Origin of the sequence: Vibrio sp. 10N.222.55.A1 (genome assembly GCF_041473835.1) — a bacterium.
GTDB lineage: Bacteria > Pseudomonadota > Gammaproteobacteria > Enterobacterales > Vibrionaceae > Vibrio > Vibrio crassostreae_C.
The window spans coordinates 1-57,671 of record NZ_JBFRSX010000014.1 but is presented as its reverse complement, the minus strand read 5'-3'; the positions used below and the strand labels follow the sequence as shown (position 1 = coordinate 57,671).

Here is a 57,671-nt window from a genome sequence, read left to right as displayed (position 1 = left end):
CGGTTAGCGCCGGATTGTTGCTCACCATTGTTGTATCTATCTTGTCCCTGACCGGAGTTCTGTTGTTGAACAGACGAATCGGCAAGCTGCAGACCTTGCTGAGCAAGCATCTCTCTCAAGCGAGGTAAGGTTTGTTCAATCACATCTCTCGCTTGCTGATTACTCACCGTAAAGTGCACGTTTGCCACGTCATTATTCATGGTCATGCGGATTTTCATTTGGCCCAATTCTGGTGGGTCGAGACGAATGTCCAAGTTCTTAAGGTTCTTAGACATCATCATTTGTACTTTTTCAGCCACTTGCTCATTGGCTAGCTCTTTGGTGAGCTGTAAGGGCGCTTGTTGAGCAGCTTGAATTTCAGCTCGCGTAGGTGCTGAACCCACCGTTGCCGTACCTTGTGCACCAGCCGCAGAAGCGATCTGCTGAGCAAAGGTCGAATCTTTAGAATCTTCTTTAGCACCCGCTTTACCCAAACCAGACAGTGCTGCTGCACCGGCGCCCGCTTTAAGAAGCGTATCAGTCGAGCCTGCTTTTGTGGCAGCTGGCGTTGCATTCATCGCCATTCCTTGCGCGGTTAAAGCTGGATCCAACGTTGCTTGCTGCTGAGGTGAAGCCACATTAGCTTGTTGAGCTGCGGCCTGTTGGGCTGCATGTGCATTATTGGCGTGCAGCATTGCCGCCTTGTCCGTAAGAGCATTGTTTGCTGATTGAGAAGCGGCCTGCGCTGACACTTGTTGTGTAGCCGTCGCTACAGCTGCTGTTGATGCTGCCGCAGCTAAGGCTTTAGTTTCGCTTGAATCCGTATTATCCCAATCGATAGCAGTGGGTTCACCAGACGCACTGTTCGCAGCCGGAGCTTGACTTAGCAAAGCTGTTACTTGTTGTTGAACGTTAGCGAGCTGTTGATTCAACAGGTCTAGGTTAGAGGTCGCTTTAGCCAAAGCGGCTTGCTCATCAACCGTCAGCTTAGCGCCACTTTGTTGCTTATCAAGCAAGCTATCGACAACAGACTGCTCTGATTCGATTTGTCCATTCAATTGGTTTAGCGCTTTGGTATGGGCATCTACTTGCTTTGCCAGTTCAATATCCACGGCTGACAATGCTTGGCTCTGCTCGGCAGCAACCGCACTAGCTGCATTCTTTTGGCTCAGCTCTCGGCTCATACTGGCTTCAATTTGTTCTGGAGTGACGCCTTTATCCATCAACTGTCGGATTTCAGTATCAGTTAGCTGAGAAACACCCTTACCTCCGGTAAGTACAGCGATTTCAGAATCGACTTCAAGGCTCTTCTCCTGATTTGCAGCCTTAGCTTGTTGTGTCGCCTTATCCGTAACGGAAACTCCTGCAACAGAAGCACCGGTGATATTACCTTGGGCTTGTTCTACCTGACCTTGCTGAGGCAAGCCTTTGCCGTTTGGCGCTTGATTTAGGGTTTTGTTTGCCTCATCCAATTGACCAAGCAATTTATTGCCTTCGCTCATCGCTGCATTGGCTTGCGATGCCTGCGTAGCACCATCTACCGCTGATGGACCCTGAGTTTGGGATTGAGCAATATGTTCTTTAGATTCGTTAGTCGTATCCTGCGCATCTTTACCATCTGCCTTATCTGCAACAGTCTTATCAGCGACAGTGCTATCAGTGCCCGAATTGGCTTTGAGCTGAGCCTCAGATCCAGACGCAGCCTCTGCTGATGTTTTATCAGCAGCTTTCTCGCCTTCTACTTCTGAAGCTGCTTGCTTGCTTTGCGCTTCGCTCACTTCGTCAGTAGCCTTTGATTCAGCGAAATCACCTTTGTTCGCTTCGGCTGACGCTTCACCTTCGGTAGATGTCTGTTTAGTATCAGGTTTCGCAGTGCTTTCTGTGTCTTTTGCTGCGACTTTACTGTCACTTTCTTCAAAGCCGAGCGCTTCTTTAAAGGACTCAAAGAAACCTTTAGAGTCGCCGGTTTCTTCTACCTTGGAAGAGGCAGAACCGGTGTCCAACAACGATGACATTTTGTTGGTCGCTGAATTTGAGGAAAGACTAACATTCATATATACAAGCTCTATCTACTAGCTTTGCTGCCATGAATCAGGCAACAAAAAGAAAGTCGGATGCTTTTCATGCCTTTGGTGGACATAACGCGCAATTTTATATAAAACGGAGCAAGAAACATGCCTATAAGTTCGGTTTTCACAATATAGAGAACAGCACTGACGTCATTCGTGGCTTAGGATCACATCTTCTTTCGGCTGTATAACAGAGTCGAAAACTCATCCATTTGCTTTTGTTCTCTTCGATCTTGCAGCTTTGCTTTCTCTTTCTGCTTTTTCTCCATCAACCACTCGTAGGATTTACGTTTTTTGCGTAACTCCATCCAGTAGCTTTGGCAGTTGTCGACTTGATTTTTAAAGTGGTGCTCGGCTTCTCTCTGTTTGGATAATGTTTCATCCAACTGAGTTAAGAAGCGGTTCAAGTGACCATATTGGCTCGCCGTTAAGCCTGCCTTGCCGCGGTCAACGAGCTGCTGACAGTAATCCAGTCGATACTTTTCAATCTGCGCAACCTGCTCATAGTAGCCTTGCAGCTCAGAGTTCGCTTTGTTGAGCGCAAGTACCGCTTGGTTCTCTTGATCTTTGGCTTGATCGAGCAAAAATTCTAATGCGTTATCCATGACTAACCTTATTCACCCGTTAGCCACCCAATACATGTTTCAACATGTTGACGCACATGTCGTATGGGACGGTCTCTTTCATCTTCTGCTGCAAGTACTCATCCAGTTTTGGTTTCAACGTGAAGGCACTATCGATTGCTGGATCCGTTCCTGGCTTGTAAGCACCAATCGACACCAAATCTTGGTTTTTACGGCAGATAGACAGCACTTGCCTTACCGCTTTCGACATCAAGACATGTTCTTCAGTGGTGATTTGCGGCATAACACGACTGACGGATTTCTCAACGTCAATCGCTGGGTAGTGACCGGCATCGGCCATCTCACGAGATAACACAACGTGACCATCGAGAATTGCTCGCGACGCATCCGCAATCGGATCTTGTAAGTCATCGCCTTCGGTTAACACGGTAAAGAAAGCCGTGATAGAACCTTGTTCATCATTGCCGTTACCTGCTCGTTCCACCAGCGCAGGAAGCTTAGCGAAGACTGATGGCGGATAGCCCTTGGTTGCTGGCGGCTCACCCACAGACAGAGCAATTTCACGCTGAGCTTGAGCAAAACGGGTCAATGAATCCATGAGTAGCAGAACATCTAAGCCTTGGTCGCGGAAGTACTCGGCGACAGCCAACGCGGTTTGACAGCCTTTTAAGCGCATCAATGGTGATGAGTCGGCAGGAGCGGCAACAACAACCGAACGCTTACGGCCATCTTCACCAAGAATCTCTTCAATAAATTCTTTAACTTCTCGTCCACGCTCACCGATTAGGCCTACGACCACTACTTGCGCAGTTGTGCCTCGAGTCATCATGCCCAGAGTTACGGATTTACCGACACCAGAGCCAGCAAACAGACCTATACGTTGCCCTTTACCCACGGTTAGCAAACCATTAATGGCTTTCAAGCCGACATCGAGTGGTTCAGAAATCGGTTTACGAGCTAACGGGTTGATTGGCTCCGCATTAAATGAAGCGCGTTGCTCTGTATAGATTGGACCTAAACCGTCGAGTGGATTACCTACGCCGTCGATCACTCGACCGAGCAGTTCCATTCCAACAGGGATACCACTTTCGGTAGTCATTGGCGTGACGCGAGCGCCAGGTAAGATCCCGGTGATTTGCTCACTCGGCATCAAAAATAGGTTATCGCCAGAGAAACCGACGACTTCGGCTTCCATCTGACCAGACATGGTTTCGACTAAACACAAACTGCCGATTGGCGCTTTACAGCCGGTCGCTTCAAGCGTTAAGCCAACAACGCGTACTAATTTACCAGAGGCAATTGGTCGCGATTTTAGCCCCTCGACTTTGTACTGACTGAGACGATTCGCTAACTCAAGCATTACTCATGACCTTGGTGACGATTTGCGCCGCAGAAATTTTGAATAACGTTCTTTACACGATCTTCCATGCGGTAGTTAACGCTCGACTCACCCGCTTCAATTTGTAAATCACCACGGTTGAGTGCTGGCTCTGCGACCAGCGTCCAATTACGGCAGTCCAATTCAGTCTCGCCATACGCAGAGCGAATGATCGCCACATCTTCCGGATTGAGTTTCAATGTGATTGCGTGACCAGAAATCGGCAACGACTCTACCGATTCTTTAACGGTATCTAATATGATTTGTGGGTTGGTTTGCACTTCAACATGAACCACTTCTTTGACCATGGTAAGCACCATGTCGACCAATTGCTTCTCCACCTGAGCGTTCATCAACTCTAATGGTTGAGCGAACTGGTTTGCCAGCCCCATGAAGACGGCCACCTGCTGTTGAATGTACTCTTGACCCGCGGTTACGCCTTCAAGCTTGCCGGCTTCGTTGCCTTCTTCGTGACCGGCAGCAAAACCTTCTTCTTTGCCTTTTTCATAGCCTTGCTTAAAGCCCGCCTCTTGGCCTTGATGCAGCCCTTCCTGATAAGCGCCTTGTTTAATCAGCTCGATTTGCTCTTCAGTCAGAACCAGCTCTTCATCTTCAATGGCTTCTTCAACCGTTGGCATCCAACTAGGGTCGTAGTTAAAAGCGGTTTCTTTGGCTTGTTTGCTCACGTCAGAGGTGTAGTCAGGCAGCCCCCATTTCTGAGGTTGGGCAACCGTATTATCTTCTTCAGGGCGAAGGAAGCCGCGTTTTCTATCACCTGACATATCAGTACCTATCTATGAGTGGCTTAACTGTATTGTGAATTCAAGCAGTTAAACTGAGTTAATCTGTGGTTCGAGATTGGATAAAGAAAAGCCCCAACAGTGTGGGGCTTTTGAGATTTCTGTATTAAAGGAACTCGTCGGCGCCACCAGACAGCATAATTTCGCCACTGTCTGCCATCTTCCTCGCGATACCCAAAATCTCTTTCTGAGCCGCTTCAACATCAGAGACTTTGACTGGCGGCATCGCCTCAATATCGTCTCTCATCATATCGGCAGCACGTTTAGACATGTTCTTGAAGATCTTCTCACGTAGACCTTCATCTGCACCTTTAAGTGCTTTCTGTAGAATATCTTGTGGAACATCACGTAGTAGTCGTTGAACACCTTGGTCATCAACTTCAATAAGGTTTTCAAAGACAAACATCAGATCTTGAATCTGTGTTGCCATGTCTTCGTCTTGGTCACGGATTTGATCCATCAAGACGCCTTCCACGTTGTTATCCATGTAGTTCATGATCTCAGCCGCGGCTTTCAGGCCACCAATTTTGGCAGCTTGAGCACCCGCTTGACCCGCGAACTGTTTCTCCATGATTTCATTCAGTTCAGCAAGCGCCGAAGGTTGAACTTCTTCAAGGTTGGCAATACGCATCATCAGATCCAGACGAACTCGCTCTGGGAACTGAGACAGGATCTCAGCCGATTGATCGGCATCGAGGTACGACAACACAATAGTTTGAATTTGAGGGTGCTCGTTGATGATAATGCTCGCCACCTGACGAGGATCCATCCACTTAAGCGAATCCAAACCTTTCGAACCTGTGCCGAGAAGGATTTGGTCAACAAGGTTATTCGCCTTGTCTTCACCCAGAGCAGCAACTAACGCATTACGCATGAAGTCTTCGCTGCCCATACCAATGTTGGTGTACTTCTGAATATCATCTAAGAAAGCACGGTGCACAGCGCCTACTTTCTCTTGGGATAGGTCTGTAGCTCGCGCCATCGCACTACCCACACGCTGAACCTGCTTTGGCTCTAGGTGACGAATAATACCAGCAGCATCTTCTTCATTTAAACTGAGCAACAAGATCGCAGCGCGCTCATCGCCTGAGATAGAGCCGATATCCACGCTAGAGACATCAAGCACTTCACCGCCTTCAGTTTGTTGTGGAACTATTTCGTTAGCCATCTACCATCCAATTCTTAACTACTTGAGCTGCTAGCTCTGGTTCATTCGCTACAAGTGCACGTACTGCTTTCAGCACGTCCTCGTCTTTATGAAGGTTTGGTAAGTCGATACTTGAACCAAATTCAAACAGCTCACCACCTTCAATATCACCACCAATTAAGCTGGTTTCGCCGTCGGCACCAATTGGCATGCCATCAGGTCCGTACATCTGTTCATCGTTGTCTGCTGCTGGGTTAAGCAGTTTCTTCATTGCAGGGCGAACAAGTACCAACACCACCACAATGATAACCAAGGCACTTGCAAACCAACGAACCCAATCATTGAAGTTTGGATGCTCCCAGATTGGCACATCAGCAACAACATCTGTTACTTGAGGTGCAAACTGCATGCTTAATACGTTGAGCAAATCACCACGAGTTTCATCAAAGCCCACCGTACCAATCAGTACTTGGCGAATCGCATTGATTTCGCTCGCCGGGATTGGCGTATGAACCACTTCACCCGTATCTGGGTTCAAGGATTGGCGGTCTTTGATCGCAACAGAAACCGTCTGACGATTAACCGTGCCGCTCTGTTTACGTTCATGACTGATGGTGGTGTCTAGCTCAAAGTTTCGAGTCGCTTCTTTGTGAACAGAGCCTTGACCTGTCATCGCGCCGTCTTTCATCTGAGCCACATCTTGTGGAATTGAGGCATCCGCTGGAGGCTGGTTACTCAACGCACCCGGAATACCCGCCACCGTATTTCCATTGTTGTAATCTTCTAAGGTGTATTCACTTCGAGTCGCCGGTGTATTCGGATCAAAACGTTTTCTGGTTTGCTCCACAGCACTGAAATCGAGCTGGATATCAACCTGAGCGGTGTAGTTACCAAACCCAAGAATAGGAATCAGGATGGAGTCAATTTTTTCACGCAGCGCTTGTTCTTGATTGCGCTCTAACTCGTGTTCTTTACGACGCGCCGCTGACATAGGGTCTTGAGAGCCTGAGCTCAACAATCGGCCATGCTGATCGGTCACCGTAATACGTGAGGTTTTCATTCCCGGAACGGCACTTGCCACCATATCCACAACAGAATCAACTTCTTGCTGCTTGAGGTTAGTACCTGTTTTTAGAGTTAGGAATACAGAAGCAGAGGCTTCTTGATTATGACGTACAAAAACACTCTGCTTCGGCAGGGCCAATAAAACCTGAGCTTTACGCACCTGTTTCATCTGCTCAATGGCTTTGGCAAGTTGTCTTTCGCGGCTTAATTTAAGGCGTTCTTGTTCTAAACGTTGTGATACACCAAAACCCATGTCTTGCATGAGGATGTCATCACCCGCGTTTCGCTCTTGATTCAAACCCGCTCGTACCATATTAAGCTTTAATGAGTTGTACTCACTCGCCGGTACTGAGATGGTATTGCCTTCAAGCGTGTACTGGATCTTTTGCAGATCCAAGTAATCAAGAACGGGGATCAATTCTTCTGTTTCGTAAGCCCCTAATGGACGCATTTCTGGCTCTTTTACCCAGAAAAACAGCATCACAATCAGCGCTACACAGATAGAGATAGAAAGGACTAAGACGACCTGACGAAGTAAATCGAGATCACCGACAGCCATATCGAACTTCGATGAACTGCGTTCACCTAGATCGGGATTTTGCCCTTCTCCGTCTAGCTCAGAGCCTGCAATCAGTGCGTGGTCGTTGCTATCGCTTACGGTTAAATCTGTTGTTTGACTATTATCTGCCACTATTTAACTACCCAACTTATACCGGCATATTCATCAGCTCTTTGTACGATTCGACCAATTTATTTCTAATTTGGATCGTCGCCTCAAAAGCCACACTAGATTTATTACGAGCAATCATCACGTCCGATAGGGATACGCTTTGGTCGCCACTATCAAAACGAGCTTGAAGATCACCTGAGGTCTTTTGTAATGAGTTCACATTATTGATGGCATTAGTCAGCATGTTGCCAAAATCTGCACCGACCGCTTGCCCCGTTGCTGCGGGACGCGCGCTGGCAGCTTCGACCATCATCGCCTGCATTTCGCCTTGTAAACCATCTATTCTCATCTACTACCTCAGGAGTCAAAATTATGACCATCTATTTAGCTATATTATTGACAGAGCAATTAGCGTGCCACACATTTAATTGACTAGATATCGTATTACACTAGTCAGAAAGCTGACACTACTAATCTATCCTCAGTTTGGGATATCTATTCCAGCATCGCGCATTTTAGCCAACTTGTAACGCAGTGTACGAGGGCTAATGCCCAGTTTTTCAGCCATATCTTTGCGTCGACCATTACATGCAATCAGGGTTTCAAGAATGATCGCATACTCTTGATCTCTAAGCTCATTACCTAACCCTTCGCTGCTAGCCGCGATTTTATTGATTGGGTTTGCTTCGGCAATAGGCTTGATTTCTGGCGCAGCTACGTCAGTGCCTTCGACGATTTGTTGTAGGCTGCTTGCGTCTTGCCAATCGACACCTTCAAGAAGGATATGCTCACCAGAGATGTTCTCTTGTTCGCTCAATATTAACGCACGCTGTACCACATTGTCTAATTCGCGAACATTGCCCGGCCACGGATAATTGACGAGTTTACTGATCGCTTGTGCTGACATAACGGGTACAGGCATACCAAGTTTGGTGCAGTGGCGCTCGACTAAGTGCTTGGCTAAAGGCTCAATATCGCCTTTACGCTCGCACAATGGAGGCCAAGAAATTGGGAATACATTCAGGCGGTAGTATAAATCCTCACGGAAATTCCCTTCAGAAACATACTGTTTAAGGTCTCGGTTACTGGTCGCTAATACACGAACATCCAATTTGATGCTCTTACGACTACCTAATCGCTCAACTTCGCGCTCTTGCAAAACACGCAGTAGTTTGGCTTGTAGGCTAAGATCCATTTCACTGATCTCATCCAACAGAATTGTACCGCCCTGCGCTTGCTCGAATTTCCCCGGGCAAGCTTGAATAGCGCCAGTAAATGCGCCTTTTTCATAACCAAACAGGGTCGCTTCTAACATGTTGTCTGGGATCGCCGCGCAGTTAATCGCGACAAACGGGCCATCTTTTCGGCTAGAAGCATTGTGAATGTAGCGAGACATCACCTCTTTACCAGAACCACTCGGGCCCAACACCATGACGTTGGCATCGGTTTTCGCAACTTTATCAGCCAGCATCATTAGCTTGATACTTTTTTCATCAGCAACGATAGCGTCGCCGTTGTCATCCGACTTTACAGGCGCATAACGGCTGACCATGTTGAGCAGCACTTCTGGCGCAAATGGCTTTGCCATATAGTCGATAGCGCCCTCTTTCATTGCAGCAACGGCATCTTCGATGTTGGCGTACGCTGTCATTAGCAATACCGGCAAATTTGGCCAATGCTGCTTAATGTTTCTCAATAGTGCCAAGCCACCCATGCCCGCCATCTGCACGTCAGATACGACAATATCAACGGAGTTCGATTTTAATTTGACCAGAGCATCTTCCGCACAATCCGCTTCCAGCCATTCATAGCCAGCAAGCGCGAGTGTGTCGACAAGGGCTTCGCGTAGACCTTCATCATCTTCGACGATTAACACTTTGCTTTGAGCCATAGGATTCTCCAGTGTAAATTCAGTTAAAACTTATTAGTCTTCAGAAGAAGCACTTCTTTCAAGCGGTAGACACATGGTAAAGCATGCGCCGTCGCCTTCTTCTGATATCAATTCCAGTCGGCCTTCATGTGCTCGACATACCATTTGTACAACCGCTAAGCCTAGACCTGTACCTTGTGAACGAGTGGTAAAGAAGGGTTCCATTATTTTACCTTGAAGCTCTTTCGGTACGCCGGGGCCACTGTCTTGCACTGATATCTTAAGCTCGCCATTTACGGGCCTAAAAAACACATCGATCTGCGATTCCTTACCCGCAATTTGAACCGCGTTCAACACTAGGTTGCTTAACGCTGAGGCGATAGCATTGGCGTTGCCGAACATTTGAGTCTGTTCGCCCTCAACTTCTTGGCAATAATCAATCTGGTTAGTTTTCAATGCCGCTTCCACCATAGGGTGAAATTCAGTGATCAATTCAGCCACAGTAAATGGCTTAACGACTTTGTTGTCACCACCTTTGGCAAACAACAGCATGTCGTTCACTTGCTTCTCTAAGTCATGCAATCTATCCATAAGCTTAGATTGAAAACGCGTTTTTGTTGCCGGCGGCAGATTTGGCGCGGCAAGGTTTGATGCATACAGCATCGCACTTGAAAGCGGCGTTCGCACTTGATGGGCAAGCGAGGCCACCATTCTACCTAATGAAGACAAACGCTGAAGATCACTCACGCGAGACTGCAATAGTCGGGTCTCGGTCAGATCGGTAATCAAAATCAGCTGACCCGTGGTAGAGGCTGAAATCGCCAAACGCACTTTTCGCCCGTTCTTCAATGAGATCTCATGACCGTCATCGTCTTTTGGGTCAAAGGCACTTTGAATCACTGAAAACCACTTCTCGCCAACCAACTCAACACCAAGAATACGATGCGCTTCAGGGTTCGCTTCTCTCACTTCGCCGTGTGTATCTAACAAGATAACCCCAGCTGGCATCACGTCGAGTACTTGCTTATAGCGCTCAACCTGCTGTTCAACAGAATCTAGGTGTGATTGATTTTCTGGTTCGTTAGATACGCGCATGTCAAAAATTTGCCTCAAATACTAAAACAGCCTGAGACGTACAACACGAGTCAGGCTATTTGCTATATTTATCACATAGTTAAGCAAGCAACAACTCGACTATGGTTTATCTGTTCACTTAGCTAGAGTTACCAAATAGCTAAAAAGTGTGTACTAGTTTTTCGTTTTCATCGAAAACTGGGCACTAGCGCTGCAAGTTATATTTACGCATTTTTTCAACCAGAGTGGTTCTACGCATTCCAAGCATGTCAGCAGCACGAGCAACAATGCCGCCCTGCGCTTCCAACGCTTGATTGATCATATTCACTTCCATATCCGCGAGTAGCTCTTTCAAGTTAACCCCTTCTGGCGGTAACTCTTGAGGCGCATTAGCATTGTCGGCAATATCATCTTGCTGGTCAAAACTGAAATCTTCTGAGAATAAGTCAGCAAGTGCATCACGCTCTTGCTCCTCTTCAGATCCAAAGCTATTAAACTCTGGCTGGAACTCAGGGATATCGCTGTATCGATATTTAGTTGGCAGGTGATTCACATCAACCAAGCTGTTTGGATACAAGATAACCATTCGTTCAACCAGGTTCGCTAGTTCACGAACGTTACCTGGCCAGTAATGCTCCATCAAAGAGTTGATAGCACGAGCCGTGAAACAGATAGGCATGCTGCCTTCCGCTTCCATTCGAGTCATCAGCTCTTGAAGCAACAGTGGAATATCTTCTTTACGATCTTGAAGCGCCGGCATTTCAATCGGGAATACATTTAAGCGGTAGTAAAGATCTTCACGGAACGAATCATCGTCGATCATATCTTCAAGGTTGCGGTGGGTTGCCGCAATCACTCTAACATCAGCTTGTATGGTGCTATTGCCACCTACACGCTCAAAGCATCGCTCTTGCAGTACTCGTAGCAGCTTAACTTGCATCGCCATCGGCATATCGCCAATTTCATCAAGAAACAGTGTGCCACCTTCAGCCAATTCAAAACGGCCTTTACGTGCGGTAATCGCCCCAGTAAATGCGCCCTTCTCATGACCAAACAGTTCACTTTCAAGCAAATCAGGTGGAATCGCGCCACAGTTTACAGGAACAAAAGGCCCTGAACGACGTTTAGAGTGATAGTGAATGTTACGCGCTACGACTTCTTTGCCTGTACCAGATTCACCAAGAATCAGCACGTTCGCTTCCGTAGAAGAGACTTGTTCAATTAAGTGACGTACTTCTTGAATGCCAGCACTTTGTCCTACTAGGCTGCGAAACAGGGTGTTCTTGCGTGCCGAAGACACAACTTGAACACCTTTACGGCCTAAGAAGTCTTTACAGTGTCTTAATGCATCACTTAATTGCGGGTAGTTAAGAGGAAGTTCAAGCTCACCAACATAGTTAGTCAACTCGTCAACCGGGTGATTGTTTTTGCCAATCACCAGTAAAGGGATGTGATTGGCGTGAACAAGCTTCTCATTCAGTAATGCGTTGAAGCCTTTACCTTTAATGGTACCAATAATGCAGCCGGCCCACTGTAGTGACCAGTCAACTTTACGTGCTTGTTCAGAGCTGATTACTTCGCAGCTCTCTCCTACAAACTCTAATATTGTGCTTAAATTGTGACGATCTTGAGCGTTATCGTCGACGACAAGCAGTTTTGCCAAACCTTGCATAAGTAGGAATTATTGCCTTTATTTTGGTGCGATGCGGAAAAACGGTGAGCAACGTAGTCTATAAAACAGTGAGATGTATCAATGATTATGGTCTACGTGGACAAATTTAGGAAATCAGCAACGAAAAAAGCCATTAGGCTATCTAATGGCTTCTATTTTATTTGATTAAAAAAATAAGGCAACCAACCAATTAAGGGATATGAGATTGGTTAAAACTGCAATTTTTCTTTAAATACCTACGTCAGCGGACGTCAAGTTGTGATATTCGTTCGGAATTTGGTCCCAAGCGCTCTTAATTTCGCGAATAATATCGATAACATCATCAATAGGCTGTGGGTCATTTTTGTGATTTGCCGCAGAAATTTGCGTGATCATGAACTCATAAAGTTGATCTAGGTTTTTCGCAATATCGCCACCATCGTCCATAGATAGGCAACTACGTAGGCTAATAATGATATCTAGAGCCTTACCAAGTCGCTCACCTTTCACTGGGATGTTGCCTGCTTGCATTGCCGCTTTGCCTTGAATCAAACGCTCGATAGCACCGGCCATTAGCATTTGTACAATCTTATGCGGTGAGGCAGCCGTTAGCTGACTATCCACTGATACCTTTTTATATGCCTGTAAAGAACCGCGCATAGTAAACCTCTTCTATAAAAACTTTTTGTATTGTTGAACTGATTTAGCGCCGTGACGATATTTATGTAGGGTCTTACCTACTCGACTCGTCTCAGACTGCATCAATTCGACTAATTTTCTGGTTCTGGTAATGGCTTCAAACCATTCAGAACTTTGCTTAACGTCGGGATGTGAGTCGATTATTTGAAGCACGTTTTGCAATAACTGTTCTCTGTTATCGACAAGCTGCGTTATTTCTTCAGCATTAATTTCACTAAATTCCAGTTTAGAGATAATTAGTTGATCGAGTTCACAAAGCTCTTGTAGCTGGCTATTCATCTATTAGCCCAACGCATTCATCATACTGCCCAGCTGAGATTGCATCTTACTGGTCGCATCTTGCATGGCTGTGAACTTAGAGTGGGTACGGCTCTCTAGGCTGTCCATGCGGCGGTCGAGCGCGCTTTGGTCATCAACCAAACGGTAGTTTTGCTCGACCAAGCTCTTTTCTCTAGTACGGATTGAACCCGTGATACCTGTGATACCTTGAATCGCATCTTCCACTTTTTTGGCGAAACCGTTGTTGCCACCAAAGAACTCACCCAACTTATCAAAGTTATTGTTGAGTTGACGGTCAAGCATATCGTAGTTGATTTCTAGCGAGCCTTGTCTTGTGGTGGTGATACCGAATTCAGTCAAAGACTTTAGATTGTCTGGCGCACCTTCGATACTTGATGAGAACACCCCTTTCAATCGGGAGTCGGCGTTACGCACTGTACTGTCACCAGAGAGCGGGCCTTTTTGACCAGTCGTTGGATCAACACCCGCGAGGTCTTTCGACACTTGATAGAACTGGTTATAAGAGCTCACAAAGGATTCGATATCTTGGCGAACACTGTTACGGTCGTACTCCACACCAATTTCTGCCGGCGGCTTATCTTTTGGCGTTTTTCCTTTCACCGTAATATCAATACCTTCAATGGCATCTTCAATCACATTGTTATTACTAGAGAGTTGAGCAACACCATCTAGGACAACCATAGAATCTTGGCCAGCCTGAACTTCAGTCATTCCACTATAGGTATCAAAAGATTGCTGTGCTTGTTCAAGATCTGCTTGCGCTTTATCGACCTTCTCTAAGAGCTCGCGCTCTTCGGGTTCTAATTTGGCACGCTCAATTTTCTTGGCTTGCTCTGCGGTGAGTTCGCCTTTTTGAACTTTCTCAGCCAACTCCGCTTTTTCTTGTGAAATCTTCTCTTCGATACGCGCTTGCTCAGCCTCAAGCTTTTGTTGGGCTTCTTTCGGTGTCACGTATGAATCGGTCAGAGTACCTGAGGCAGCATTTGACCACCCCGGCACATCGGGTGCCTTCTCTATCGCTTTTTCATCAAGCTCAAGTTCTGGTGTGTAGTAAGAATCTAAAAGCGTACCTGACGCGGTTTCAGTCCAGCCAGGGATATTATCTTCAGGCATCACAGACTTTGCTGCTTGAGCTGCGTCTAGGGCGGCTTGGCCGTCGGCGGCTGCTTGCTCACCGTAGCTGAGACTTTTAGAGTCTCCGTCAACATCTGAAGTAGAATCGGTTTGGGCTGCTGGGATGATATTGCCATCTTTATCGAGTGTTTCATTCGCATTTGGGTCATCGCTAGCGATCACTTCATCGATGAGTTCAACGGCTTTTCCTGCAGGGGTTAGAGCTAGAATATCTTGAGCAGCAACGCGCGCTTTCTCTAGCGCTTTAACACGTTCTTCAAGCGTTTTGTATTCGAGTTTTTTTAAGGGATTGGCAGCATCTGACTCAACATTAATGCTGATCTGCTGATCTGAACCAGACTGGTTCGAGGCAATAATAAGTCTTGGACCTTCGACATCGTTGATAATAGATGCACGAACGCCTGGGTTGCTATCTGCACCGTTGATACCACGAACAACTTCGATAAGTCTCGATCTGTCGCCAACTTGCACGTCAAAGCTGTCATCACCAAGCGAAACCTGCAGCTTACCTGGGCCAAATTTCATGTCCTCTGACAGTACATCAGAAGCCACTTTATGGCTTTGGGCAAGCTGCAACACATCGATGGCATATTTGCCAGCGATCGCTTCGGTAGTCGCGGTTGCAGAGACAAGCGCTTCATCGGTACTTTCCACTGTTCGCACAGCAAAAGCTTTTTCCTGACGAAAGTTTGTCATCAGGTTTTTCATCGAATCAAGGGATTCTCTGAGTCTTCCATAGGCACTAATGCTGGTATCGATTCGCGTTCGTTCATTGTCGATTCGTTGCTGTTTAGGTACACGCTCCGAATCAACAATTTTGCTGACCATGGAATTGATATCCATGCCAGACGAAATCCCCATTGGGCCAAAACTCATTAAATCACCTCAATAATACGACTTAAACCTTCACCTCAAATATTCGACTATTCGAGTTTTGGGCTGCTAGGCGTCTTAGAATTTCAAGCATTTCTTCATCAGGGATCTGGCGAATAATATCACCGGTTGTGGTCTCATAAATGGTAACCACATCTCTCCCAGATTCTTCATCGACCTTAAAAGCCACACCTTTATTGAGAGAGGAGATAAACTCGTTTACCTTCTCCACCATTTTGACTCGCTCTTCATCATTTAACTCTTGTCTATGTTGAGCTAATTGAATCGCCGCTTCGGTAGCTTCCTCTTTCGATTTCTCTACCTTGTCATAAGATGTTGCTTCTTTTAGTCGCGAAAGACTCGACGCACTACTACCTTCATCGCTTGCAATTTTAATGCCATTAGGTGAGCCATAAGGCTGGATGTTCGATGCGTTGGATGATATTTCCATAACACTCTCCCTCCCTCCTTTATGAGCCAAACAGTAAAACTCTACCCAGAGTAGAGTTTACCGCTACTTACCGAGGTAAGTTTAGCCCAATAAGCTTAGAGCTGCTGATGGTGACTGTTTTGCTTGAGCTAGGATAGAAGTACTCGCCTGTTGTAGGATTTGAGACTTCGTCATAGCTGTTGTTTCTTTCGCGTAATCGGTATCTTTGATACGGCTCTTAGACGCATTAACGTTTTCGTTGATGTTGTCTAAGTTGCTGATTGCATGGTCAAAACGGTTTTGGAAAGCACCTAGAGAAGCACGTTGGCTATCAACAGATTTTAGAGCACCATCAATGATAGATACTGCTTCGTTTGCACCTGCAACAGAAGTTACGTCGATATCGTTAACGGTAACGTCTTTACCAGCACCGATACCTAGTTCGCCCGCAAGGCTGCCGCCAAACTCAACATCACCTTCAACTTTTTGGCTTGAAGCGAAAAGTTGCAGTTTACCGCCTTCACCCACAGACGCTTTAACGTCTTGGCTTTGACCATTGATGTAAGTTGCTAGCTCTTCGATATCGTTGCCTTCTTTAGCAGAGATAGATAGCTCTTGCGCTTCACCAAACTTATCGTTGTATTTGATTGTTAAATCAGCACCCGCACCTACACGCCAAGAAGCATCTTTGCCTTCTGTAACGCCGTAGCTCTTACCACCCATGTCTTGAGTGTCAGTACGCATGTTGCTCATAGATAGCATTACTGCTTCACCTGAGTCAGCACCGATTTGGAAAGATTGGCTGCCGTAAGTACCGTTCAGAAGCTTGTTACCACCAAAAGAGGTCGTTTCAGCGATACGGTTAAGTTCTGTGTTTAGAGCAGAGACTTCTTCTTGGATCGCAACACGTTCAGATTTGCTGTTCGAACCGTTTGAAGATTGAAGAGAAAGGTCACGCATACGTTGCAGAATGTTGGTTGACTCATTCATTGCACCTTCAGCTGTCTGTGCAATAGAGATACCGTCATTCGCGTTTTTCACAGCCATATCTAGGCCACGACTTTGCGACGTTAAGCGGTTAGAGATTTGTAGGCCTGCAGCATCATCTTTTGCGCTATTGATTTTATAGCCAGAAGACAAACGCTCCATTGATTTTTGAGTACCTTCAGCCGCGCTATTTAGGTAGCGCTGAGCCGTCATTGCAGACACATTTGTGCTTACATTAATCGCCATAGTTGATCTCCTTTAGGCATTTTTTAATGTACTTATGTGACTCTCACCTCACACTAATACATGTCAATTTTGTTTATGCACCAGTGTCTCTCTCACCTTACATTGGTACATATCATTTCTCTCAATCCCTTTAACGGCGCCTTAATTAGAAGCTTTAATAAAAAATGCGCTTTTTTTCATATTCTTTTCAACAACAAAGGAAAGTGTGATCGGGCTTCAATTAATAGGGCGACATTCGCTAAAGTTGCCCCATTATTTAAGTTAATGAGCGTAGTGTTGAATATAAAGTCAGAAGAGATCCCTGATATCTCGTTCTACTCGATTCTGGGGTGACGAAAGACTGCTTCGATGTAGTAAGCGAGGAAACCATCATTTCCCAATTCCCGTCACTCCCTACAGTGAGGAGCGAGCGTGATAGGGAATCTCGCTTTCCAATCAACGACCAACACCAAAACTCCCCCCTTCTCCAAATTGCAGGCAATAAAAAACCCAGCCGAAGCTGGGTCTGTTTAGCGCTCATCTCTCACCACGAGCTAATTTGTGGAAGCCTAACGTTGACGCTTATAGTCAACGTGGCTTTTTAATCGATTAACCTAGTAGGCTAAGTGCCGAGTTCGGAGCTTGCTTCGCTTGAGCAAGAATCGAGCTTGAAGCTTGAGAAAGGATCTGAGACTTAGTCATCTGAGTCGTTTCTTTCGCGAAATCGGTATCTTTAATACGGCTCTTAGATGCGTTAACGTTCTCGTTAATGTTGTCTAAGTTGCTGATAGCGTGGTCGAAACGGTTTTGGAAAGCACCTAGCTCAGCACGGTGGCTATCTACATACTTAAGTGCCGCATCGATAATAGCTACAGACTCTTGTGCGCCGCCAACTGATGTTACGTCGATAGTATCAACCGTTACGTCTTTGCCAGGTTGCATGCCTAGTTCGCCAGCCAGGCTGCCAGAGAATGCCACTTCGCCTTCAACCTTGTTGTTACCAGTAAACATTTGTAGCTTACCGTCTTCAGTTACAGACGCTTTAACAGAGTCTTGTTGACCGTTGATGTACGTTGCTAGCTCTTCGATGTCGTCACCCGCTTTTGCGCTGATGTCGATTTCTTGTGCTTGACCGAAGTTATCAGTGAACGACATTTTTAGGTCGTTAGAGCCTGCTTGAACGTTCCAATCTTTATCTTTCGCGTTCTCAGTTTGGTAGCTCTTACCACCCATCTGAGCGTTATCAGAGCGCATGTCTTTCAGTTGAAGCATTACCGCTTCACCGTTGTCTGCACCGATTTGGAATGATTTAGTACCGTGAGTACCGTTAAGCAACTTGTTGCCACCAAAAGACGTCGTTTCCGCGATACGGTTCAGTTCGTCGTTCAGCGCTGTTACTTCTTCTTGAATCGCTACACGCTCAGATTTTGAGTTTGAGCCGTTTGAAGATTGTAGAGACAAATCACGCATACGTTGCAGGATGTTAGTCGTCTCATTCATTGCACCTTCAGCTGTTTGTGCAATTGAGATACCGTCGTTCGCGTTACGTACAGCAACATCAAGACCACGACTTTGAACGTTCAAACGGTTCGAGATTTGTAGGCCAGCAGCGTCATCTTTTGCGCTGTTGATTTTTGAGCCTGAAGCTAGACGCTCCATTGATGTTTGTTGTGCGCTGTTTGCGTTGTTTAGGTAACGTTGCGCTGTCATCGCTGAAACGTTTGTATTTACATTCACTGCCATGGTGACTTCTCCAATTGATTTTCCGGTATAGCGGTTTCCGACGTCTCGGAAAACCAAGTAGTTATCTCTAAGTTACTTTTAATAACGGCGCGAAAATCAGAAGCTTTAGAAAAACTTTCAAAAAACCACAAAAAAAACATTAATCTAATATTTATCAACAACTTAATTTTCATCATTTTCTAATACAGCGATAGATTTCAATTGGAAAAAGATCTTAATCTGTTCAGAAAGCGTACGAACCGCCTTCTAAATGGCTCAAGGTCGAGAAATGATCAATCGCCAAAGATCTCTGACTTACGCAAATCTTGTGTAATAGATGACATTATTTGTCGTGAAGAAGAACCATCAAATAGAGATTTGGAAAAGGTAGTGCGAGAAAGTTCACAGGAAAATAAATAGCAAAAACAAGAAATACAGAAAGGAAAAAGCCCCTTTTCCTTTGAGAGAACCGGGGCTAGTTGGCGCGTCAGAGCCTGTGTGGAGATCATCGAGAAATGAACACATTTCCGACTTGCCGTTGCATTCTTACTGCAAAAATGGATAGCAGGTGAGAGATGAGAGAGCTAAACATTCAATAGTAAGTATGCTTGCCAGTTTCCCTTGCTGCATGGCTCACGTCTGAACACGAGCAGCAAGTTCAACCAATAACTATTGCAATAATGACATTGCAGAGTTAGGCAACTGTTTTGCTTGAGCAAGTATTGAAGTACCTGCTTGTTGCAGAATTTGTGATTTGGTCATTTGCGTCGTCTCTTTCGCAAAGTCCGTATCTTTGATTCGGCTGTTTGAAGCGTCTACGTTCTCTTGTACGTTTGCCAAGTTATTAATACTGTGGCTTAGACGGTTCTGTTTTGCACCCAAATCAGCACGCTGTGAATCCACGTACTTCATTGCAGAATCAATCACGCTGATCGCGTTCTGTGAACCCGCAACGCTGGTTAAGCTAACATCTTGAACCGAGGTTGCGCGGCCTTCACTCTTAATACCTAGCTCAGACGCTAGACCACCAGAGATAGACATTGGGCCGTCAAGGTCAGGTTCAGCAACGAACAGTTGAATGCGACCATCATCAGTAACCGATGCGTTCACAAGATCAGACTGACCATTAATGTAAGTCGCAAGCTCTTCGATATCATCGCCCGCTTTGGTATTGATATCTAAAACGATGTCTTCACCCGCTTTGGTTTTGAATTCGAACTTAAGATCGCTCGCTGTTGGCGGCACTTCCCAGTTCTTATCTTTCGCGTTTTCTGAATCGAACGTAGTACCACCCATACGGTAGTCATCTGCACGGATACTTGTCAGAGCCATGATCATTGCTTCACCAGAGTTAGAACCGATCTGGAATGAAGCTTCACCGAATGAACCGTTCAGTAGACGACGACCACCAAACGATGTGGTTTCCGCAATACGGTTAAGCTCATCTTGAAGTGCCATTGACTCTTCGTTCAGTGCAGTACGCTCTGCCGGCGAGTTAGTGCCGTTTGATGATTGAATCGCTAGATCACGCATACGTTGTAGTACGTTAGTCGATTCGTTCATCGCGCCTTCTGCTGTTTGAGCAATCGAAATACCGTCGTTGGCATTACGCATTGCCACATCAAGACCACGAGACTGAGCGGTTAGACGGTTCGAGATTTGCAGACCTGCCGCATCATCTTTCGCGCTGTTGATCTTGTGACCAGATGACAAACGCTCCATAGAAGTCGCTAAGTCATTAGACGCTTTATTCAGGTAACGTTGTGCTGTCATAGCAGATACGTTAGTGCTTACATTGATAGCCATTTTGCTCTCCTTATGAGTTCGCAAGCTTTCTGCGAAGCGGCCAGCTTTACTCTCATATGGATAAGCACTGACCGTGTATTACTCGATAAACCCTATACAAGGTTTAAGATCTGTATTAATCATTTATAACCAACACAGATACAAGTTGTATGCCAAGTTTAATATCATATAAATAATTTTTTAATTATCTAAAAATCAGAAGCTTACAAACAACACTGCGCAATTATGATTTTCTACTATTAGAAGATGAAAAACATTCACCTTCCTTATTGCCGTTTTTTGCCGCTATTCTAGAAACATCATGCTTCGTACAAAAAAGCGGCAAACTGTGGCGTCATTCGCACGTATGGCATAGCACATACGGCAAGGAATCAACGCCATGGTGATCGACAAGCCACCATTAAATACCGATTGATCATTAAATATAGTTAAACAAGGTCAGGTCTTTGGTTTTGCCAAACGCTTGTTGAGAAGCTTGTAGTGCTCGAGAGTTTTCATTGAACTCAATGATCGCTTTCGAGTAATCCAAGTCTTCAAAGTTGCTTTTTGCTTTTGCTAAAGACAACTTGAAATCTTCATGTTGTTGCTCTTGAATATCCAAAGTACTCAAGCGTGCACCAACATCGGTTCTTGCCTTGGTCAAATGGATAAACGCAGCGTGGAACTCTTCAGTTACTTGGTGCAGTTTCGCTGTTGCTGATGCATCCGATACCGGGTTTTCAGCCTGCTCAGCAGCCTCTTTGAACGTATCAAAGATAGAGAAAGTCTCTCGTGGTTCTAAGGTGATCGAATCACCTTTAGTGATTTGGCCTTTGATTTGAATATTCAGCCCTTCATAAACAATGCCTGTCGAAGGATCAAAATCTTCTGCCGCAACCACTGCGCCGTCTTTTTCAAGCTGATAAGCGAAATTGCCCGTCTGCATGTCGACAAACGTCACTTTATAAGTAGACCCATCTTCATCGCTGTTGGTCGCACGCCCGAGCAATAACTCAGACGCAGGTTCAAGCTCGTACTGAGGTTCGTAGTCACCGAACGGGTTGTCTATTTCCATAAACATCTTGCTGCCCGGATCATTCATTGCCATTTCAAAGCTGCTTGCCACACGCATCTTGCGTTGGTAGTCATCACCTTGATATGTCACATTCCCTTCGTTATCTCGAAAGAAAGGCTGATTTTTCGGCTTAGTGCCTGCAAACGTGTAGTTACCCGACTCATCTTGAGAGTTGGCTAAATGCAGGAAGTTATTCGCCAGTTCTTGAATTTCACGCTTCTTAGCTAAACGGTCTTCTGGAGAAAGCGCACCGTTGATCATTTCCATCACGGTTCGTTTTGCTTCATCAGCAAAGCCTTCAGTGTTAGAAACCAATACTTCATGATGCTCAAGACGGTTTCTGACTAGAGTAATCGCATCGACATACTGTTTAAGCTGTTCTGACTGCTGACCAATGTTCTGTAAATAGTGCGTCGCTAATGGGTCATCACTTGGCGACTGTAACTTCTTACCCGAAGCAAGTTGTGCTTGGTTGTGATGCACCTTGTTCTCTTGACGGCGCAAGTCGTTTTGTACTGACTGATAATTATGGAAGCTAGAGATACGATTCAACATTTATACCTTCCTATCTCAGAGCCAAAATAGTGTTAAACGTATCATTGGCTGCTTGCATGATACGTGAAGAAGCCATATACGCTTGCTGAAATTTCATCATGTTTGCCGCTTCTTCATCGAGGTTTACTCCCGAGATAGAAGCAATACGTTCTTGAGCCGACTGTTTTTCTAATGTCGCAATATCACTCAGGCGATTTGCCGTTGAAGACTTCAAGCCCGTATTAGTATTCAAGTTGTGGTAAAGGTCTAAAATCGTAGACTCACCATCATTCAACAGCTTTCCTGTTTGAAGATCTTGTAGCTTACGCAGGTTACCGTTGTCACCTTCTGATGGGACAAGGTTTGCCGTAAACTTATCATTTGCCACCGCACCGGGTGTGAGCTCAAACGTTGTACCGTTGATGGTCACTGGCCCTTGTGGCGGATACGGTTGAGGCTGCATTAAAATGTTACCCTTCGGATCCGTCACAGCAAACTGCTCACCTTTTGGTGAGACAATCACTTCAAACTCACGCAGTTGACCTGCTTCTAGGATTTTAAATCCCGCTGTACCCTTGGCAAACGTGGTCGATGCCTCATAACTTTGCGCAGCAATGTCTTTCGGGTCTTTGGTTTCCATATGAATCTGCGCAGCAAAATTACGCGTTGGACGCAGTAACAGTTTCTCTCCTAGTTCAGGAGGGTTACGTACTTCCACTCGCATGCCATCAAGATAAAAAGCACTACCGCTAGAGTCGGTCGCCATCTTAACGGTCTCACCGTTCGGCTTAGTCACGACATAATCACTGCCATCGTATTTCAGTCCATACTCACCGCCTTTTAAGGCAGAAGTATCATCAATGTATACCGCAACATCGGCTTTCGATTGCCCGCTAGCCGTGACACGAGATTTTGCCACCAGCTCTGAGTTCACGTCGGTAAACAAGTCCTTACCTACGTTGCCGTTAAGATCCAAACCTTGTTCTTGAAGACTATTGACCTCATATGAAAACGCGGTCGCCAAACGACCAAGCTCATCCATGATTGCTGGGATATGTTCGTCACGCATGTCTAGCATGGCGCCGATTTTTCCGTCGATATCACTGCTGGTGATCGGTTTTAAAGACTTACCTTCAACAATCGCTAGGCGGCGCTGATGTGCATCGGGTAAGCCATCAACCATCTTCAGCTGACTCGCTTCACTACCAGAGACCAAGGTATGGCCATTACCAATATGGACATTAAACCCTTCGGCATTTGAGCGTGGTGTCACCGTAACTTTGGTGTAACCAGAAAGCTCATTAATCAACTTTTCATGCTGATCTCGTAGGTCATTATGAGGCCCAGGAGTTCGCATCATTAAACGCTGAACATCACGGATCTCGTAAGCAAGTTGGTTAACTCGCTCGATACCCATATCTAATTTTTTATTCGTAGAATCAGACTGTTGACGAACTGTTTCATGAAATTCATTCAAGGTTTTAGTTACAAGCCCTGCTTTCTCTAACACGACCTTACGCGCACCCACATCATTTGGGGTATCGGCGAGAGTCTTAACGGAATCAAACCATTCGTTGAGGTTTTCTGGAATCTTCTTTGAAGCGACCGACGACAACATGCTCGACAGCATATCGAGGTTGGCTTCGGTATCGCCTTTGTTGGCGGCATTGGTTGTCGATAAGTTAAGTTCTTTGACGGCAAACTGATCCCAAGAGCGGCGAACATTTTCCACATGTACCCCCATACCGTAGGATTGCCCACCGTACTGGCGCGGGTCATTCACACCTTGAATCACAGACTGGCGGCTATAGCCCTCTGTGTTAGCGTTAGAAATGTTATGACCTGTGGTGTTGAGCTGTCTCTGAGCCGTAAGAACACTTTGTGCCCCTACATTCAGAAGATCCGACGCCATAATGCCCCCAAAAAACTTAACAAAACCAGAATGAACTGATTAACTACAACCGTATATTACTAAGATAAATGCAATATATGCGCCAACACAAACAATAGGAAATTAAAAGACGATAATTTATTGAAGTGTAAGGAGATAACTATGGATTACGCGTAAGAACTGAAGGGGCGGAGAAGAAAAGAGCCTGCCAGTAGCAAGCTCTCTATGTTGATTTATGACGCTAGTTCATCTCATCAATCTTGGCTTTAACTCGTAAAACCTTGTCTGCATAGTTAGGGTCAGTTGCGTAACCAGCCTGATGAATACCTTTGATGAAATTCTCTGAATTGCCTTGATGCTGTAGCGCCGTTTCGTATCTTGGATTTTCGTTCAAGAACTTCACGTAATCATTAAAGCTATCTTCGAAATTAGAGTAAGAACGGAAGGAAGCTGACTCTTTAACGGCGGTTTTGCCATGGAACTCAAGAGTTTGAGTCGCGACCTTATCGCCCTTCCAACTTCTATCTGCTTTGATGTTAAATAAGTTATTGCTGTTGCCCAAAGAGTTCTTAACCATTTTAGAACCCCAACCCGTTTCAAGGGCAGCTTGTGCCAATAGAAGAGACGAGTCCACACCAAGCGCACTTGCCGCTTTTTCCGCGTAAGGCTTCATTGAGGTCACAAACGATTCTGGAGAATCAAAGGATACTGGCTGTTTTGCTGCTTGCGCAGGTTGAACGTCTGACGCTCGCTCTTCCGAACGGCCTGAATATTGCGGTCTTTGCAATGAAGCATCAAAGCCTTCACTGCGAACCTTCTCTTCAGACGTATCGCTTGCTTGGCCAGCGCTTAACTGAGCTACAATCATGTCCGCAAGGCCTAATGAACCTGAAGCGCTTAACTCACTCGCCATTTGGTCATCTTGCATCTGACGATAGAACTGCTCGTTCTGGCTGTTCAACATATCCGACTTAAAGCTCGAGTTAGCATCGCGCATTGACCTAAACAACATCGAGGTGAAAATCGATTCAAACTGTTTTGCCGCCGCGGTTAATGCTTCTTTCTCGCTACCTTCTTCACCGTTTACCGCTTGTTGACGAAGGCGGTCTAGGCTACCGATATCGTGAATAAAGCCGATGTCATTGTTATTTTTAATCATGCTTTACCCCTTCTTAGATAATGATCAATTGGCCTTCAATCGCACCCGCTTGTTTCAGTGCTTGAAGGATTGCCATTAAATCAGAAGGTGCAGCGCCCACTTCATTGACTGCGCGTACCAAATCGTCCAGCGTTAGGCCAGGTTCAAATTTGAACATCTTACCATCGCCTTCCGTGATTTCGATATCAGAATCAGGGACCACTACCGTTTGGCCACCAGAGAATGCATTCGGTTGGCTTACGTTTAGATTTTCTTTAATTGCAACCGTCATACCACCGTGGGTGACCGCCGCCGCTTTTAGGCGAACGTGCTTACCAACCACAATCGTACCTGTACGAGAGTTGACGATGATTTTTGCAGAGCCTTCAGCAGGGTCGAACTCGATGTTTTCGATAGCCGACAAGAATGCTACACGCTGGCTGATTTCACGCGGTGCACGAACTTTTACTGAAGTTGCGTCTACCGCTGAAGCCATTTGTGGGCCTAGGAAATTATTAACCGCATCAGCCATACGCTGAGCCGTTGTGAAATCTGATTGGATTAGGTTGAAGGTGATGTAGTCACCACGACCGAATGGCGTTGGGATCTCTTGTTCAACCGTCGCACCGCTAGAGATGATACCAACGTTAGGGTTGTTACCGACAATCTTAGAACCGTCGTTACCTTGTGCACTAAAGCCACTTACCACCAAGTTACCCTGCGCGACCGCATACACTTGACCGTCTAGACCTTTCAAGAAGGTCTGTAGCAAGGTACCACCACGAAGGCTTTTTGCTGAACCGATAGAAGAAACGGTTACGTCAACTTCTTGCCCTTGCTTAGAGAATGCTGGCAGTTCAGCAGTCACAATAACAGCCGCGACGTTTTTGGTTTTTGGCTTAGTGCCGGGCGGCAATTGGATGCCAAAATTTTGCAGCATTGCGTTAAATGTTTGATCGGTAAAGGGAGTTGTCTCACCAGTACCCGGCAAGCCCGTGACCAAACCATAACCGACAAGTTGGTTACTACGAACACCCGCCACTTTTGCCACGTCTTTGATTCGCGCAGCATGGGCACTGGTGGCAAGAAATAGCATGCCGAATAGTACGAGTGTCAGTTTTTTCATTGAGTAACCTGTCTGTATTGCTTTAATTTATAATAGCTTAGCTAAATGTGGCTGAGTGATAGAGGCTGTCAGTATGTCGTCGTCCTATCAAGCTCTACAGAGATACATTAAAGAATCGTGCCAAGAATCCAGGCTCTTGCATATCTTTCTGTACGCCAGTCCCTGAGTACTGAATTCGTGCGTTAGAAACACGGTTTGAAGCAATGGTATTTTCGAAGTCAATATCGTCTGGACGGATGGTACCGCTTAGGCGGATGTACTCATCGCCGGTGTTCAGTGTCATCCACTTCTCACCACGAACCACTAGGTTGCCATTAGCTAATACTTCGATGACTTCAACGGTAATGTAGCCGCTGATGCTGTTACTTTGGTTGGCTGACGCATCACCAGCAAAAGTATTGGTGTTACTCAGATCATAAGAGAAGTTGTACTTGTCGATCGTCAGATCTTGACCACCAACAGCCAGCGGCTCCATTGATGCATCATTCGACTTAGACATGTCTGCGTTGGCTTTTTTGGTCGCTCGAGTATTCTCATCTAACGCTACAGTAATTATGTCACCAATACCACGCGGTTTTGAGTCGTCATACATGCTGCCAATGTGGTTCACATTAAACAGTGAGCCCGTTGCCGCTGCGTAATGCTCTGGTTTCTGCTTGGGGTTGATTGGCGCCCATGCAGGGTCACCAGCAATTGGATCGGTTCGCCCACGAAGCGTGTCAATAATGCCAGAGCTCTCTTGCGCCGACTTATCACCTTCCACAGCATCAACCACTGTGGTTGCATTTTCTTCTGCCGGAGTCTCGATCGGGTCCAGAACAGCACATCCCGACATAGACATAAACATAAACAAAGCTAAACAAAAAATACGTTTCATGGCGATATACTCTCAGCAGGCAGTGGTAAATGGGTCAATTAGCAAAAACAGATAGATTAATTAAAAAAGTAAACGGCGAATAAACCAATTACAGCTGTTGGTTAACAAAGCTCATCATCTTGTCTACTGACGAGATAACTTTCGAATTCATTTCGTATACACGCTGAGCTTCAATCATGTTTACCAGCTCTTCGGTTACGTTTACGTTCGATGTTTCTAGCATCGATTGGCGGATGTTACCCAGGCCATCAAAACCCGGTACACCCTCTTGTGGGTCGCCACTCGCGCCAGTTGGCAAGTAAAGGTTTTGACCTACTGGCTCTAGACCACCTGGGTTTACAAAGTCAGTAATGGTAATTTGACCAACCACGACGTTGTTTTGCTCGCCACGTAGACGAACCGATACTTCACCGTCGTTACCAACCGTTACCGAGATCGCGTCTTCAGGAATCACAATTTCTGGTTGTAGAGGATAACCTTGGCCCGACGTTACGATCGCGCCTTCACCGTTCAGTGTGAACTGACCATTGCGGCTGTAACCTGTTTCACCGTCTGGCATTTCAACTTGGAAGAAACCGTCGCCTTCAATCATCATGTCTAGGCTGTTAGATGTCGTTTGTGCGTTACCGTGAGTGTGCACTTTTTGAGTCGCGACGACCTTAGAACCGGCACCCAGCATCAAACCACTTGGCAGCTCAGTATTCTGAGACGATTGACCACCCGGTTGATTAATATTCTGGTAGAACAGATCTTCAAATACCGCGCGGCTCTTTTTAAAACCAATGGTCGAGGCGTTGGCAAGGTTGTTCGAAATCGTTGAGATATTGGTTTGTTGGGCGTCTAAACCCGTTTTACTTACCCATAATGCTGGATGCATAGCAATGTCCTTTAAATTCTATTAGCTCATACGAAGCAGTGAATCAGACGACTTGTCCATTTCCTCTGCTGTGCTCATCATTTTGACCTGCATTTCAAACTGACGTTGTAAGTCAATTAGGCTGGTCATTTCACCTACGGCATTTACGTTACTGCCTTCGATAGCACCTTTTAGCAACGTCACCGCTGCATCTGCTTCGTATGCCTGATCTGGGTTTTTCGAACGGAATAGACCATTCGTGTCTTTAAACAAACTTTGGTTGTCTGGACGTACAAGCTTAATACGATCAACCACGGCCAATTCTTCAGCTGGAGCGCCTTGAGGAATCACCGAAATCGTACCGTCTGTACCAATTTCTACTTTGCTGATTGGGATTGGCAGCGTGATTGGTGCATCGTTTTCACCAAGCACTAAGTGACCGCTTGCGTTGGTTAGTAAACCGTTTTGGTCAACCCTTAGGTTACCGTTACGTGTTAAACCTTCACGGCCAGTATTGTCCATCACTGAAATCCAACCATCACCTTGAATGGTAACGTCTAGATCTCGGCCAGTAGTAACCACACTACCCTGAGCGAAATTATGACCCGGACGCTCTGTCATGCTGAAAACACGAGTAGGCATGCCTTCGCCATACGCTTGCATTGAACGTGCCTGTGCTAAATCAGCACGGAAACCCGTTGTACTTACGTTGGCAAGGTTGTTTGCACGTAGCTGCAAAGCTTGCATATTTTGCTTAGCGCCACTCATGGCAAGAAACAGTGCGCGATCCATAATTTTGCTCCAAAAATCATCTTCTGGGGCTAATAAAGCAAACACTGTGCCAATATTTTTAACTGTTATTTATCAATAATTTAAATAGAAAACGAACAAGAAGGGTGATCATCAAAGGATCATTGAGGAAGAATTGTTGCCAGTGGCATTACCGGGCGGCAATAGGGGCGGCAAATAAAAAGACAAACAACAATACCCAATTCAATAACATTGAATTGGGTATTCGCAGATGATTCAAACGCTTTAAACGATTAACGAATCTGAAGAATATTCTGTTGTAGCTGGTTGTGTACTTCTAGAGAACGCGAGTTCGCCTGGAAGTTACGTTGAGCAGAAATCAAATCAACCAGTTCTTGAGTCATATCGATGTTCGACTGCTCTAGCGAGCCGTTGTTGATGCTACCAAATGAACCTTTGTTCGATTCACCCCAGATCTTGTCACCAGAGTCGTTGGTAGAATCCCATTGAGTACCGCCTTTCTTATCCAGACCTTGCTCATTTGGTACACGAACCAAGCCTACACGGCCAAGCATCACGTTTTCACCATTTGAATAAGTACCTAGAACACTGCCGTACTCATCGAAATCGATTTTTGTTAAGAAACCTGTTGTCGCGCCATCTTCATCAAACTTAGTCAATTCAAACGGAGCGGCAAACTGAGTTGAAGAATCTAAACCAAACTTAAGCACTTGAGTTGGATCAGCACCGTTCAAGTCAATAGGGTTCGCACCAGCACCCAGTGGTTCCGAGTTAATCGGCTGACCATTGTTTAGGCTTGCTAACGTACCGTCATTGTTGAACTTCATTGTGTGACCAACATGACCTTGTGCATTCGTCGCATCACCACCAGTAATGTTGACCGGCTTTTCACCGTTCTCATCTGACATGGTGTAGTACGTTTGCCAAGTGTTTGGTTGAGTCTGATCTTTGAGGTAGTAAGTCGTTAACTTGTAAGACTGACCCATAGAATCGTATACCGTCGAAGACGTTGCACGGTTATAAGTATCAGCATCTTTGAAGTTAAATGCAGCCGGGTCTTTAAGATCACCGTTTGCAGGAAGGTTAACCCCTACTTCAATGTTTTCTGTCTGTTTTGGCTTACCAAACTCAGCAGGAATGTCGAGAGGCTTTGGCGCGTAAGAAAGAACTTCACCCGAGTTTGGATCAACATCGTAACCTAAAAGAAACTCATCGTTAGCGGTAACCATGTAGTTGTCTTTGTTTAGGTGAAATGCACCATTACGCGTTAATTCGTTAATCTCTGGCACCATGCGGTCTTTCGATACTGCAAAGAAACCTGTACCACTTACACGTAAGTCCATTGGGTTGTTCGTATAAATACTTGAACCTTCGTGGAACTGTTGCGCCACTTGGCTAGCTTGCGCACCGCCACCTGCCGTCGTTTTTGCGTTAGTGAACAACGAGCTTGAGTAAACATCACCAAACTCGGCACGAGACTCTTTAAAGCCAAATGTGTTCGCGTTCGCAATGTTGTTACTGGTTGTATTCAGGTCTAATTGTGCAGCGGATAGGCCGCTTAAAGCTACATATGACATTCCATTATTCTCCTAATCTATCTAGCTAGCATAGTCACTCAATAAAGAGCTACGCTTTACCAACTTCTAGTACTTCAGCAAGTCGTACTGGCGATGTGAAACCAGCCAGATTGAGTAGTACGTTGCCATCGCCCTTACCAAGAAGCACACTGTTCACGTTCGCATAACTGGAAACTTGGAACTCTGTGTTCTCGCCATCCAGCAAACCCGACGCTTTCACGTTGTATTTACCGGCCGGCAATGGGTTACCGTCTTCGTCTTTTCCGTCCCATTCAACACGTGTATCACCAGATGGTTTAGAGCCGATATCAAATGTGCGAACCAATTGGCCAACTTCGTTCTCAACACGGACCATTACATTGTCCATTGCCTGAGGAAGCTTAACCATTGCCGCCATACCGCCATCACCGGGTTTTACACCTGCCGCACCAGGAACCAATACATCACGCCCAACTAAAGAGGAGGCCTGAAGAGCTTGGTTAGAGGTCATTGATGAATTCAAGCTTTCAAACTGTGTATTCATTTTGCCAATGCCATCTACAGTCGCAAATGAAGCCATTTGCGCAATCATCTGGTCATTGCTAACCGGCTTGAAAGGGTCTTGTTGTGCTAGTTGCTTAGTCAACAAAGATAAGAAATCTTCTTGTTTAAGATCCTGCTTACCTGTTGTTTCATCGGGCTTTTTAGCGCCATCTTGAAGACTCTTCAGCTGGTCAACATAGGACAAGCCGCTTTGACCAACATTGTTGTTGATTCCAGCCATGTGCTACCTCCTTATCCTTATTGACCCATCTGCAGCGTACGCAGCAGCATTTGTTTACTCGAGTCAGCAACCTGTACGTTCGTTTGGTACGCACGTGATGCCGAAATCATGTTTGCCATTTCTTCCATAACGTTGACATTAGGCTTGTAGATATAGCCTTCGTTGTTCGCTAATGGGTGATCCGGGTTGTACTCCGCGCTTAGCGGCTTATCGCTTTCCACAATACCTAATACTTTCACAGGCACAGTGTGACCACTGTTGCGTGCTTTATTTAACTCAGCGCCGAACACTGCGTGACGAGCCTTGTAAGTTTCTTCAGCAGAACTACTTACACTGTCCGCGTTCGCAAGGTTGCTCGAGGTCGTATTTAGACGAACAGATTCAGCACTCATCGCAGAACCAGTCACATTGAATACATTGAATAAACTCATCTAATTATTCCCCTTTAATCGCTTTAGTTAAATTCTTGAACTTACTTCCTAAGAAGTCGAGAGAGGCTTGATGCCTAATTTGGTTTTGCATGAAAAGGTTTCTTTCCAAATCCAAATCAACCGTGTTGCCATCTCCTGTATCAGGTTGGGTAGGAATACGATACTTCGTTTCCCCGTTCACCGTTGTTGAGGCAGAAATGTGCCGACCATCTGTACGGCTAAGACCAATGCTTGCCCCAGAACTTGCCGCTTGCAGTGATTTCTTAAAGTCTAGTCCCTTTGCTTTATACCCAGGCGTGTTTGCTTGCGCGATATTGGTGGAAAGCACCTCAGCGTTACGCTCACGTACACCAACTGTGTGCTGGTGAATGCCCAAAGCATTGTCAAAAGAAATAGCCATGTAAACCTCAACTCAAGAACTGACTGTTATGAAATAACCAAAGCAATATATATACCAACTTTTAAAACGAGGCGATCTATCAATGCTTTTACAGGTTACTCGTGGGTAAACTTGCAATATACAAGCCAAAAAATAGAGTAAATTGGAATGTCACTCTGACTTAAAGATATAGCTTAAGCAGGAAAAAGAAAACCCAGCACTTGGCTGGGTTTTAAATTTAGACGGTAACGTTACACCTAATATGGGTGCCACTCGTTACTTTAATTTGTAGATGATGCCTGGATTACAGCGAACCATTTCAAAACGATCGGTTAAGCCTGTTAACGATTCAGACGCACCCAACAGTAAGTAACCACCAGGGTTCAGGCTATTTGCCATCTGGTTAAGTACCTTTGACTTCATATCAGGCGAGAAATAAATCAGCACGTTACGACAGAAAATAATGTCGAACTTGCCTAACAATGCATAGCTGTCCATCAGGTTCTGAGGGCGGAAGTTCACCATGCGCTTGACGTTATCTTTCACTTTCATACGGCCATCGCCCGCATCTTCAAAGAAAGTACGACGGCGCTCTGGAGAAAGTCCACGTCCCAATGCAAGGTTGTCATAAGCGCCAGTACGGCACATATCCAACATACTTGCTGAGATGTCAGTTGCGGTAATCGATACATTTGGCAGCATACCTGGCTTACGAGCTTGAGTTTCAAGAATCGTCATTGCCATTGAGTATGCTTCTTGGCCTGAAGAGCTTGCCGCAGACCAAATCTTAATAGGACGTTTATTTGCCGCTATTTCCGGTAGAAGCTTATCCGCAAGCACAGCAAACGGGTAAGTATCACGGAACCAAAGTGTCTCGTTCGTCGTCATGGCATCGACAGCAGCCACACGCAGCTCACGGTTTCGACCTGTTACTACATCTCTCAACAAATCAGACAAAGAAGCTAACTTAAACTTCGTTACTAATGGGCTTAGACGACTGCGCACTAAATACTGCTTGCTGTCACCTAATACAATGCCACATTGAGATTCTAAGAAACGGCTGAAATCGCGATACTCTTGATCACTTATTGTTATAGCAGTCATTAATGTCTCTTTTAGTTAGTTAACGCAGCTTTTACAGCTGCACCAAGCTCATCTGGGTTGAATTTAGCGATGAAGGAGTTAGCTCCAACACGCTCAACCATGGCTTGGTTAAATACACCACTCAACGATGAGTGTAAAATTACGTATAAATCTTTAAGTTCGGCGTGACGACGAATCTCAGCAGTCAGCGTATATCCATCCATTTCTGGCATTTCGATATCAGAAATCACCAATGAAATTTGATCGTAAATACTGCCTTCTGATGACATCTGTATCAGCTTCTCGTAGGCTTCTTTACCATCCTTCACCGAGATAACTTCAAAACCAATCGACTCAATAGCACGTTGAACCTGCTTACGAGCAACGGTCGAGTCATCAGCAATCAAGATGCGGCGAACCAGTTCTTTCTCTTGTTCTACTTTCGCAATATCTTCAGCAATCTTGCTGTCCATTGTTTCATCAACAGGAGAAATTTCTGCAAGGATCTTCTCAACATCAAGAATTTCTACCAATTCATTATCAATGTTGGTTACCGCTGTCAGGTAGTTAGCTCTACCTGCGCCATCTGGCGGCGGAAGAATCGATTCCCAGTGCATGTTAATAATGCGCTCAACTGAACTTACCAAGAAACCTTGAATGGTTCGGTTAAACTCAGAGATAACCACAAAACACTTTTCAATATCCGTTGTAGGACGGCCACCAATCGCTAAGCTCAAGTCGATCACAGAGATCGTTTGGCCACGAATGTGTGCTACACCTTTAACCAGTGGGTTCAAGTTTGGCATCTTTGTCAGCTTAGGGCATTGCAGCACTTCTTTTACTTTAAAGACATTAATGCCGTAACGCTGACGCCCCATTAGGCGAAAGGTTAGTAATTCTAATCGGTTTTGACCGACGAGTTGCGTACGCTGATTCACCGAATCAAGAATACCCGTCATGAGCTCATCTCCATATCAAACTTTTTTGTATAAAAAGTGTTAGTCTACTGCAGGCTACGAACCACCAGAGAAACGGAATGACGTATTATAAAACAAATTTGCCACCTCTTTCCATAGCAATGTGTAGAGCTACTTTTAAAACTGTCGCTAAGTTTATCGGCATTTTATCAATATTGTTTAGTTTTTTTGTACAAGCTGCGACCCCAGAACAAATTGAGATGATTCAGTCTGCAGCGGAGCAACATATCCTTGATACAGTTGAGCAGCCACAAGGTGGCGAACTCTTTGTTAATTCAGCAAATGTTGACTCAAGAATCAAAGCGACAGACTGCCCAGTGCCTTTAGAGACCAGCGCCTCAACCACCACCAATACCCGCAGCAGTATTACGGTTTTAGTGCAATGTGTTCCTGATGAGTGGCGTGTTTATGTACCCGTGCGTCTTTCGATGTCGGTGCCCCTTGTCACCACCACTCGTTCACTCGCGAGAGGCGAAATCGTCGGTCAATACGATGTCACCACCGCTATGATTTCTCTTAACAAGTTTCGTCGCCAAGGTTTCACAGCCCCACAACAAGTCATCGGCGCTAAGGTAAAAAAGAACCTAAGACCGGGCGATGTTGTAGAAAGAGGTGATATCTGTGTCGTCTGCCGAAACGAGAAGGTTATCATACAGGCAGTAAAAGGTGGCATGACCATTACCACCAAAGGGACTGCGCTTACCGATGGCTCTATGGGTGATCAAGTAAGAGTGAAAAATGACAAATCACAGCGTATAATTGAAGGAATTGTTACCAGCATGTCTGAAGTCACGGTTTACTTTTAACTCTTTACTTCTAAATTGACGGTATCGTTAGCGATTTCACCCTCAACTCTAACGCCAAATATAACGGCTGCGGTGTTTTGTCCCTTTTCGACTATTGAGCTAAAAATTGCTAAAGTATTCGAACCCTTGGTCGATATTGACTGTACAGGTTCCCATTTTTGAAGAAAAAGGCTTAACTATGGCAGGCATTGATAATATTCGTTCAGGGCAAACCCTAACGACCACTAACCGATCAGCAGTACGCTCTGATTCTAGTTCTGAGGCATCACGCTCTGATGTATCAACTAAATCACCAGCAAGCAAAGATGCAGTTTCACTGAGCCAACAAGGCAAAGCGATTGGTCAGCTCCACCAAGATATGGCAGCACAGCCAAGCTTTGATTCTGTGAAAGTAGCAGCGATCAAAGAAGCAATTGCGAATGGTTCATACACTGTCGATCCAGAGAAACTGGCTGACAACATGATCAAGTTCGAAGATGAATTAAAAGGCCTTTAAGAAAACACTAACTTTTCATTGAAGTTATTGTCTTAAAGTACACGAGGTTATGAATAGGTTTACGTTATGGCGGCACTAGCAGATTTAGTTAATTTTCAACTTCAAAATGCCAAAGCCTTATCTGAATTACTAAGTTCAGAGAAAACCGCTATTACGAGCCGACAATCAAACGATATTGAGCGAATCGCCAAAGAAAAAGTAGTCCTTGTTGAACAATTAAGATCAACCGATCAGCGAATCGCGACCCATACCAATATCTCAGAACTGACCGAGAATCCTGAACTTGCTCAGTTAGTCACTAAGATCCAGTCCATAGTGCACGATTGCCAGCAAGCGAACCTTGTGAATGGCGAAGCCTTAAATCGAGCGCACCTTAGCTTCAAAAAACTCAGCAATATGATGCAGCAAAGTCACGGAAAAATTGGCATGACCTACAATGCCGGTGGTCAAACGCATACTATCTCTACGCTGGGAACCAACGTAAAAGCCTAGTTAAGTTAACTCTTCCTCTTCAGTAATACCCCTTGTTAACCGTTTATCTGTATCTCAGACTATTCCTGTCGTTATCTTTTATTAAAACACCTAATCAGCCTTTGAACACCCTGACAAAATCGATAAACAAAAAAGCGGCAAGTATTTTCATACTTGCCGCTTTTACATCCATATTAGTTATTGGTTGCCGATATGCCATCTGGAAAGCGAGTAGCAACCAATATCACTGAATATTCAATTCGAACACCGAAATTAGAACAGTGTTTGTTGTCTCTTCTCAGGTACTGCCTGAACTTCACCGTAGTTACGTAGCTGATCCATCTTGCGAATATCCAACTGAAGCTCTGTTACGTAGCTATCACCCACAGGGTAACTGCGCACCACTTCTGCGCCACGGATAACACCATCAACCGCACCTGACGTACGCTCTGTACCAAGCCGTTGATCTTCAAGTTCTGCTCGACCGCTTACTCGCATGCCGTAAACCTGTTCAGCAAGCTCACGATAAGCATCGATCTTAGAGGCTCTCATCGCGCGGATACGTCTCTCTTCGTCGTTACGACCTTTCTGCTCACTGATACTCGCATAGCCAACAGCCACTAAGAAATCATCAGGTCTCATGCTCTGCAATGGCTGACAGCCAACAAGCAATAAAGCGGCAACAACAAACATTAACTTCTTCATCTCGAACTCCTAAGGGCGAAGAATAACAGTATAAGGCTGACTGATCGTTGGATCGGAACGAATGATCACGCCATCTTGAGTTCGAATACTGTTGAGAGTATCTAGGTCACGGCCAATACGGTCTGCAGGCAAGAAGCCTTGTGCCGTCGCCACGACAATGCGAGTTTGCATGCCAACAACACGAGCATTGACTAACACACCACCTTCTTGGCGAAGCATAGTGCCTGTCAGTACGTACTGTACGTCTTGTTCTTGAGCTAAGTCTTTCCAATCGCGGCTTAACGCAAAGTCACCTTGATGAGTCACTTGAATAGAACCTGTTGTTTTGAAATCAACAACCTTGAAGCCACGACGCTGAAACTGATGAATGAAACCTTCTGATACCGAGTTGCCTAGCCAGTTCGTTGTGTCCATGTGCTGCAGGTCCACAAACGAAGTAATTGCTATTGGCGTTCTCGCTGAAATACTTGTATTCGAAATGATCAAATCTTCGGTCATACTTTCCACGAAGAAATCCATGGTATGACGAGGGCTATCCATCAACATAAACTGACTGCCTGAATATTCAGACTTGCCGTTATAGATTGGCGAATAAGCGCATGAGGTCAACAACATGACACTCATTACTACGAGCCATTTTTTCATTCTCTTATCTCCAGATAGGTTTAGTGCTCCCTGTTCCAATATGTTCTCACCATTATTCTTTTCAATGGATTACAATGTTGGAACAGTCTTTGCTTTTCATTAATGGTTCAGATTAAGAAAAACGCACTTAAGTCAGCTTCAAGCTTATAGTTATTTGTTAAGCAATATTTATACCCAACTGGTAACGAATAGATGAAAAAAATAATTTCTTACTTATTTTCAATAAGTTCACTGATAACCATAAGCTTCAGTGCTCATGCCTCTTGGTATGAAGTTACCGGTACCGCAGCCATCGTATCCTCAGAGGAAACGGCAAGGGTTCATGCTCTGGAAGACGCGGTATATAAAGCGATCCAGTTCTCAGGTGCTGATATTGGTAGTATCTCCAACCTCACGCCGTACCTCGACGCAAACAAGAAAGAGTTTCAATTTACCAATCATGAAGTGCGCTACATCTTGGTAGAGAAAGAGAAAAAACGCAGTGGCAATATAATGATCACCGCAAGGATCGATATCTATCCTTCGGCAAATGCTTGCCATGAGAGCCAATACAAGAAGACATTTTTAGTCGGCAACATTGATGTGACCTCCCCTCAGCAAGCTGTAATGGGCAGAATCTATAACATTGGTGATGATTTTGGCCATGTCGTGGACCGACAGCTGGCGCAAGAGTCTCGCAGCTTTGTTTCCGTTGGCACGACCAATTACGATATCGACAAGCGTCGACCAGAGGTGATCAAGATGATCGCCCAAGACACTGGCGCGCAGTACATCATTGGTGGCGACATTACCGATTTAACCGCGACCATCGAATCCAAGCTTTTGAAAGACGACATCATCAATCGTCAGTTTGCGTTAGAGATGCAAGTCTTCGATGGTAAAACAGGACATCAGGTTTACAACCGTAGCTATCGTGAAGTGGCAAAGTGGCCATTTGCTAAGACCAGTGAAGTGGACACCCGCAGTGCTCGTTTCTGGGCATCAACCTACGGCAGTATGATGCTGCGTGTTAGCCGCAATATTATGTTGGACTTGGAATCTGAAGTGTCATGTAAGATCACGCTTCCAGAGGTGGCAGCGGTATTTGGTAACACGGTGACCATTGATTTAGGTCGAATGCATGGTGTTCAACAAGGTGACAAACTGCAACTGTGGCACACAGGTTCGTTTATCGACCAACGCGGCTTGCCACGTAATAAGGTATCTCAAAGCGATATCACACTGACCGTTTCTCGCGTTTATGAAAACGAAGCGGAACTCACGATTGATCAGCCAAGCCTTGCGGGAAGCATTCAAATTGGTGATGTGATGCAGAAAATCATGTAGTTAGCGACACTCTCGTCTCAGAGTTTCTAATAAAGCCTTAGCAAAGATGCTAAGGCTTTATTTTTTTCATGGGTATTAGTTTCGGTTTTGCAGTATTTGGCGTAATCTTATTAATAACATAATCATCACTTAGCAAACTATGAGTCAGAATAATCTAATTGGTGCTACCGGTTACCGCTTTATCTCGAAAGGTAAAACCGCTTTTAAGATCCACATCCATACTCCCGAAGATACGGTGCTGCATCGGTCGGTCGGTTTTGTTCGTATGGGTGAAGACAAAGCACTAAAGAAAACCATTAAATTAAGAGATGAACTGGGCAGACAGCTTTGGGGTAAATTTTGGCCCAAAGTCCTCAAAGAGCCCTTCCTGATGACGCGCCTGCCTCATAGTTTAGAACCCAAAATTGTATTCAAGCCAAATCCAACTCAGAGTGATCCTGAGCACCGCGACGAGTGCTACATCGCTAAGTGGCGCGTCTTCTCTGAGAATGGTGACTACAAGTACAAAACCAAGGTATGTTCAATCAGAAAGCACGGCCGACTTGCAGCTTATAGCCAAACCAAACGTGCGCTGCTTGATGCTCACAAAGACGTAATTGATCTACTTATATTTATGGGACGATTGAACAGCATCGACTTAAAATAGGCTTAAATCCGATTAAGCTGACCGCCCATATTTTTCAGATACAAAAACAGCCGCACATTGCGGCTGTTTTTAATTTATGACGATCCATCGTGGCAATTTAGAGTATTGCTACATACAAAATCGATTACCTAGTTTCGGCATATCTCAGCCAGTGTCGCCAATCGGCGCTTAGACTCTTTCACATAAGGGTTGGCTTGATCCCATGCGTAACCCGCCAGAATTGAGCACACCATCTGCTTAATCTTTGGATTTGGATCTTGATAGAAAATCACATCCTGCAAAGTACCTGAGTACCACCCCTCAACATACGTTCTAAAGGTGTTTACACCAACCATCAAAGGAGCGGCATAATCGCGTTCCCAATCTACCTTCTCACCGTTAAGTTGCTTTTCGACACACTCAACCGCAAACTGTGCCGACTTCATCGCAATCGTCACGCCTGACGAGAACACCGGGTCAAGGAACTCGCCGGCATTGCCAAGCAACGCGTACTTATCCGTCGCCAAATGTTTTACATTGGCAGAATAGCCACCAATTTCACCCCCAGGGTTTGGATACTCGGCGCTTGCCAGTATCTCAGCCAAGCCCGGCTCTTCCGCTGCCAGCTGTTTAATTGCAGCAATCTTGTCTTCTGGATAGGACTCAAAGAACTTAGGCTCTCCTACGACACCAAACGAAGAGACACCGTTACTAAACGGGATCAACCAATACCAAACATCAGGGTTGGTTGGATGCACAGAGATAAGAATTTTATTTCGGTCATATTCAAGATCGGTATCCACCTCTGCAATATGATCGTTAATGTGCGTAAAAATAGCTTTGCGTGGAGGGAGCGATGACGGCTCTGCCAAGTTAAGCATTTTTGGTAGCACTCGACCAAAACCACTGCCATCCAGAACGTATTGCGCTTCTATCTGATAACGCTCTCCACCCAGCACTTGTACATCTAAAATGGTGCTGTCGTCGGTGAAATTAATGCCCATTAACTCATGTTGGTAATCAATGCAGACACCCTGCGCCTCAGCCGTATCTGCCAAAACCTTATCAAAGGCACCTCGCTGAACCTGAAACGTAGTTCCAGGGCCAGAAGAGAACTTGTCTTCAAAATTAAACGCCGTATAAACGCCATTTTTGCGAAAGGCAGCGCCATCTTTGTATTGGAAGTTAGCGTTGATCACTGCGTCAGTCATCCCAGCCTGTTCAATCACTTCCATACAAGCTGGTAATAGGCTTTCACCAATAGAAAAGCGAGGGAATACGCTCTTTTCAATCACTCGAACATCGATGCCTTTTTTATGAAGTAAAGACGCAGCAATAGACCCTGATGGCCCAGCTCCGATGATCACCACTTGAGTTGATAGTTTTTTCATTATTTAAGCCATGTTTGTTATTTTTATTGCGCGCCAGCTTTCAATTCAAGAAGCGTGTGACCAAGACCGATATCGTCGGTGCGAGTTACCACTTCAAAGCCCGCTTCTTCAACGATCTCTAAGAAATCTTCACTGCGGTAAAAACGGCTGTTGCCATTTGCCAAGCAGGTAAAGTAGAGAGACGTCGCGTTTAAGCTATAAGAAGCCGCATCGTATTTCTGTGCATCCCAAAACAGTTCAAGGATATAGACAGTCGCGTCTTCTGACATATGAGAGCGAACGCGCTTTAATATGCTCAGAATCTCCATTGGCGAGAAACAATCAAGGAACTGACTCATCCACCAAACATCCGCGCCCGTTGGCAGAGTTTGCTGTTTATCGAGCATATTCGCTGGGAATGGCGTGACTCGCTCTTGATGACCATGCTTTGCCGCGTTTGCCATTGCCATTTCTAGCTGCTGTGGCAAATCAACAATCGTCACCTCAACGTCCGCATCATGGTTGCAGCATTGCATCGCCCACTTACCCGTGTTGCCGCCGATATCCACCAGCGACTTAGGTTTCTTGCTGAAGACTTTTTCAAGTAACACAGGGAACGAGCGATCCGAATAGAAGTGATCAAACTTGAACCAACTCTCTTTTGCTTTTTCTGGCAATTGAGACAAGCCTTGGTAAATGGTTTCCCAATCACCCAACTCTTTCAAGCCTGCAGGTGTGCCTTCTTCAATCGCTTCTGTTAGATGCATCATCGCGGCATAACAAACATCGGCTGTGAAATCCATGTTTGCGTTAGTCATACCATCATGCAGAAGGTAGAAACCAAGGTTAGCCATTTTGTAGTTAGGCTTTTCCCAAGTCACAATATGAGCACTTAACGCCATATCGAGCAGGACTTTCACGCCGTACTCAGAGACACCGGTCGATTCAGAGATAGACTCTGCTGGTAAACCCTCGTTGCCCGCGTCATCTAACGCTTTCAAAATGCCTAAATCACGAAGTGTACGAGCAGTATGAAAAACAATCGGAGCGAAAGACAATTTCTGCGCTTCTGTTTTTGCTTCTAATGCGTTGAATGGATCTAATTTATATTCCGACACGAAAAACCTAACTTTAAATAATAGAGAGTTACTCAGCTGCCATTTGCGCAAGCTTACGTTTAATATCAACGTTTAAGTTATTAACCCAACGGTTGTAATTACGGTGTATTTCACCATCGTCGTACTTCAAATTCTCTGATTCAACGTAAAGAATAGAGTAAAACTTATCACTATAAGGAATTTCAACCACAGCGTGGTGCGAACGAACATACAATTCAGCGCGGATCAAACCAGGCTTTATTTCTGAAACCAACCAGCCTCGATTTTCAGCAGATTCAGAAATAGCTGATTTAACCTGTTTACTTTGAAGATTCAGTGCAACTGGAGTATCCTCAACATTCATTACAGGTTGGACGCGTCCACATCCTGCAAGAACGAATATGAATAACATTGAAACTGCTATTTTTAGTAATTTCATTTAAATTCCTTATCTGTGTTTATTTATAAGCGCGCATAGTATTTAGTTAGACTCAAAGCAAATCAATACTCTATGTCAAATCAATCCCAATTAATGTCGTTTAATATTGAGAAATGGTCTGCAAATTCGGCTGGTCTCAATTCTGTTGCCCAATGGCAAGCGTGGAGCACTAATTTAGATTGGCCACAAGATGGCTCAACTGAATTTAAAGCGATCCCACCGATGATGCGCCGCCGAATGAGCCTACAAAGTAAATTGGCCGTTCAAACTGCATTGACACTCTTAAAAGACAACTCGATTGATTATCTGGTTTTTGCCAGTCGACATGGTGAACTGCACCGAACCGCAACCTTGATCCAGTCGATATTGGAAGGTGATGATGCCTCGCCAATGGCGTTTTCACAGTCCGTGCATAATACAGCTGCAGGGTTAACTACCATCGCAGCGAAAGCACCAATCCCTCTGACCTCTATTGCGGCCGGCCAAGATACTTTCCACAACGCTCTGATCGAAGCTTATCTTTACCTACATCAGTACCCGTCACATCGTGTACTCGTCATTGACTTCGACCAGCCTTTGCCTGAGCTTTACCAAGAATACGAAACACAAGACTATACGGATTATGCTCTGGGCTTAGTGCTCAGCGTTGGCAGTGAATATTCTATTACTAGAACAGTAGAAGCCAACCAAGCACCTTCCGTGTTACCACAAGGGCTACAAACGCTCCAACATATCTTATTGGGCGCAAATAAGTGGGCTATTGCCGGCAAGCACCAAACTTGGTCTTGGGTAAATAACACCGAGACAGGTCCACAATCATGAGCAAAATCGACCAATATTGGCGAGTATTCGCGACAGGGCTGTGCTTTACCATCTTTGGTCTAGGTGGCTTAGTATTAAGCTTCTTAATCTTACCCACTATCGCGCTAACGACTTCCAACACCATTAAAAGAGAGCTTAAAGCACAGCGATTGATTCGTTTCTCATTCAACGCCTTTTGCCAAATCATGAAGTTCACCGGAGCAATCGATTACCGAATTGATGGTGCAGAACTACTGCGTAACGACCGTAACTGCATTATCGTCGCCAACCACCCAAGTTTGATTGACTATGTGCTGATCGCCTCTCAACTTCCTCAATGTGATTGCCTCGTCAAAGCGGCCATTTGGGAAAACCCTTTTATGAAAAGGATTGTCAAAGCGGCAGGTTATATACCGAACCAAGCCCCTGACGATCTTTTAGAGCGCTGTGAAGAACGCTTCTCACGTGGCAATGTCATGCTGATTTTTCCCGAAGGAACTCGCACAACGCCAGGAATTGAACCATCCTTACAGCGTGGGGCGGCACAAATCGCGACTCGAACACAAACCGATTTACGCGTGATTCATATTACGGTTTCTCCGACATTCTTAACGAAAGAGAAAAAATGGTATCAAGTTCCTGCGTCGAAGCCCTTTTTTCATGTCGCGGTGAAAGGTAAAATAGAAGTCGAACCATTTATTGAAGGCTCAAATAATTTAACTTCGGCAGCAAGGCGCCTTAATCATCATCTTGCACAAACAATTTTCCCTTCCGAAGAAAACATTTAGCGTATCAATAACATAACAGGCGATATCGGCATTTCGAAAATACCTCATATAATGTAGAATCGCCCCCTTAAAGCAGCATTCAGATAAAGCATTAAGTAGGCCAAAGTGGAAACATTACACAACGAACTGAAACAACTGATCATCGACGCATTGAACCTTGAAGACATGAGCATTGATGAGATTGAAACGGAAGCTCCACTATTTGGTGATGGACTTGGACTAGACTCTATCGATGCCCTTGAGCTTGGCCTTGCTATCAAGAAAAAGTACAACATTGTTATCGATGCAGATGATTCAAACACTCGACAGCACTTTGCGTCAGTTGAAAATCTAGCGAACTACATCTCTTCTCAAACGAATAACTAGACAGATCTTTATGACACAAGCTAACCAACAAGAAGTATACAACCAGGTTAAAGATGCGCTTATTGAGCTGTTCGAGCTTGACGCTGAAGATATCACCCCTGAAGCTCATCTCTATCTTGATCTAGACCTAGACAGCATTGATGCCGTTGATTTGGTCGTTCACCTACAGAACGTCACAGGTAAGAAGATAAAACCTGAAGAGTTCAAAGCAGTGCGCACCGTTAATGACGTTGTCGAATCTGTGGTTGAACTATTGAAGGACGCCTAATGCGTCCTCTGCTGACTTTACTGTCGGCAATTATACTTTTCACTTATCCAATAGCGGTTTACTTTGGACTCAACAAGTTTGGCTTACAAACCGTTGGTATTGCCTTAGCCGCTATCTTTGCTGTACGCATTTTCACCGGCGGTCAGGCTAAAATCAAAGAGCTAAAACACCTAGCTTGGATCAGTGGAAGTGCCGGTATTGTTCTGCTGGCTTTAGGCTTAGCCTTTAAGCAACACGGCTGGCTAACCTATTATCCCGTTATCGTTAATGTTTGTATGCTGGTTGTATTCGCTTCGAGCCTATGGCAACCACAAACGATTATCGAACGTCTTGCTCGCCTTCAAGATCCTGAACTTCCGCAAAGTGGCGTTGATTACACACGAAAAGTCACCAAAGTGTGGTGCTTGTTCTTTGTTATCAATGGCTCTATTGCCCTTTACACCTGCTTCCAACCGCTAGAAGTATGGACCCTATACAATGGCTTACTCAGCTATCTGTTTGCAGGGTTACTCTTTGCAGGAGAGTGGGTAGTAAGACAGCGCATTCGTCAGAGTTAAATTGTTATGACCCAAACCGTATCTTACACCTCGTTGTCTGAGCTTCTTAGCCAGGACAGAGCCCCTGAATCTATTGTCTGCTTTGACGACAATAGCGAGATTACGTGGCAAACATTTAACGACGACTTATCTCAACTCGTACAATTTTTGTCTTTATCCCCTTTTCAACGAATCGCGATTTGTACCCAAGACAGCTACCTATTTGCGGTGGCCTTTTTGGCATGTACAGCAGCCAACAAACACATCATCTTACCGGGCAACTACCAGCCATGTGCGCTTGCTGAGTTAAGTAAGCAGTTTGATTGCCTGCTAGTTGATAACTCGATTGGCGAAGTTGAGGTGAATGACGTTCGTAATATCCAAACCTTATTGGATTCAAACACTGAAGCACAAAAACCTCTAACCGAGAATCTTACGACCATTGATTTGGCAACAGTCCCATTAACTCTGTTCACTTCAGGTTCAAGTGGCACGCCAAAAGCGATAGATAAAACGTTAGAGCACCTCGATATTGAGACCGCTCAGTTACACAAGAACTGGGGTGAGTTACTCAAGGGAAACCAAATCCAAAGCACAGTTTCTCATCAACATATCTATGGTTTGCTGTTTAGAATCTTATGGCCACTATGCTCTGGTGTTCCATTTGCTCGACACAACCTTGAATACCCAGAACAGATCTTATCTCACGCAAATCAAAACTGTGTACTGATCAGCAGCCCAGCGCTACTTAAACGATTAAAGCATGAGACCAACAAGGTACAACTTGCAGGAATCTTCTCTTCGGGTGGTCCATTGCCTACCGAGTCGGCTCACCAGTCACGAGATCTGCTTGGTCATTTACCGATTGAAGTCTTTGGTAGCACAGAAACCGGTGGCATCGCATTTCGTCAGCAAGAGAGCGCTCAAACGCCTTGGCAGCTTTTTGCCTGTATTGAGGCTAGTCTCAACAGTGAGAGTTGCATTAAGTTATTGTCGCCGTACATCGATAAGAATAACTGGTATCAAACCTCTGATGAGTGCGAGATGGTCTCGGAGAATCAATTCATATTGAAGGGCCGAACGGACCGAGTGATCAAGATAGAAGAAAAGCGAGTATCACTGGTTGAAGTGGAAAAGCGACTGGAGCAACTGCCTTGGATAAGTGAGTGCGTGGTTATTCCATTTGAGGAGCCTGAGCGATTAATATTAGCCTCTGTTTTGGTATTATCAGATGAAGGCCAAGCCGCTCTATCGACCATGAGCAAAGGTAAATTCTGGTTGATGCTGCGTACAGAACTCAGAAAGTGGTTAGAGCCAATCGCAATCCCGAGAAAATACCGTGTTGTCGATGAGATCCCCCTCAACAGCCAAGGTAAGCGATTAACATCTCACATAGAACAGCTAATAAAATCATAGAAACCGCTGATCGTATTTTACACTGAGATTATCTTTTTATATTTTTGTCAAAGAACCAATATTTGCCCAAGGATTCTAAGCACGCCCTATGGATAAAAGAAAACCAAACATCATTGCTGTAGACACGGTAGAAAATGAATCGACCCTGACACTTCATGTTAGCGGAGATATCACCGACTTTAATGGGCACTTCAAGAGCTTCCCTATTCTACCTGGCGTCACGCAAATTGATTGGGCACTTCACTACGCAGTCCAAGAGTTAGGCGTTCCTGGTTTCTTTAAAGGAATGGAAGTCATTAAGTTCCAAGAGCCTATCCTGCCTGACGCTACAATCCAGCTATCATTCAAATGGGATGCTGACAAAGACAAGCTGAGCTTTAGTTACACATCAAACAACGGTGAACAGACCCACTCTTCAGGCAAAATGAAGCTGGGAGAAAAAAGTGAATAGCGCTCCCGTCGAGGCTACTTCTCAACACCACACAAAAGAAAGCAGCTACAAGGCTTGCTTCCTTATCCCGTGCTTTAACCATGGCGCAACCATGCCGGCTGTGGTGTCGTCACTTCATCATTTTGAGTTACCGATCATCATCGTTGACGATGGCAGTGAACTCACAACAAAACAGTTTCTGTCTCCCCTAGCAGAGAATTCAAACGTAACCTTGGTGACGCTTGAACAGAACCAAGGTAAAGGCGGCGCAGTAAAAGCCGGAATCAAAAAAGCGCAGCAACTAGGCTTTAGCCACGCTATTCAGATAGATGCTGATGGGCAACACGACCTGGAAGCCTTGCCAACATTGATTGAGGCCTCACAAGCTAAGCCACAACGTCTGATATCAGGCCAGCCTATCTACGACGACAGCGTACCCAAAGCAAGGCTCTATGGGCGCTACGCGACACATATCTGGGTATGGATAGAAACCCTTTCTTTATCAATTAAAGACAGCATGTGTGGCTTTAGAGCGTATCCTATCAACCAAACTCAAACTGTGTTGAATAAGTACGATGTTGGTTCGAGAATGGACTTCGATATCGAGATTTTGGTTCGCCTGTATTGGGAAGGTTGCGACATAGACTTCGTTGAAACGCGCGTTATCTATCCTGAGAACGGCATCTCTCATTTCGATGCGTTGTGGGATAACGTCAAAATCAGTTGGATGCATACACGTCTATTCTTCAGCATGCTGCCAAGAGCACCAAAACTGATTGCTCGCCATTTCAAATCCGATTCAGCTGATAATAACCCAAATTTATCGACTGATTCAGAGCCGCAAGCTTCTGAACAACCACACTGGTCCCGCACTCAAGAACGCGGCACAGTATTAGGCATTAAGCTGTTATTAGCCATTTATACCTTGTTAGGTCGCGGTGTGTTCAACCTCATTCTGCGTGGTGTGATGCGTTACTACCACTTGACGGGCCAGCGTGCGCGAAACGCTTCCGAACAATATCTATTCCAATTAAAAGCCTATGCGGAACAGCAAAATATTGAGCTCCCCGGAGAACTAACCAGTTACAACCATCTGCTTTCATTTGGCCATACGATGCTCGACAAGCTCGCGGCATGGAAAGGTGATTTCTCGGCAGATAACCTGACTATTCATGGCCAAGACCAGTTCGAGAGCATGGTGGCAAATAAGCAAGGTGTGCTAATCCTTGGATCTCACCTTGGCAATATTGAGCTGTGCCGAGCTTTAGGTCGCAGACACTCGAACATCAAAATCAACGCCCTGGTTTTTACAGAACACGCCGAACGTTTTAATTCCGTGATGAAAGCGGTTAACCCGCAGTCTGATTTAAATCTGATTCAGGTGACATCGATGGGGCCTGATACCGCTATCTTGTTACAACAGAAACTAGAGCAAGGCGAATGGATCGTGATTGTTGGCGATCGAACTTCCACCAGCAAAGAGAGCCGCTCAGTATGGGCTGAGTTCTTAGGTAAGGAAGCTCCATTCCCTCAAGGTCCATTTATGTTAGCCTCGGTTCTCAAAGCACCCGTATTTTTGCTGTTTGGGTTACGTGACGACTCACAATCTAAGCCGCATTTTAATGTCTATTTCGAGCATTTTAGCAACAAGATCGAGCTACCAAGAAAGACTCGCGAACAATCTTTACAGCAAGTCGTGCAAAAATACGCAAATCGACTTCAGCACTACACACTGCAAGCACCGCTTCAGTGGTACAACTTTTTTAATTTTTGGACATTGAGCAAGCACCATGACGAAAAAGAATCCAAATAGCATCACCTTTGGTGCCGAGCGCCTCACGATAGAGGATGTTGTCGCTATCTCACAAGGCGCAAAAGCCTCGATGAACACAAGTGAAGCATTCACATCTAAGATCGACCGTGGTGTCGCTTTCTTAGAACGCCTATTGAAAGAAGAAGGTGTGATTTACGGTGTAACGACGGGTTACGGTGACTCATGTACGGTTGCGATTCCGCCAAACCTAGTTGACGAGCTACCACTGCATTTAACACGTTTTCACGGCTGTGGTTTAGGTGAAATATTGTCTCACGAACAAGCTCGTGCAGTCCTTGCAACTCGTCTTTGTTCGTTATCACAAGGTGTCTCTGGTGTGACTCACGATCTACTCAACCAGATCGTTACCCTAATCAACCAAGACATCTCACCACGCATTCCTCAAGAAGGATCGGTGGGTGCCAGTGGCGACTTAACACCTCTGTCTTACTTAGCCGCAGCACTGATTGGTGAGCGTGATGTAATCTACAAAGGTGAAGTGCGCCCAACCAGTGACGTCTACAAAGAGTTAGGAATTAGCCCTATCAAACTTAAGCCAAAAGAAGGCTTGGCGTTGATGAATGGTACGTCTGTAATGACGGCATTAGCTTGTATCGCTTACAAGCGTGCGGAATATCTAGCTCAGCTATCAACTAAGATCACCGCTATGGTATCAGTCGGTATGCACGGCAATGACTTCCATTTCGATGAAGCGCTGTTTGCAGTCAAACCTCATCCTGGTCAACAACAAGTTGCTGCATGGCTGCGTGATGATCTGCAAGCGGATCGCCCGCCACGTAACAGTGATCGCCTCCAAGATCGTTACTCTCTGCGCTGTGCTCCACATGTTATCGGCGTGGTTCAAGACTCTCTGCCTTGGCTACGCCAAATGATCGAGAACGAGCTAAACAGTGCCAACGACAACCCAATTATCGATGGTGATAATGAGCGCGTACTGCACGGTGGACACTTCTACGGTGGACACATTGCAATGGCGATGGATACGTTAAAAACTGCAGTTGCGAACCTTGCTGATCTGCTTGACCGTCAAATGGCTCAGCTGATGGACTACAAGTTCAACAACGGTTTGCCATTCAACCTAACGGGTGCTGAAGGCGAACGTAAGCCAATCAACCACGGCTTTAAAGCAGTACAGATTGGCGTTTCAGCTTGGACAGCAGAAGCATTGAAACACACCATGCCAGCAAGCGTATTCTCTCGCTCAACTGAGTGTCACAACCAAGATAAAGTGAGTATGGGCACCATCGCAGCTCGTGACTGTTTACGCGTTCTAGAGCTAACCGAACAAGTGGCAGCAGCGTCACTACTGGCGGGGACACAAGCACTCGAACTTCGTAAGCGCCACAATGAGCTTGATGAGCACCACATGAGTGAGAACCTCAAGCACATTCGCGACGAAGTGCTTAAGGAGTTTGAATTTATCGTAGAAGATCGACCACTTGAAGGCGATCTACGCCACTTCATTGCTCGTATTCAAAGTCAGCACTGGTCACTTTACTCATAAAGTAGCCAACCCTTTACGCAATATTGTTGAGAGCGATTTATGTCTGAAATCCTTCACCCATTACAATCTGAGGTGACGCTTATCACCTCATTCCAAGATGCCGACCCAATGGGCGTGATCTATCACGGCAACTACTTCCGATTCTTTGAAGAAGTTAGGCGCATCATGATGGATAAGATTGAGTACAACTACCATGAGATGAAGGATTCTGGCTACATGTGGCCTATCATCGATACCCGCGTGAAATACATTAAGGCGATACCGTTTAATCACAAGATTAAGGTAACGGCGAAACTCACCGAGTGGGAAAATCGCCTGCGCGTCGATTATGAAATTCATGATGCTCTAACCGGTGCTCGAATGACACGTGCTCACACCATGCAGGTTGCCGTCACCATCGAAGAACAAGAGATGTGCTTTGCCTCACCCAAAGTGTTTACTGACAAAGTCGAACACTGGCACCAATTTGGTTGCTTACCTCTAGCAACTGAACATCAAACACAAACCTCTAACCCACAGCAGGTGAACCATGAATCTGTTTAAACGCAGTCGCAAATACATCAATATCGCGCTAATTGGACTTACTGCGATGATGGCAAGCGGCCTTGTAAGCGCCAAAGAAAACTCTGCTGCTGTCAATTCTATTTCAGAGCTGCAGACGGTGCTCAGCGAAAATAGTATTGTGCGTGGTGAGTTCACTCAAACACGCAATATGGAGATGTTCGCCCAGCCTTTAACGTCACAAGGTACATTTCTGTTAGACAAATCAAGTGGCTTACTCTGGACACAAACCACTCCGTTTCCCGTGAACTTAGTGCTCACCGATAACAAACTGAGCCAAAGGTTTGCCGATCAACCCGCAAAAATCATCACCGACAAAGAAAATCCAATGGCGTTTTATTTCAGCCATATCTTCTTGTCAGTGTTTCATGGGGACACGCAAAAACTTCAGGAACAGTTCGCACTCAATTTTGAGCCCGCAACTAACACCAGCTCTGATGAAAATGTACAAGCATGGACACTGACTCTAAAGCCCAAAAATGCACCGATGAATGCGGTGTTTGAGGCTATCACGCTGCAAGGCAACAGCGATATTGAACGTATTGAGTTGAAAGAGATTCGTGGAGATAGCACAGTGATCGAATTCAGTCAGTTAAGCCATCTACCGGAAGTATTATCAGATGCTGAAGCGAAACAATTCCAACTCTAGTCTTGCCCTTGTTTGGCTTGTTGTTGTAATGCTGTTTAGCGGGTTGTTGACCAAACAATTCGCTTTTTCTTCGTCGGTACCGATTGAAAGCAACATTCTAAAGTTACTGCCCGAAAACCAGCAAGACCCAATGGTAGAGCAAGCCTTTCAGCAGATATCCAGCTCGATGAGCGAGCAAGTGGTATTTATCATAAGCGCTCCCGATATCGAACAAACCATGGTTGCGACCGACGCTTTTGAAAAAGCTCTCAACCAAAGAACTTTTTCAAGTCAGCCAACTCTGTTTAAGCAAGTTCAAGGTAAAATCAACGCCAGCACTCAAAGCCAGTGGAGCGATTTCTATTTTCGTCACCGATCTCAACTGCTGACCCAACAACAAAAAGAGACGCTGACACACTCGCCTGATTCGCGAGCTCAATATGTCATTCAGTCTCTGTACAATCCATTCTCAGGCGTCACTGCAGCAGAGTTATCTCTCGACCCATTCTTGTTATTTCGCGACTACATCAGTGCTATTGGCGTCCAATCAAGTAACTTTGTTCTGAAAGAGGGCTATCTCACGGCCCAGTCGAATGAGCAAACTCATATTTTAGTCACGGCTACTCTGGCGGACTCACCTTATAGCTTGGCGATTCAAGAACAACTTCCAGATCTTGATTCAATTGAGCGCGAGGTCGAAAAACAATTTGGCGTCAAGGTGCAGCATACTGGTGTGGTGTTCTACGCCAATTACGGTACCGAAAGCGCGAAATCAGAAATCAGTACCATTGGTTTGGGCTCATTGGCAGGCGTTATTTTATTGGTGTGGCTGACATTTCGTAGTGCGCTACCACTTGCCTTATCTTTACTCTCAATCAGTACAGGATTATTGGTTGCACTGGCAAGCACTGTCGCTATCTTTGGTAAGGTGCATCTATTCAGCTTGGTGTTTGGCGCTAGCTTGATTGGCGTATCCATCGATTACTCTTTTCACTATCTCACTGACCGTTTGGCCGCAGGAAGCCACTGGCAGAGCGATAAAGGCCTAAAGCATATTTTCATTGCCATCACTCTAGGTTTAATCACCAGCTTAATCGGATACTTAGGGCTACTGGTTGCGCCATTCCCAGGCTTGCAGCAACTGGCTCTGTTTTCGTCGATTGGACTGATCGCAGCTTACGCCAGTGTGGTGTGCTGGTACCCCGTTTTAGCGGTAAAACCAGGCCAAGAGCGCCCTCTTCCCCTGTCGAAACTTTGGCATACTTGGTTAAGCCTTTGGAGCAACCAAAAATTTAGAATTGGCTTACCGTTAACAGTGACTGTCGTTAGCTTGATGTCACTCAGTCAAATTCGTTACGACGACGATATTCGCCAGCTTCAGGCTATGCCCGAACAACTCAAACAACAAGAGCAAGCCATTACTGAGATATCAGGGTTAGGCAGTGGTCAAAATATGCTTTTGGTCACAGCTCAGAGCGACCAAAAGCTACTCAAAAAATTGACAGAAATCACCACAAGCTTAGATTCGCTGGTCAATAGCCAAGGTATCTCCGGGTATCGCAGCATCAATCAACACTTGTTAAGTAAACAAGAACAGCATGATAACTATCAGTTGGTTGAACAACTCTATAGTCAACAAAGCCATATATTACAAAGCTCTCTCGGTTGGTCTACGTTTCCAGAACTACCAAAATTCGAACCAATCACGGTATCTGGATTTTTGGAGTCTCCAGTCTCAGAGCCTGTTCGACCACTTTGGTTAAAACCTATCGACGGGCAAGCAGCGTCGGTCATTTTGATAAAAGACGTCACTGATGCTGAGCTGTTCTCACAGTGGTTGGAGTCAGATTTTGCTCAGAAGCAAGGTGTGAAACACCTCAATAAAGCGGATGAAATCTCCTCTCTTTTTGCTGAGTACCGCGTCAAGATTACCGAGCTGTTATTGATAGCATTGGCAGCTATTGGCATGCTGTTAGGCTGGCGCTATGGTGTGAAGCAAAGCCTGTTAATGCTGTTGCCTTCATTGATTGCAGGCGTAGCAGGTTTGGCGGTCACGGGCATTTTAGGCTCGACACTGAACCTATTTAACCTGCTTGGTTTGATTCTGATTTTAGGGATTGGCATAGACTACACCCTGTTCTTTGCTGAGCAAAAGAAATCGCTGAGCACCTTATTTGCGATCACCTTGTCAGGTCTCACAACACTACTTTCATTCGGCTTACTGTCGCTGAGCCAGACTCATGCTATTCATAGCTTCGGGGTGACGGTTCTGACAGGGATCTTTGTCGCTTGGCTGCTTTCTCCACTCGCGATCAACAGTAGTAAAAACGTAGAAGGACCAATTACTCGAGAGGCTTTTAGATGATCCAGACATTAAAGGTAACCTTCGCCATACTAGTGGGCATTCTAATGAGTGCCTGCTCGATGGTTTCTCAGCAGCCAAGTGGTGCGAGCGTGTCTATCGATCAAGACACCGATCTAGCACTACCACTGCCAGCTGAACTGGGATACTCATTAACAGCCAGTCAGTTGATTAGCGCTACGTGGGAAAATGATACACAGCAGCTTCCGGTTCAAGTCGAAGTCACACCAGGTAAAGTGGTTTTGGCGGGGTTCTCCTCTTGGGGTACTCGCATTCTATCGCTGCAATACCAGAATCAAGTAATTGATACGCAGGTTTTGTCTGGGCTTGGCGCAACTTTGCCACAACCTGAACAGGTGCTATTTAATTTAATGCTTACCTTATGGCCGGCTGAAGCATGGGCTCAGCCTTTACAAAGCATAGGTTGGCACCTAGTCGATACCGACAAAACAAGAACCGTATTTGATGAAAACCAACAGGCAATCATTCAAATTGATTACCAAACAGATCCTGGTACACACAAAACGGCAGGCGACATTGTTTTCAAACATTTGACCCTGGGCTACAACATCACCGTACAAACGTTGAACTCAACGATTGTCGACAATCCAAGTAAGAGTTGAACACTATGCCTATTTACATCCAAGACTGTGGTTTCCACTCAGCGCTAGGCTCAGAGATTGCCGATATTCATGGCTGTCTAAAAGACGAGCGTGAATCAAATATGGTCGAAGTGCACGATATGCTGAACGATGGTAAACACACTGTCGTTGGTCAGATCGCGGGTGAACTACCACCGATTCCTTCAGATCTTACGCAATACGCCACTCGCAACAATCAACTGGCGCTGTCGGCTCTTCACCAAATTGAAGATTCTATCGAGCAAGCCAAATCTCAGTTTGGCGCAGATAGAATTGCTGTTGTTATTGGCACCAGCACATCTGGGATCTCCGATGGTGAAGCAGTCTTCAAACAAAAATTGGCAAACGGCGAGTTTCCAGCAGATTACCATTACTCAAAACAAGAGCTTGGTGATACCTCAGAGTTCGTTAGCCAGTATTGCGCATTAACGGGGCCAAACTACGTCATATCTACGGCTTGCTCATCCAGTGGCCGCGTATTTCTGACCGCCCAGCGCTTATTAGATTCAGGTATGGCTGATGCCGTGTTAGTGGGTGGTGTGGATACATTGTGTAAGCTGACACTCAATGGTTTCCACGGTCTTGAAGCACTCTCAACAACACATTGTAAGCCATTTAGTGCAACCCGAGAAGGTATCAACATAGGAGAAGCAGCGGCATTTATGTTGCTCAGCAAAACAAAGTTAGCCGGTGTTAATGCAGCACAAGACACGTCAAACATTGCCTTATTGGGCTGTGGGGACAGCTCTGATGCACACCACATTTCAGCGCCTCACCCTGAAGGCAATGGTGCTGAACAAGCAATGAAAAAAGCGTTACATTCTGCACAGTTAAACGCAGAAGACATTGGTTATATCAATGCACATGGTACAGCAACGCCACTCAATGACTCGATGGAAAGTAAAGCCATTCATCGTATTTTTGCAAACAAGGTTCCCGTCAGTTCTACCAAACCGCTGACCGGGCATACTCTAGGCGCAGCAAGTGCGATTGAGGCTGCAATTGCGTGGCATATTTTGAAATATGACTTACCGCTTCCCTTACAAAAATGTCAGGATAAAGCTGAAGATATTGAGATTGATTTGGTAAACTGTTCACAGAAACTTAAAGCAAAGAACATCTTAAGCAACTCGTTTGCTTTTGGTGGCAACAACATTAGCCTGATTTTTGGTGTAGTAAATGACTGATATCCCTTCTGTAGACCAACTTCTCCCTCACGATGATCCGATGATATTAATCGATCGTGCTATCAGCGTAGAGGCGTTGTCGATCCACTGTCAGGTCGATATTGGTGACCATAATCTGTTCTTTGACGCCGAATCTCAAACGGTACCAGCATATGTTGGAATCGAGTTTATGGCGCAGTCTGTAGCGGCATGGTCTGGATATCACGCACTTAAAAACGGCACCACGCCCCCAATCGGATTCTTACTCGGCTCTCGTCGCTATAAATCACTGTGTGATGAGTTTACTCAAGGTCAGACCCTTGATATCTACGCCGAACAGATGATGGAAGACAGCGGTATGGCTGTGTTTACCGCAAGAGTCGAAGACCGAGGTGAGTTAGTGGCTCAATGCCAACTCAACGTCTACGTGCCGACCGAACAAAAATTACAAGAAATGAAAACTAGGAGCCCATCATGAGCCGTCAGGTTTTAGTCACTGGTGCCAGTAAAGGTATTGGTAAAGCGATCGCTATTCAACTCGCGAAAGACGGGTTTGAAATCGCCGTTCATTACATGGGTGACAAGCAAGGTGCTGAAGAGACGCTAAAGTCGATCACCGAACTGGGTGGCGCTGGACGTCTTATTCAATTTGATATCAGCAAACGAAGCGAGTGTCGCGAAAAGCTTGAGTCTGATATCGCTGAACATGGTGCTTACTATGGTGTAGTGAACAACGCGGGCATTACTCGTGACACTGCATTCCCCGCGATGACGGAAGAAGAGTGGGATGGTGTGATCCATACCAACCTAGATAGCTTCTACAACGTACTTCACCCTTGTGTAATGCCTATGGTTCAAAAGCGTAAAGGTGGCCGTATCGTCACTCTAGCGTCGGTATCCGGCATTATGGGTAACCGTGGTCAAACTAACTATGCTGCAGCAAAAGCGGGGGTGATTGGCGCAACTAAGTCTCTTGCTCTAGAACTCGCAAAACGCAAGATCACGGTAAACTGTGTCGCTCCTGGCTTAATTGACACAGGTATGGTTGACGAGCACGTGAAAGATCATGCACTTCCTCAAGTACCACTGCGCCGTATGGGTGAGCCGGAAGAAGTAGCCGGCCTAGTCAGCTACCTAATGTCTGATATTGCAGGCTACGTAACTCGCCAAGTGATTTCAGTAAATGGAGGCTTAGTATGACCCGCCGCGTTGTTGTAACTGGAATGTCTGGTGTTACTGCTTTTGGTAACGACTGGCAACAGATAGAGCCTAAGCTAAAGGCCTGTGAAAATGCGACTCAATATATGCCAAGCTTCGAGCAATATGATGGTCTCAACACAAAACTTGCCGCGCCTATTGATGACTTCCAACTGCCTAAACACTACAAGCGTAAGCAAGTGCGTGGCATGGGCCGTGTATCACGCCTAGCTACCGTTGCGACTGAGAATGCATTGGAGCAAGCCGGCTTAATTGGTCACGATGTATTGACCAATGGCGAAACTGGTATCGCTTACGGCTCTTCAACTGGCAGTACCGATGCGGTTGGTGCTTTCGGAGTAATGCTGAACGAGAAGTCGACACGAGCAATCACAGCAACCACTTACGTTCAAATGATGCCACACACAGCCGCGGTAAACGTAGGTCTGTTCTTTGGTCTGCGTGGCCGCGTGATTCCCACCAGCAGCGCCTGTACTTCAGGAAGCCAAGCCATTGGTTACGCCTATGAAGCGATCAAGCATGGTTACCAAACCGTAATGGTTGCCGGTGGTGGTGAAGAGTTATGCCCAACTGAGTCTGCCGTTTTCGATACCCTTTTCGCTACCAGTTTAAAAAACGACACACCCAAGAAATCCCCTAGCCCATACGACAGCGAGCGTGATGGCTTGGTTATCGGCGAAGGCGCTGGAACCCTGATCCTTGAAGAGTACGAACATGCTGTTGCTCGTGGCGCAAAGATCTACGCAGAAATCATAGGTTTTGCGAGCAACTGTGATGCGGCTCATGTGACTCAACCTCAGATGGAAACCATGCAAATCTGTATGGAGAAAGCATTGAGAGACGCACAACTTCCAGCTGAGAAGATTGGCTATGTTTCTGCGCACGGTACTGCGACTGAAAAAGGTGATATTGCAGAGAGTAACGCGACAGCGAATATCTTTGGTGAAGTACCAATCAGCTCTCTTAAGAGTTACTTTGGCCATACGCTTGGTGCATGTGGTGCAATTGAAGCGTGGCTCAGCCTAGAGATGATGCATAGCGGTTGGTTCAGCCCAACCCTAAACCTTAAGAATGTCGATGAACAGTGCGGCAAGCTCGATTACATCACGGGCTCAGGTCGCGAATTGGATGTTGAATACTTGATGAGCAACAACTTTGCTTTTGGTGGAATCAACACCTCTATCATCTTCAAGAAAGTCTAAGCTTAGCTACATAAAACGCTAAGTAAATAAAAAGGTTCATCGCGGATTAG

The 57,671-nt window shown here is 45.5% G+C and carries 57 protein-coding genes (1 of these 57 running past the window's edge); 22 read left to right on the top strand and 35 right to left on the bottom strand.

The genetic code is table 11. The annotated features are described in order from the left end of the window. From AB4493_RS04285 to AB4493_RS04140, 30 genes are all read right to left on the bottom strand, one after another. Window positions 1–2,033 carry the 5' portion of a flagellar hook-length control protein FliK gene (locus tag AB4493_RS04285; protein ID WP_372154559.1) on the bottom strand. It extends 97 nt beyond the left edge of the window, so the window shows 2,033 of its 2,130 coding nt (coding positions 1–2,033); its start codon is at window positions 2,031–2,033; its stop codon lies beyond the left edge, outside the window. Between the two features lie 182 nt (window positions 2,034–2,215). Next, window positions 2,216–2,653 (bottom strand): flagellar export protein FliJ, encoded by a 438-nt coding sequence (gene fliJ, locus AB4493_RS04280; protein ID WP_017060679.1) that lies wholly within the window; start codon window positions 2,651–2,653, stop codon window positions 2,216–2,218. 19 nt (window positions 2,654–2,672) lie between these two features. Beyond that, window positions 2,673–3,992, bottom strand: coding sequence for a flagellar protein export ATPase FliI (fliI, locus tag AB4493_RS04275; RefSeq protein WP_017060680.1), 1,320 nt, complete (start codon window positions 3,990–3,992; stop codon window positions 2,673–2,675). Beyond that, a complete protein-coding gene (fliH, locus tag AB4493_RS04270) occupies window positions 3,992–4,792 on the bottom strand; it encodes a flagellar assembly protein FliH (RefSeq protein WP_372154558.1) in 801 nt (266 codons plus the stop codon). Before fliH ends, fliI begins: the two co-directional genes overlap by 1 nt. A 124-nt stretch (window positions 4,793–4,916) precedes the next feature. Then, window positions 4,917–5,978 (bottom strand): flagellar motor switch protein FliG, encoded by a 1,062-nt coding sequence (gene fliG, locus AB4493_RS04265; protein WP_017060682.1) that lies wholly within the window; start codon window positions 5,976–5,978, stop codon window positions 4,917–4,919. Next, window positions 5,971–7,713 carry a flagellar basal-body MS-ring/collar protein FliF gene (fliF, locus tag AB4493_RS04260; protein WP_017064120.1) on the bottom strand — a complete coding sequence of 581 codons (1,743 nt, stop codon included), beginning with the start codon at window positions 7,711–7,713 and terminating at the stop codon, window positions 5,971–5,973. The genes fliG and fliF overlap by 8 nt, the downstream gene beginning before the upstream one ends. 16 nt (window positions 7,714–7,729) lie before the next feature. Continuing rightward, the gene (fliE, locus tag AB4493_RS04255) at window positions 7,730–8,041 is read right to left on the bottom strand and encodes a flagellar hook-basal body complex protein FliE (protein WP_017060684.1); all 312 of its coding nucleotides are present in this window, start codon (window positions 8,039–8,041) and stop codon (window positions 7,730–7,732) included. Window positions 8,042–8,173: 132 nt separating this feature from the next. Further along, window positions 8,174–9,583, bottom strand: coding sequence for a sigma-54 dependent transcriptional regulator (locus tag AB4493_RS04250; protein ID WP_017064121.1), 1,410 nt, complete (start codon window positions 9,581–9,583; stop codon window positions 8,174–8,176). Window positions 9,584–9,616: 33 nt separating this feature from the next. After that, on the bottom strand, window positions 9,617–10,657 hold the full coding sequence (locus AB4493_RS04245; protein WP_017060686.1) for a PAS domain-containing sensor histidine kinase: 1,041 nt from the start codon (window positions 10,655–10,657) through the stop codon (window positions 9,617–9,619). Between the two features lie 184 nt (window positions 10,658–10,841). Next, window positions 10,842–12,308 carry a sigma-54 dependent transcriptional regulator gene (locus tag AB4493_RS04240; protein ID WP_017064122.1) on the bottom strand — a complete coding sequence of 489 codons (1,467 nt, stop codon included), beginning with the start codon at window positions 12,306–12,308 and terminating at the stop codon, window positions 10,842–10,844. A gap of 228 nt (window positions 12,309–12,536) precedes the next feature. Continuing rightward, window positions 12,537–12,947, bottom strand: coding sequence for a flagellar export chaperone FliS (gene fliS / locus AB4493_RS04235; RefSeq protein ID WP_004736194.1), 411 nt, complete (start codon window positions 12,945–12,947; stop codon window positions 12,537–12,539). 12 nt (window positions 12,948–12,959) lie between these two features. Beyond that, window positions 12,960–13,265, bottom strand: coding sequence for a flagellar protein FliT (locus AB4493_RS04230; protein ID WP_017060688.1), 306 nt, complete (start codon window positions 13,263–13,265; stop codon window positions 12,960–12,962). 3 nt (window positions 13,266–13,268) lie between these two features. Further along, window positions 13,269–15,296, bottom strand: a complete 2,028-nt coding sequence (fliD, locus tag AB4493_RS04225) for a flagellar filament capping protein FliD (RefSeq protein ID WP_017066379.1) — start codon at window positions 15,294–15,296, stop codon at window positions 13,269–13,271. A 22-nt stretch (window positions 15,297–15,318) separates the two neighbouring features. Beyond that, a complete protein-coding gene (flaG, locus tag AB4493_RS04220; protein ID WP_017066380.1) occupies window positions 15,319–15,744 on the bottom strand; it encodes a flagellar protein FlaG in 426 nt (141 codons plus the stop codon). A gap of 81 nt (window positions 15,745–15,825) precedes the next feature. Then, window positions 15,826–16,956 carry a flagellin gene (locus AB4493_RS04215; RefSeq protein ID WP_017066381.1) on the bottom strand — a complete coding sequence of 377 codons (1,131 nt, stop codon included), beginning with the start codon at window positions 16,954–16,956 and terminating at the stop codon, window positions 15,826–15,828. Window positions 16,957–17,544: 588 nt separating this feature from the next. Then, window positions 17,545–18,678: a flagellin gene (locus AB4493_RS04210; RefSeq protein ID WP_048616124.1), complete on the bottom strand. Its 1,134-nt coding sequence runs from the start codon at window positions 18,676–18,678 to the stop codon at window positions 17,545–17,547. Window positions 18,679–19,326: 648 nt separating this feature from the next. Beyond that, entirely contained in the window at window positions 19,327–20,463 is a 1,137-nt protein-coding gene (locus AB4493_RS04205; RefSeq protein ID WP_017064128.1) for a flagellin, read from the bottom strand. Window positions 20,464–20,881: 418 nt separating this feature from the next. Beyond that, window positions 20,882–22,072 carry a flagellar hook-associated protein FlgL gene (gene flgL / locus AB4493_RS04200; RefSeq protein WP_017064129.1) on the bottom strand — a complete coding sequence of 397 codons (1,191 nt, stop codon included), beginning with the start codon at window positions 22,070–22,072 and terminating at the stop codon, window positions 20,882–20,884. 10 nt (window positions 22,073–22,082) lie between these two features. Then, window positions 22,083–23,963, bottom strand: coding sequence for a flagellar hook-associated protein FlgK (flgK, locus tag AB4493_RS04195; protein ID WP_017067655.1), 1,881 nt, complete (start codon window positions 23,961–23,963; stop codon window positions 22,083–22,085). A gap of 220 nt (window positions 23,964–24,183) precedes the next feature. After that, a complete protein-coding gene (flgJ, locus tag AB4493_RS04190; RefSeq protein WP_136974753.1) occupies window positions 24,184–25,101 on the bottom strand; it encodes a flagellar assembly peptidoglycan hydrolase FlgJ in 918 nt (305 codons plus the stop codon). Between the two features lie 13 nt (window positions 25,102–25,114). Continuing rightward, window positions 25,115–26,206, bottom strand: coding sequence for a flagellar basal body P-ring protein FlgI (locus AB4493_RS04185; RefSeq protein ID WP_017062257.1), 1,092 nt, complete (start codon window positions 26,204–26,206; stop codon window positions 25,115–25,117). A 94-nt stretch (window positions 26,207–26,300) separates the two neighbouring features. Further along, complete coding sequence (flgH, locus tag AB4493_RS04180; RefSeq protein ID WP_372154557.1) at window positions 26,301–27,083, bottom strand: flagellar basal body L-ring protein FlgH; 783 nt, start codon at window positions 27,081–27,083, stop codon at window positions 26,301–26,303. 88 nt (window positions 27,084–27,171) lie between these two features. Next, window positions 27,172–27,960 (bottom strand): flagellar basal-body rod protein FlgG, encoded by a 789-nt coding sequence (flgG, locus tag AB4493_RS04175; protein WP_017062259.1) that lies wholly within the window; start codon window positions 27,958–27,960, stop codon window positions 27,172–27,174. Window positions 27,961–27,981: 21 nt separating this feature from the next. Further along, a complete protein-coding gene (gene flgF, locus AB4493_RS04170; RefSeq protein WP_017056855.1) occupies window positions 27,982–28,731 on the bottom strand; it encodes a flagellar basal-body rod protein FlgF in 750 nt (249 codons plus the stop codon). A 251-nt stretch (window positions 28,732–28,982) separates the two neighbouring features. Further along, window positions 28,983–30,287 carry a flagellar hook protein FlgE gene (gene flgE / locus AB4493_RS04165; RefSeq protein ID WP_017062260.1) on the bottom strand — a complete coding sequence of 435 codons (1,305 nt, stop codon included), beginning with the start codon at window positions 30,285–30,287 and terminating at the stop codon, window positions 28,983–28,985. 49 nt (window positions 30,288–30,336) lie between these two features. Beyond that, entirely contained in the window at window positions 30,337–31,050 is a 714-nt protein-coding gene (gene flgD / locus AB4493_RS04160; RefSeq protein ID WP_010439286.1) for a flagellar hook assembly protein FlgD, read from the bottom strand. A gap of 17 nt (window positions 31,051–31,067) precedes the next feature. Beyond that, window positions 31,068–31,481, bottom strand: a complete 414-nt coding sequence (gene flgC / locus AB4493_RS04155; protein WP_004736176.1) for a flagellar basal body rod protein FlgC — start codon at window positions 31,479–31,481, stop codon at window positions 31,068–31,070. A 4-nt stretch (window positions 31,482–31,485) separates the two neighbouring features. Further along, the gene (flgB, locus tag AB4493_RS04150) at window positions 31,486–31,881 is read right to left on the bottom strand and encodes a flagellar basal body rod protein FlgB (RefSeq protein ID WP_004736175.1); all 396 of its coding nucleotides are present in this window, start codon (window positions 31,879–31,881) and stop codon (window positions 31,486–31,488) included. 255 nt (window positions 31,882–32,136) lie between these two features. After that, a complete protein-coding gene (locus AB4493_RS04145) occupies window positions 32,137–32,964 on the bottom strand; it encodes a protein-glutamate O-methyltransferase (RefSeq protein WP_004736174.1) in 828 nt (275 codons plus the stop codon). Between the two features lie 11 nt (window positions 32,965–32,975). Beyond that, window positions 32,976–33,902, bottom strand: coding sequence for a chemotaxis protein CheV (locus tag AB4493_RS04140; RefSeq protein ID WP_017066180.1), 927 nt, complete (start codon window positions 33,900–33,902; stop codon window positions 32,976–32,978). Window positions 33,903–33,979: 77 nt separating this feature from the next. On the opposite strand from AB4493_RS04140, the gene flgA reads away from it, so the two are divergent. The 3 genes from flgA (at window position 33,980) to AB4493_RS04125 (ending at window position 35,714) form a co-directional block, all read left to right on the top strand. Continuing rightward, window positions 33,980–34,726 carry a flagellar basal body P-ring formation chaperone FlgA gene (gene flgA, locus AB4493_RS04135; protein WP_017062262.1) on the top strand — a complete coding sequence of 249 codons (747 nt, stop codon included), beginning with the start codon at window positions 33,980–33,982 and terminating at the stop codon, window positions 34,724–34,726. A 178-nt stretch (window positions 34,727–34,904) separates the two neighbouring features. Then, a complete protein-coding gene (gene flgM, locus AB4493_RS04130) occupies window positions 34,905–35,222 on the top strand; it encodes a flagellar biosynthesis anti-sigma factor FlgM (RefSeq protein ID WP_017062263.1) in 318 nt (105 codons plus the stop codon). Between the two features lie 66 nt (window positions 35,223–35,288). Then, window positions 35,289–35,714, top strand: coding sequence for a flagella synthesis protein FlgN (locus tag AB4493_RS04125; protein ID WP_017062264.1), 426 nt, complete (start codon window positions 35,289–35,291; stop codon window positions 35,712–35,714). Window positions 35,715–35,966: 252 nt separating this feature from the next. On the opposite strand, the gene flgP is transcribed toward AB4493_RS04125, so the two are convergent. Further along, the gene (gene flgP, locus AB4493_RS04120) at window positions 35,967–36,398 is read right to left on the bottom strand and encodes a flagellar assembly lipoprotein FlgP (RefSeq protein WP_016791311.1); all 432 of its coding nucleotides are present in this window, start codon (window positions 36,396–36,398) and stop codon (window positions 35,967–35,969) included. Window positions 36,399–36,407: 9 nt separating this feature from the next. Further along, the gene (locus tag AB4493_RS04115; protein WP_017064137.1) at window positions 36,408–37,043 is read right to left on the bottom strand and encodes a FlgO family outer membrane protein; all 636 of its coding nucleotides are present in this window, start codon (window positions 37,041–37,043) and stop codon (window positions 36,408–36,410) included. Between the two features lie 192 nt (window positions 37,044–37,235). On the opposite strand from AB4493_RS04115, the gene AB4493_RS04110 reads away from it, so the two are divergent. Beyond that, on the top strand, window positions 37,236–38,369 hold the full coding sequence (locus tag AB4493_RS04110) for a flagellar assembly protein FlgT (protein WP_017064138.1): 1,134 nt from the start codon (window positions 37,236–37,238) through the stop codon (window positions 38,367–38,369). A 139-nt stretch (window positions 38,370–38,508) separates the two neighbouring features. After that, window positions 38,509–39,015 (top strand): Fe3+-citrate ABC transporter substrate-binding protein, encoded by a 507-nt coding sequence (locus AB4493_RS04105; protein ID WP_123301878.1) that lies wholly within the window; start codon window positions 38,509–38,511, stop codon window positions 39,013–39,015. Between the two features lie 128 nt (window positions 39,016–39,143). Here the strand turns inward: AB4493_RS04105 and AB4493_RS04100 are convergent, their stop codons facing one another. Genes AB4493_RS04100 through AB4493_RS04090 form a run of 3 tightly spaced genes read right to left on the bottom strand, consistent with a single transcriptional unit; the run spans window position 39,144 to window position 41,900 of the window. Next, complete coding sequence (locus AB4493_RS04100; RefSeq protein WP_136974758.1) at window positions 39,144–40,385, bottom strand: NAD(P)/FAD-dependent oxidoreductase; 1,242 nt, start codon at window positions 40,383–40,385, stop codon at window positions 39,144–39,146. A 23-nt stretch (window positions 40,386–40,408) separates the two neighbouring features. Beyond that, window positions 40,409–41,482, bottom strand: coding sequence for a methyltransferase (locus AB4493_RS04095; protein WP_065584069.1), 1,074 nt, complete (start codon window positions 41,480–41,482; stop codon window positions 40,409–40,411). Between the two features lie 28 nt (window positions 41,483–41,510). Then, the gene (locus AB4493_RS04090; protein WP_017062271.1) at window positions 41,511–41,900 is read right to left on the bottom strand and encodes a hypothetical protein; all 390 of its coding nucleotides are present in this window, start codon (window positions 41,898–41,900) and stop codon (window positions 41,511–41,513) included. Between the two features lie 72 nt (window positions 41,901–41,972). On the opposite strand from AB4493_RS04090, the gene AB4493_RS04085 reads away from it, so the two are divergent. The 17 genes from AB4493_RS04085 to AB4493_RS04005 all read left to right on the top strand — a co-directional run bounded on the left by AB4493_RS04085 (window position 41,973) and on the right by AB4493_RS04005 (window position 57,621). Then, window positions 41,973–42,722: a beta-ketoacyl synthase chain length factor gene (locus AB4493_RS04085; RefSeq protein WP_170962821.1), complete on the top strand. Its 750-nt coding sequence runs from the start codon at window positions 41,973–41,975 to the stop codon at window positions 42,720–42,722. Next, complete coding sequence (locus tag AB4493_RS04080) at window positions 42,719–43,489, top strand: 1-acyl-sn-glycerol-3-phosphate acyltransferase (protein WP_017064140.1); 771 nt, start codon at window positions 42,719–42,721, stop codon at window positions 43,487–43,489. Before AB4493_RS04085 ends, AB4493_RS04080 begins: the two co-directional genes overlap by 4 nt. Before the next feature lie 105 nt (window positions 43,490–43,594). Continuing rightward, the gene (locus AB4493_RS04075) at window positions 43,595–43,855 is read left to right on the top strand and encodes a phosphopantetheine-binding protein (RefSeq protein WP_004736154.1); all 261 of its coding nucleotides are present in this window, start codon (window positions 43,595–43,597) and stop codon (window positions 43,853–43,855) included. 10 nt (window positions 43,856–43,865) lie between these two features. Then, complete coding sequence (locus tag AB4493_RS04070) at window positions 43,866–44,123, top strand: acyl carrier protein (RefSeq protein WP_004739745.1); 258 nt, start codon at window positions 43,866–43,868, stop codon at window positions 44,121–44,123. Further along, a complete protein-coding gene (locus tag AB4493_RS04065; RefSeq protein WP_372154556.1) occupies window positions 44,123–44,680 on the top strand; it encodes a septation protein IspZ in 558 nt (185 codons plus the stop codon). Before AB4493_RS04070 ends, AB4493_RS04065 begins: the two co-directional genes overlap by 1 nt. 6 nt (window positions 44,681–44,686) lie before the next feature. Continuing rightward, window positions 44,687–46,075, top strand: a complete 1,389-nt coding sequence (locus AB4493_RS04060; RefSeq protein ID WP_017064141.1) for an AMP-binding protein — start codon at window positions 44,687–44,689, stop codon at window positions 46,073–46,075. 88 nt (window positions 46,076–46,163) lie between these two features. Then, window positions 46,164–46,526, top strand: a complete 363-nt coding sequence (locus tag AB4493_RS04055; RefSeq protein ID WP_372154555.1) for a 3-hydroxyacyl-ACP dehydratase — start codon at window positions 46,164–46,166, stop codon at window positions 46,524–46,526. Next, the gene (locus tag AB4493_RS04050; protein WP_017062277.1) at window positions 46,519–48,318 is read left to right on the top strand and encodes a glycosyltransferase; all 1,800 of its coding nucleotides are present in this window, start codon (window positions 46,519–46,521) and stop codon (window positions 48,316–48,318) included. The genes AB4493_RS04055 and AB4493_RS04050 overlap by 8 nt, the downstream gene beginning before the upstream one ends. Next, on the top strand, window positions 48,296–49,843 hold the full coding sequence (hutH, locus tag AB4493_RS04045) for a histidine ammonia-lyase (RefSeq protein ID WP_017062278.1): 1,548 nt from the start codon (window positions 48,296–48,298) through the stop codon (window positions 49,841–49,843). Before AB4493_RS04050 ends, hutH begins: the two co-directional genes overlap by 23 nt. Before the next feature lie 39 nt (window positions 49,844–49,882). After that, window positions 49,883–50,386, top strand: coding sequence for a thioesterase family protein (locus AB4493_RS04040; RefSeq protein ID WP_017062279.1), 504 nt, complete (start codon window positions 49,883–49,885; stop codon window positions 50,384–50,386). Beyond that, complete coding sequence (locus AB4493_RS04035) at window positions 50,373–51,053, top strand: outer membrane lipoprotein carrier protein LolA (RefSeq protein WP_017064143.1); 681 nt, start codon at window positions 50,373–50,375, stop codon at window positions 51,051–51,053. Before AB4493_RS04040 ends, AB4493_RS04035 begins: the two co-directional genes overlap by 14 nt. Next, window positions 51,025–53,397: an MMPL family transporter gene (locus AB4493_RS04030; protein ID WP_372154554.1), complete on the top strand. Its 2,373-nt coding sequence runs from the start codon at window positions 51,025–51,027 to the stop codon at window positions 53,395–53,397. The genes AB4493_RS04035 and AB4493_RS04030 overlap by 29 nt, the downstream gene beginning before the upstream one ends. Beyond that, complete coding sequence (locus AB4493_RS04025) at window positions 53,394–54,017, top strand: DUF3261 domain-containing protein (RefSeq protein ID WP_029235408.1); 624 nt, start codon at window positions 53,394–53,396, stop codon at window positions 54,015–54,017. The genes AB4493_RS04030 and AB4493_RS04025 overlap by 4 nt, the downstream gene beginning before the upstream one ends. Window positions 54,018–54,022: 5 nt before the next feature. Then, on the top strand, window positions 54,023–55,222 hold the full coding sequence (locus tag AB4493_RS04020; protein WP_017062283.1) for a beta-ketoacyl-[acyl-carrier-protein] synthase family protein: 1,200 nt from the start codon (window positions 54,023–54,025) through the stop codon (window positions 55,220–55,222). Then, a complete protein-coding gene (locus AB4493_RS04015) occupies window positions 55,215–55,679 on the top strand; it encodes a hotdog family protein (RefSeq protein ID WP_017062284.1) in 465 nt (154 codons plus the stop codon). Before AB4493_RS04020 ends, AB4493_RS04015 begins: the two co-directional genes overlap by 8 nt. Next, window positions 55,676–56,401, top strand: a complete 726-nt coding sequence (locus AB4493_RS04010) for a 3-ketoacyl-ACP reductase FabG2 (protein ID WP_017062285.1) — start codon at window positions 55,676–55,678, stop codon at window positions 56,399–56,401. The genes AB4493_RS04015 and AB4493_RS04010 overlap by 4 nt, the downstream gene beginning before the upstream one ends. Further along, window positions 56,398–57,621: a beta-ketoacyl-ACP synthase gene (locus tag AB4493_RS04005; RefSeq protein ID WP_017062286.1), complete on the top strand. Its 1,224-nt coding sequence runs from the start codon at window positions 56,398–56,400 to the stop codon at window positions 57,619–57,621. Before AB4493_RS04010 ends, AB4493_RS04005 begins: the two co-directional genes overlap by 4 nt. The last annotated feature ends 50 nt before the right edge of the window (window positions 57,622–57,671 follow it).

Excerpts from the sequence above, each read along its gene's own strand:
- fliJ (WP_017060679.1), bottom strand. The coding sequence starts at position 2,653 with ATGGATAACGCATTAGAATTTTTGCTCGATCAAGCCAAAGATCAAGAG.
- fliI (WP_017060680.1), bottom strand. The coding sequence starts at position 3,992 with ATGCTTGAGTTAGCGAATCGTCTCAGTCAGTACAAAGTCGAGGGGCTA.
- fliH (WP_372154558.1), bottom strand. The coding sequence starts at position 4,792 with ATGTCAGGTGATAGAAAACGCGGCTTCCTTCGCCCTGAAGAAGATAAT.
- fliG (WP_017060682.1), bottom strand. The coding sequence starts at position 5,978 with ATGGCTAACGAAATAGTTCCACAACAAACTGAAGGCGGTGAAGTGCTT.
- fliE (WP_017060684.1), bottom strand. The coding sequence starts at position 8,041 with ATGAGAATAGATGGTTTACAAGGCGAAATGCAGGCGATGATGGTCGAA.
- AB4493_RS04250 (WP_017064121.1), bottom strand. The coding sequence starts at position 9,583 with ATGGCTCAAAGCAAAGTGTTAATCGTCGAAGATGATGAAGGTCTACGC.
- AB4493_RS04245 (WP_017060686.1), bottom strand. The coding sequence starts at position 10,657 with ATGCGCGTATCTAACGAACCAGAAAATCAATCACACCTAGATTCTGTT.
- AB4493_RS04240 (WP_017064122.1), bottom strand. The coding sequence starts at position 12,308 with ATGCAAGGTTTGGCAAAACTGCTTGTCGTCGACGATAACGCTCAAGAT.
- fliS (WP_004736194.1), bottom strand. The coding sequence starts at position 12,947 with ATGCGCGGTTCTTTACAGGCATATAAAAAGGTATCAGTGGATAGTCAG.
- AB4493_RS04230 (WP_017060688.1), bottom strand. The coding sequence starts at position 13,265 with ATGAATAGCCAGCTACAAGAGCTTTGTGAACTCGATCAACTAATTATC.
- fliD (WP_017066379.1), bottom strand. The coding sequence starts at position 15,296 with ATGAGTTTTGGCCCAATGGGGATTTCGTCTGGCATGGATATCAATTCC.
- flaG (WP_017066380.1), bottom strand. The coding sequence starts at position 15,744 with ATGGAAATATCATCCAACGCATCGAACATCCAGCCTTATGGCTCACCT.
- AB4493_RS04215 (WP_017066381.1), bottom strand. The coding sequence starts at position 16,956 with ATGGCGATTAATGTAAGCACAAATGTGTCTGCAATGACGGCTCAGCGC.
- AB4493_RS04210 (WP_048616124.1), bottom strand. The coding sequence starts at position 18,678 with ATGGCAGTGAATGTAAATACAAACGTTTCAGCGATGACAGCGCAACGT.
- AB4493_RS04205 (WP_017064128.1), bottom strand. The coding sequence starts at position 20,463 with ATGGCTATCAATGTAAGCACTAACGTATCTGCTATGACAGCACAACGT.
- flgL (WP_017064129.1), bottom strand. The coding sequence starts at position 22,072 with ATGTTGAATCGTATCTCTAGCTTCCATAATTATCAGTCAGTACAAAAC.
- flgK (WP_017067655.1), bottom strand. The coding sequence starts at position 23,963 with ATGGCGTCGGATCTTCTGAATGTAGGGGCACAAAGTGTTCTTACGGCT.
- flgJ (WP_136974753.1), bottom strand. The coding sequence starts at position 25,101 with ATGATTAAAAATAACAATGACATCGGCTTTATTCACGATATCGGTAGC.
- AB4493_RS04185 (WP_017062257.1), bottom strand. The coding sequence starts at position 26,206 with ATGAAAAAACTGACACTCGTACTATTCGGCATGCTATTTCTTGCCACC.
- flgH (WP_372154557.1), bottom strand. The coding sequence starts at position 27,083 with ATGAAACGTATTTTTTGTTTAGCTTTGTTTATGTTTATGTCTATGTCG.
- flgG (WP_017062259.1), bottom strand. The coding sequence starts at position 27,960 with ATGCATCCAGCATTATGGGTAAGTAAAACGGGTTTAGACGCCCAACAA.
- flgF (WP_017056855.1), bottom strand. The coding sequence starts at position 28,731 with ATGGATCGCGCACTGTTTCTTGCCATGAGTGGCGCTAAGCAAAATATG.
- flgE (WP_017062260.1), bottom strand. The coding sequence starts at position 30,287 with ATGTCATATGTAGCTTTAAGCGGCCTATCCGCTGCACAATTAGACCTG.
- flgD (WP_010439286.1), bottom strand. The coding sequence starts at position 31,050 with ATGGCTGGAATCAACAACAATGTTGGTCAAAGCGGCTTGTCCTATGTT.
- flgC (WP_004736176.1), bottom strand. The coding sequence starts at position 31,481 with ATGAGTTTATTCAATGTATTCAATGTGACTGGTTCTGCGATGAGTGCT.
- flgB (WP_004736175.1), bottom strand. The coding sequence starts at position 31,881 with ATGGCTATTTCTTTTGACAATGCTTTGGGCATTCACCAGCACACAGTT.
- AB4493_RS04145 (WP_004736174.1), bottom strand. The coding sequence starts at position 32,964 with ATGACTGCTATAACAATAAGTGATCAAGAGTATCGCGATTTCAGCCGT.
- AB4493_RS04140 (WP_017066180.1), bottom strand. The coding sequence starts at position 33,902 with ATGACGGGTATTCTTGATTCGGTGAATCAGCGTACGCAACTCGTCGGT.
- flgA (WP_017062262.1), top strand. The coding sequence starts at position 33,980 with ATGACGTATTATAAAACAAATTTGCCACCTCTTTCCATAGCAATGTGT.
- flgM (WP_017062263.1), top strand. The coding sequence starts at position 34,905 with ATGGCAGGCATTGATAATATTCGTTCAGGGCAAACCCTAACGACCACT.
- AB4493_RS04125 (WP_017062264.1), top strand. The coding sequence starts at position 35,289 with ATGGCGGCACTAGCAGATTTAGTTAATTTTCAACTTCAAAATGCCAAA.
- flgP (WP_016791311.1), bottom strand. The coding sequence starts at position 36,398 with ATGAAGAAGTTAATGTTTGTTGTTGCCGCTTTATTGCTTGTTGGCTGT.
- AB4493_RS04115 (WP_017064137.1), bottom strand. The coding sequence starts at position 37,043 with ATGAAAAAATGGCTCGTAGTAATGAGTGTCATGTTGTTGACCTCATGC.
- AB4493_RS04110 (WP_017064138.1), top strand. The coding sequence starts at position 37,236 with ATGAAAAAAATAATTTCTTACTTATTTTCAATAAGTTCACTGATAACC.
- AB4493_RS04105 (WP_123301878.1), top strand. The coding sequence starts at position 38,509 with ATGAGTCAGAATAATCTAATTGGTGCTACCGGTTACCGCTTTATCTCG.
- AB4493_RS04100 (WP_136974758.1), bottom strand. The coding sequence starts at position 40,385 with ATGAAAAAACTATCAACTCAAGTGGTGATCATCGGAGCTGGGCCATCA.
- AB4493_RS04090 (WP_017062271.1), bottom strand. The coding sequence starts at position 41,900 with ATGAAATTACTAAAAATAGCAGTTTCAATGTTATTCATATTCGTTCTT.
- AB4493_RS04085 (WP_170962821.1), top strand. The coding sequence starts at position 41,973 with ATGTCAAATCAATCCCAATTAATGTCGTTTAATATTGAGAAATGGTCT.
- AB4493_RS04080 (WP_017064140.1), top strand. The coding sequence starts at position 42,719 with ATGAGCAAAATCGACCAATATTGGCGAGTATTCGCGACAGGGCTGTGC.
- AB4493_RS04070 (WP_004739745.1), top strand. The coding sequence starts at position 43,866 with ATGACACAAGCTAACCAACAAGAAGTATACAACCAGGTTAAAGATGCG.
- AB4493_RS04065 (WP_372154556.1), top strand. The coding sequence starts at position 44,123 with ATGCGTCCTCTGCTGACTTTACTGTCGGCAATTATACTTTTCACTTAT.
- AB4493_RS04060 (WP_017064141.1), top strand. The coding sequence starts at position 44,687 with ATGACCCAAACCGTATCTTACACCTCGTTGTCTGAGCTTCTTAGCCAG.
- AB4493_RS04055 (WP_372154555.1), top strand. The coding sequence starts at position 46,164 with ATGGATAAAAGAAAACCAAACATCATTGCTGTAGACACGGTAGAAAAT.
- hutH (WP_017062278.1), top strand. The coding sequence starts at position 48,296 with ATGACGAAAAAGAATCCAAATAGCATCACCTTTGGTGCCGAGCGCCTC.
- AB4493_RS04040 (WP_017062279.1), top strand. The coding sequence starts at position 49,883 with ATGTCTGAAATCCTTCACCCATTACAATCTGAGGTGACGCTTATCACC.
- AB4493_RS04035 (WP_017064143.1), top strand. The coding sequence starts at position 50,373 with ATGAATCTGTTTAAACGCAGTCGCAAATACATCAATATCGCGCTAATT.
- AB4493_RS04030 (WP_372154554.1), top strand. The coding sequence starts at position 51,025 with ATGCTGAAGCGAAACAATTCCAACTCTAGTCTTGCCCTTGTTTGGCTT.
- AB4493_RS04025 (WP_029235408.1), top strand. The coding sequence starts at position 53,394 with ATGATCCAGACATTAAAGGTAACCTTCGCCATACTAGTGGGCATTCTA.
- AB4493_RS04020 (WP_017062283.1), top strand. The coding sequence starts at position 54,023 with ATGCCTATTTACATCCAAGACTGTGGTTTCCACTCAGCGCTAGGCTCA.
- AB4493_RS04015 (WP_017062284.1), top strand. The coding sequence starts at position 55,215 with ATGACTGATATCCCTTCTGTAGACCAACTTCTCCCTCACGATGATCCG.
- AB4493_RS04010 (WP_017062285.1), top strand. The coding sequence starts at position 55,676 with ATGAGCCGTCAGGTTTTAGTCACTGGTGCCAGTAAAGGTATTGGTAAA.
- AB4493_RS04005 (WP_017062286.1), top strand. The coding sequence starts at position 56,398 with ATGACCCGCCGCGTTGTTGTAACTGGAATGTCTGGTGTTACTGCTTTT.